Genomic DNA, 56,616 nt, shown 5'->3' on the forward strand with positions numbered 1-56,616 from the left:
GCCGGTCCAGCTCCTGCTTGTAGACGGCGACCTCGTCGTCGGTGATGAGCTGGTCGATGGCGAGGAAGCCGTCGCGCTCGTATGCCTGGAGGTCGGCGGTCGCGATGGGGCCGGGCGTGTCGGGGGAGCCCCACACGACGGGGTCCTGGCGCGGGACCTGCACCTCGGTGGTGCCGCGGGTGGGGTAGAGGTCGGTGACGGTGAGGGTCACTGGATCACACCTCCTCGGGTTCGGTGAGCAGGGGGTAGACGCCGTTCTCGTCGTGGTCCTCCCGTCCCGTGACGGGCGGATTGAAGACGCAGATGCAGCGGAAGTCCTCCAGGACGCGCAGCGAGTGCCGCTCATGACCGTCCAGGAGGTACATCGTGCCGGGAGTGATCGTGTACGACGTCCCGGTCTCGTGGTCGGTGAGTTCGGCCTCGCCCTCGACGCACACGACGGCCTCGACGTGGTTGGCGTACCACATCGACGTCTCGGTCCCGGCGTACAGAATCGTTTCGTGCAGGGAGAAGCCGACGCGCTCCTTGGCGAGGACGATGCGTTTGCTCTCCCAGGTCCCGGACGCGGCCTTCACATGGCGGTCGGTTCCCTCGATGTCCTTGAACGAACGGACGATCACGGTGGTGCGGTCCCTCCTGGTCAGACGGTGATGGCGGGGGCGGTCTCCCGGACGGCCCGGGCGAGGATCCTCAGGCCCTCGTCCAGCTCCTCCGGGGTGACGGTCAGGGCGGGCAGCAGCTTGACGACCTCGCTCTCGGGGCCGGACGTCTCGATGAGCAGCCCGAGTTCGAAGGCGCGGCGGGCGACCCGCTCGGCGCGCGCCTTGTCGTGGAACTCCAGGCCCCACACCAGACCGCGCCCGCGGTACTCGCGTACGTCGGCGAGGTTCTCCTCGGTGATCCCGATCAGCGCCTGCTCGACCTGCTCGCCACGCGTGCGGGTCTGCTTCTCCATGGCGGAGCCGTCGGCCCAGTAGCTCTCCAGCGCGGCCGTGGCGGTGACGAACGCCGGGTTGTTGCCGCGGAAGGTGCCGTTGTGCTCGCCCGGCTCCCACACGTCGAGCTCCGGCTTGAACAGGCACAGCGACATCGGCAGGCCGTAGCCGCTGATGGACTTGGAGACGGTGACGATGTCCGGGACGATGCCGGCCTCCTCGAACGAGAAGAACGCGCCGGTACGGCCGCAGCCCATCTGGATGTCGTCGACGATCAGCAGCATGTCCTGCCGCTCGCACAGCTCCTTCAGGGCGCGCAGCCACTCGGGCCGGGCGACGTTGATGCCGCCCTCGCCCTGCACGGTCTCCACGATCACCGCGGCGGGCTTGTTGAGCCCGGAGCCCTGGTCCTCGAGCAGCCGCTCGAACCACAGGAAGTCGGGGACCGTGCCGTCGAAGTAGTTGTCGAACGGCATCGGCGTGCCGTGCACCAGCGGGATACCGGCCCCGGCCCGCTTGAAGGCGTTGCCGGTGACGGCCAGCGAGCCCAGCGACATGCCGTGGAAGGCGTTGGTGAACGACACGATCGCCTCGCGCCCCTTCACCTTCCGGGCCAGCTTCAGCGCCGACTCGACCGCGTTGGTGCCCGTCGGGCCCGGGAACATCACCTTGTACGGCAGGTCCCGCGGCCGCAGGATCAGGTCCTGGAAGGTCTGCAGGAAGGCGCGCTTGGCCGTCGTCGACATGTCGAGGCCGTGGGTGACGCCGTCGCGCTCCAGATAGTCGAGCAACGCCCGTTTGAGGACGGGGTTGTTGTGGCCGTAGTTCAGCGATCCGGCGCCGGCGAAGAAGTCGAGGTACTCATGGCCGTCCTCGTCGTACATACGGCTGCCGCGCGCGCGGTCGAAGACGGTGGGCCAGCCGCGGCAGTAGCTGCGCACCTCGGACTCCAGGGTCTCGAAGACGCTGAGGTCGGGCTGGGTGATGGTCACGACGATTCGCTCCTCAATGCGACGGAAGATCCGGCGGAAGGTCCGACGGAAGCCGGCTGGCTCAACGGGTCGGGAGGGTCAACGGGCCGATGCGGTACAGCACTTCGGGATCGTGCGGGCCGTCCGGGAACTGGCCCCGGTCGAACAGCACCTCCTGCTCGACACGGGCGCCGTGCCGTGCGGCGAACGAGGTGAACAGCCGCTCGGAGGCGGTGTTGCCCGGGGTGATGGTGGTCTCGACGTACACGACCGACTGCTCACCGGCGACCCGGGCCACCAGCCCGTCGAGCAGCCGCGCCGCGAGCCCACGGCTGCGGTGGGCGCCGTCCACGGCGACCTGCCACACGAGCAGGGTCCCCGGCCGGTCCGGCCGCAGATACCCGGTCACGAACCCCACCGGCTCCCCGTCGTCCCCGCGCACCACCGCGGAGGTGCCGGCGAAGTCACGGCACCACAGCAGATAGCTGTAGGACGAGTTCAGATCGAGGTTCCCGGATTCCTTCGCGAGCCGCCAGAGCGCGGCTCCGTCGGAAACCGCGGGGCGGTCTATGTGCAGGTCTGCTGGTGCGGCAGTCATGCGGATTGAATTTAGCGACGTAAATTCGAAATTGCATCGCCGCAGGGCCTTGGGTCCGGGCCGCTTTCGTGTTATCACGCGGGCGCGAGCGCTGATGACTTTGGCCCGATATGCCCCAGGAGAAAAGGGCATATCGGGCCGCTTGTGGAGCGCGTCACACCCCGAATCGCGTTCGCAAAATCTTCGCGTTTACCCCCGGGGAAACCGGGCAGAAGAATATGGGCGACTAAGTTCGAGCGAATTCAGTGAATTACCTGGAAAATGAAATCTGCATTTAGACGGCGGAACGCAGCGCGGCGAGACTCGCCCGGACGGCCTCTTCGCTCGCACAGGCCCCGTAGTGGTTGACCCGGATCATCTCCGCGGCCAGCGCGCCCCCGCCCGCCGCGAGCGGCACCGACGGATCGGCCTCCAGCGCCCGTGCGACGACCTCCGAGGCGACCAGCCCGTCCCGCACCCGCAGGGTCGTGGCCACGGGCGCCGCGTCCCGCACCTCGTACACGTACGGCTCCAGACCCGGCAGACCCGCCACGCCCTCGCGCACGGCCAGCGCGGCCTCCCGGTGACGGGCCATCACCGCGTCGAGCCCCTCGGCCTCGATGCGCTCCAGGCACGCCTCCAGCGCCAGCATCTCCAACTGCGCCGGGGCGTGCAGCAGGGCCTTGCGGCCGGCGTCGACCCAGCGCTCCTTCCAGTCCAGCAGGGACAGATACGAGCGGCGCGGCGCCCTCGGGTTCGCCGCCATGCGCGCCCAGGCCCGCTCGCTCACCGACACCGCCGACACACCCGCCGGGCCACCCATCGCCTTCTGCGCCCCGATCACACACAGGTCCACGCCCCACGCGTCCGGCAGCACCGGCTCCGCGCCGACCGAGGCGACGGCGTCCAGGTAGAACAGCGCGCCCTGCTCGCGCACCACCTCCCCGATCTCCGCGACCGGGTTGGTGTTGCCGGTCGCCGCCTCCGCGTGCACCAGCGACACGAAGTCGATCTCAGGGTGGCGCCGGAACGCCTGCCGGATCTGCCCGGCGGTCACCGCCGTGTGGAACGGCACGGCCAGGTCGATCACCGTGGCGCCGCAGTCGCGCAGCCAGTCGCCGAACGTCTGCCCGTAGGGGCCCGTGATCACGTTCAGCGCGGTCGTGCCCGGTCCCGCCGTCCCCCGGATGGCCCCCTCCAGCGGCAGCAGCGCCTCGCCCTGCATGATCACCACGTCCTGGCGGGTATGGAGGAGGCGAGCCACCCGGTCCTCGATCGAGGCGAACCGGGCGGCGCTCAGCGGAGCGAGGTCCAGGAAGGGGTGGGTCACGGCAGTGCTCTCTTCACTCAAGGGGCGGCTGCGGTCGAGCCTAGGTCACCGACTCCTCGGGCCGGACGGCCGCTGTGTGGGCCGGACGGCCGTTTTCTTAGGCCGGACGGCCGTCGCACCATGGGATTGATTTGAGACCCTCAAACATCTCCTTATAATCGGAACGCACAGTTCCCTACCAGGAGGTCCACCCGTGAACACCGTCCTCGGCCGCCGGGCCCGCGCCCTGGCCGCCATCACCGCGACGGCCGGGCTGGTCCTCGTGGCCGGCTGCACCTCCTCCGACGACGGCGACAGCGGCAAGAAGACCGCCGCCGGCGGAGTCGAGCTGGTCAAGGCCGGACAGCTGACCACCTGCACCCACCTGCCCTACCCGCCCTTCCAGTCGGAGATCGACGGCAAGGTGCAGGGCTTCGACGTCTCCCTGATCGACCTCGTCGCCGACGACCTCGGGGTGAAGCAGCAGATCCTCGACACGCCGTTCGAGAACTTCAAGACCGGCGCCTTCCTCAACTCCGGCGAGTGCGACCTGGCCGCGGCCGGCATGACCATCACCGCGGAGCGCAAGAAGAACGTCGACTTCTCCGACCCGTACTTCGACGCCACCCAGGCCGTCCTGGTCGACAAGAAGAGCGGCATCAAGTCCTTCGCCGACCTTAAGGGCAGGAAGGTCGGCGCCCAGGCGCAGACCACCGGTGAGGACTACGCCAAGAGCAAGGGCCTCGACCCCGTCTCCTTCGAGTCCTCCGACGCCGTCATCAACGGCCTGCGCACCGGCCAGGTCGAGGCCGTCGTCATCGACTACCCGGTCGTCCAGGGCTGGCTGAAGGACAAGGCCAACGCCGCCGCCTTCCAGGTCGCCGAGCAGATCAACACCGGTGAGCAGTACGGCTTCACGGTCAAGAAGGGCAACGCCAAGCTGCTCGCCGCGATCAACAAGGCGCTCGCCGAGGCCAAGTCCGACGGTACCTACAAGAAGCTGTACGAGCAGTGGATCGGTCCGTACGACGAGTCCGCCGCGTCCCCGGCCGCCTCCTGATGACCGCTGCGGACACCGAACTCCAGCCGAAGAAGAAGGGCCTGACCAGGCGCCAGAAGCGGCGCCTGTCGCGGGCTGTCCAGTACGCCGTCTTCGTCGCGGCCCTGATCGCCCTCGCGGTCGGGGCGGACTGGGACCGGCTGCAGAACCAGTTCGCCCAGAAGGACATCGCCCGGGAGATGTTCCCGGACGTCATCACGCTGGCGCTGAAGAACACCGTGCTGTACACCGTGTCCGGGTTCGTCCTGGCCCTGGTGCTCGGACTGGTGCTCGCGCTGATGCGTCTGTCGTCCGTCGGGCCGTACCGGTGGGCGGCCGGTGTCTACATCGAGATCTTCCGCGGCCTGCCCGCGCTGCTGATCTTCATCTTCATCGGCGTGGCCGTCCCGCTGGCCTTCCCGGGCACGGAGATCGTCGGCGGGACGTACGGCAAGGCCGCCCTCGCGCTCGGCCTGGTCGGCGCCGCCTACCTCGCGGAGACCTTCCGGGCGGGTATCCAGGCGGTGCCCAAGGGGCAGCTGGAGGCGGCCCGTTCGCTCGGCTTCTCGCCCGCGCGGGCGATGGTCTCGATCATCATCCCGCAGGCCTTCCGGATCATCCTGCCGCCGATGACCAACGAGTTCGTGATCCTCTTCAAGGACTCCTCCCTCGTGCTGCTCCTCGGTGTCACGCTGGAGGAGCGCGAACTGTCCAAGTTCGGCCGGGACCTGGCCAGCACCACCGCCAACTCCACGCCGATCCTCGTCGCCGGCCTGTGCTACCTGCTGGTCACGATCCCGCTCGGCTTCGTCGTCCGCCGTATGGAGGCCAAGGCCCAGGAGGCCGTGAAATGAGCCGACCGGAGATCCAGGTCAAGGACCTGCACAAGTCCTTCGGGGACAACCAGGTGCTGCGCGGCATCGACCTGGAGATCGGCCAGGGCGAGGTCGTCTGTGTCATCGGCCCCTCCGGCTCCGGCAAGTCCACGCTGCTCAGGTGCGTGAACCTGCTGGAGGAGCCGACCAAGGGCCAGGTCTTCGTCGGCGGCACCGAGGTCACCGACCCGGACGTCGACATCGACGCCGTGCGCCGCCGGATCGGCATGGTCTTCCAGCAGTTCAACCTCTTCCCCCACCTGACGGTGACCGAGAACCTCACGCTGCCCCAGCGCCGGGTCCTCAGGCGCGGCAAGGCGGAGGCGGCCGAGGTCGCCGCGGAGAACCTGGAGCGGGTCGGCCTCGCCGAGAAGGCCGACGCCTACCCGTCCTCCCTCTCCGGCGGTCAGCAGCAGCGCGTCGCCATCGCCCGCGCGCTGGCCATGGGCCCCGAGGTGATGCTCTTCGACGAGCCGACCTCGGCGCTCGACCCCGAGCTGGTCGGGGACGTGCTCGCGGTCATGCGCATGCTGGCCCAGGAGGGCATGACCATGATGGTCGTCACCCATGAGATGACCTTCGCCCGCGAGGTCGCCGACCGGGTCGTCTTCATGGACGGCGGCGTGATCGTCGAGGACGGCGCCCCCGAGCAGGTCATCACCCGCCCCCGGCACGAGCGCACCCGCCACTTCCTCTCCCGCCTGCTGGACCCCGCGATGGCCCAGGTGGAGGAGGAGACCAGCGACCAGATCGGCAAGACCGACTGAACCGTCCGGCCGCCTGACAGGAGCCGCCCCTCTCGGCGAGGTGGGCGGCTCCCGTCGTGCGGGAGTGCCTGACTAAGGTGCCGTTCATGAGCGAACGCGCGGTGCTGCACGTGAAGGGCCGGATCCTGGTCGGCCCGGAGGACGTCCGGGACGAGCTGTGGGTCGTCGACGGACGGATCTCCTACGACCGACCCGCCGGCGCCCGTGAGGTGCGCGAGGTCGAGGGGTGGGCGCTGCCCGGCCTCGTCGACGCGCACTGCCATGTGGGCCTGGGCGCGCACGGCGTGGTCCCCGAGGAGGAGGCCGAGAAGCAGGCCCTCACCGACCGTGAGACCGGCACCCTGCTGATCCGCGACGCGGGCTCGCCCTCCGACACCCGCTGGACCGACGCCCGCGAGGACCTCCCGAAGATCATCCGCGCGGGCCGGCACATCGCCCGCACCCGTCGCTACCTGCGCGGCTACGCCCATGAGATCGAGCCCGCCGACCTCGTCGCGTACGTCGCCCAGGAGGCCCGGCGCGGCGACGGCTGGGTCAAGCTGGTCGGCGACTGGATCGACCGCGAGGTGGGCGACCTGACCGCCTGCTGGCCGCGCGAGGCGGTCGAGGCGGCCATCGCGGAGGCCCACCGCCTCGGCGCCCGCGTCACGGCGCACTGCTTCGCCACCGACTCCCTGCCCGACCTGGTCGAGGCGGGCATCGACTGCGTCGAGCACGCCACCGGCCTCACCGAGGACCTGATCCCGCTGTTCGCCGAGCGCGGTGTCGCGATCGTGCCGACCCTCGTCAACATCGCGACCTTCCCGCGGCTCGCCGCCGGCGGCGAGAGCAAGTTCCCCCGCTGGTCGGCCCATATGCGCCGGCTCCACGAACGCCGCTACGACACCGTCCGCGCCGCCTACGACGCCGGCATCCCGGTCTACGTCGGCACCGACGCCGGCGGCTCCCTCCCGCACGGGCTCGTCGCCGAGGAGGTCGCCGAGCTGGTGACGGCCGGCATCCCCGCGCTCGACGCCCTCGCGGCGACGACCTGGTCGGCCCGGAGCTGGCTGGGCCGGCCCGGCCTGGACGAGGGCGCCCCGGCCGACCTCGTCGTCTACGAGACGGACCCGCGGGCGGACGTCCGGGTGCTGGCGGCGCCGCGGCGGGTGGTGCTCAACGGGCGTGTGGTGAGCTGACGCGACGTTACCGGCGGGCGGGGGCGTCGTTGTGCACTCCCGCGCGTGCGCCGGCCGGCCGACCTGGGCGTTCGCTTCCCGGGCGCCTGAGGGTGACGGCCGGGAACGCCCGTACCGGATGAATCGAATGCACGGCCGGAAACCCCACGATGGGGTGAAGTGACGCTGGATCGCCACCCGTTCACTCTCCGTGCGTAATTCTTGCGGGGTCCCACAGCACGTCTCCTCTGGGGGTCCCACAGTGAACGGCACGAACGTCCGTATGCCCGCACGCAGATGCGCCGCCGCCGCGGTCGCCACGGCCCTGGCCGCAGGTCCCGCGGCCCTGGCCCACGCGACCCCCGACCAGGGTCGCGCGAGCGCCGTCGTCCTGCGCACCGGGCTCGACGTGGGCCTGCTCGACAAGACCGTGAACGTCCCGCTCGCGGTCTCGCTGAACGAGGTCCAGGCACCGCGCAGCGCCGAGAAGTCCACCCTGACCGTCCAACTGGACGGCGTCGACGGCGGACAGCCCGTCAGCGTCCTGAGCGCGGAGGTGGCCGAGGCCAAGGCCACCGTCGACGCCGGGAAGGCCGAGGGCCGCACCCGCCTCGCCCACGCCCGGCTGCATGTCCCCGGTCTGCCCCTGCTGTCCCTGATCGAGGTCGAGGAGGTCACCTCCAGCGCGGTCTGCGAGACCGGGAAGGCGCCCGTCGCCGAGGCGAACGTGCTCGGCACGGTGACGGTCCTCGGCAAGCGCGTCACGCTGACGGCGGGCGGGCCGACCGAGGTGAACGTGCCGGGAGTGGGAGAGGTTCGCCTTGACCTCTCCCAGCGGCGGACGACGTCCCGCACGGCCGCCGCGACCGCCCTCGAACTGGCCGTGTCGGTGAACCCGTTGAAGCTGAACGTGGCCGAGGTCGAGGGCACGGTGACCCTCGCGAAGTCCACCTGCGAGACACCGCCGAGCCCTGCTTCCGCGCCACCGGTCGAGCCCCAGGGCGGGCACGAGGAGCCGGGGCTCGCGGAGACGGGGGGCAGTGCGGTGACGCCGTACGTGGCGGCCGGTGCGGTGGCGCTCTGCGTGGTGGGCGGGGGAGTGGTGACGGTGACGCGCCGCAGAAGGGGCTGAGGCGGGAAGGGGTGCGTCGTCCTTCGGCTTTCCCGCCGTTTCGCCGCTTCGCGGCCGTTCTCCCACCCGCGCACCGCCCGTAGGACTCCGCCGAGAGGCTTGGCTCTCCCTCTTCGGTTGCTCGCCGTCGGCGGCTGCCCCGCCGTCGTGGTCACCGCTGGTGATGGCCCGGGCGGCATGCCCCAGGGTTCGGCCTCTTGGCCGACTGGAGCCCCCTGGGGCTCAGCTCAGGGCGGCCCGGAGCGCTTCCAGGAAGTCGGACACCGTCGCCCTGTCCCGGACGGCGATGCGCAGCCAGTCCGGGTCGAGGCCGGGGAAGGTGTCCCCGCGTCGGACCGCATAGCCCAGCTCGCGCAGACGGGCACGCACACGCGTCGCGCCGGGGACCCGGATGAGCACGAAGGGACCCTCCGGCGGCCCGGCCACGCGCACCCCCGCCGCGGCGAAGGACTCCAGCCCCGCCAGCAGATGGGCCCGGTCCGCCGCGACGCGATGCGCCGCATGGGCCGCCTCCGCGAGGGCCTGCGGGCCGACACACGCCTCGGCGGCGACGAGCGCGGGGGAGGACACCGGCCACAACGGCTGCGCCCGCTCCAGCTCGGCGATCACCTCCGGCGCGGCCAGCACGTACCCGATGCGCAGCCCGGCCAGACCCCAGGTCTTGGTCAGGCTGCGCAGCACCACCAGCCCCGGCACGTCGGTCCGCCCGGCCAGCGCCTCCCGCTCACCCGGCACGGCGTCCATGAACGCCTCGTCGACCACCAGCGTCCGCCCCGGCCGGGACAGCCGTACCAGCGTCTCGGCGGGGTGCAGCACCGAGGTCGGGTTCGTCGGGTTGCCGACCACCACCAGGTCCGCGCTCTCCGGCACCAGGGCGGGATCCAACCGGAACCCGTCGGCCTCCCGCAGCAGCACCCGGTCCACACTGTGCCCGGCGTCCCGCAGCGCGGCCTCCGGCTCGGTGAACTGCGGGTGCACCACCACGGGTTGACGCACCTTCAGCGCCCGCGCCAGCAGCACGAACGCCTCCGCCGCACCGGCCGTCAGCAGCACCCGCTCGGGCCCGACCCCGTGCCGCGCGGCCACCGCCGCCCGGGCCGCCCGCCCGTCCGGGTAGGCCGCCAGACCGGCCAGCGACCCGGCGATCACCTCCCGCAGCCAGACGGGCGGCGTGTCCGCGCGGACGTTCACGGCCAGGTCCACCAGACCCGAACCGTCGTCGCGGACCTCCGCGTCCCCGTGGTGCCGCAGATCGTGCCCGGCACCCTCCTCAGTGCGCATGCGCGTGCCCACCGTGATGGTGATGCCCATGGCCATGGTGGTGGTGACCGTCGTCGTCCGGGTGGAAGTGCGGCTGCTGCGGCAGCCCCACCTTGTCCTCGAAGCCGGGCAGCGCGATCCGGTACACGCACGAGTCGCAGTTCATCCGCAGATCACCCTTGACCGCCTCCCGGTACCGCTCCATCACCAGGTCCAGGAGCTCCGGCTCGGGACCGATGACGTCCGCCGACCGCACCTCGGCCTCCGGGTGCCCGTCGGCCCACGCCGCCGTCTGCTCCCGCACCCGGTCGGGCAGGATGCCCGTGAACAGGAAGTAGGGGAGCACCACGATCCGTCGTGCGCCCAGCTTGAGGCACCTCTCCAGTCCGCCCGGCACGTCCGGCGCCGCGAGCGACACGAACGCCGTCTCCACGCCCGCGTATCCGCGCCCCTCCCACAGCAGCCGCGCCGCCTTGTGCACCTCGGCGTTGGCGTCCGGGTCGGTCGAGCCGCGCCCCACCAGCAGCACGGTCACCTCGCCCCGGTCCCAGTCGCCGAGCACCGCGTCCAGCCGCCGCTCCAGCACGCTCAGCAGCGCCGGGTGCGGGCCGAGCGGACGGCCGTAGGTGTACGAGATCCCGGGGTGCCGCTCCTTCTCGCGGGCCAGCGCCGCCGGGATGTCGCCCTTGGCGTGCCCGGCGGACACCAGCATCAGCGGCACGGCCGCGAACCGCCGTACGCCCTGCTCGACCAGCTCGGTCACCGCCTCGCCCAGCGGCGGCGGGGACAGCTCGATGAAGCCGCCCGCGACGGGCAGTTCGGGGTGGCGGCGGCCGAGCTCCCGTACGAAGTCGCGGAAGGCCTCCGCTCCGGCGTCGTCCCGGGTGCCGTGTCCGGCGATGAGCAGGGCGGGCGGCGGGGTGGTCACAGGGTCTCCTTCGACTGCGAAACGGGGTGGTACAGCAGGGCGTTGAGCGCGGCGGACGCCACCGCCGAGCCGCCCTTCTCGGACACGTTGCTCACGGCGGGCAGCCCGCTCATCCGCAACGCGGCCTTGGACTCGACCGCGCCGACGAAGCCGACGGGCAGTCCGATGACGAGCGCCGGAGCGGCGTCCAGGGTCAGCAGTTCCTCCAGCGCGGTCGGCGCGTTGCCGATCACCCAGAGGGCGCCGGGGCCGACCTGCTCGTAGGCGAGCCGGATGCCGTGCGCCGAGCGGGTCAGGCCCGGCCCGGCCACGCCGTCCTTGAGCCGGCAGACGGTCTCCCGGCGGGTGATGCCCGCGCCGACCATCTCCACGTCCACGACGACGGGCGCCCCGGCGTGCAGCGCGACATGCGCCTTCTCCAGCTCGCCCTCGTCCATGACGAGGTCGTCCGCGTACTCCAGGTCGGCGGCGGAGTGGATGACCCGCTCCACCACCGCCCGGGTCAGCGGCGGGAAGTGCGAGGTGTCCAGCCGGGCGCGCAGCCGGCGGTAGGACTCCTCCTCGATGGGGTGGATCACACGATTCACCGGGAGGCCTCCTGCCAGCGGTAGCCGCGCGGCGTCACCATGCGCCCCGCGATGTTCCGGGTCGCGGTGTTGCCGACCGTCACGACGGTCATCATGTCGACCCACGCCGGGTCGAGTTCGCCGAGCGAGGTCACCCGACTCGACTCGTCCGGCCGCGAGGCCTGGCGCACGACACCGACCGGCGTCTCGGGCGCACGGTGCTCGGCGAGGATGCCGAGCGCCTTCGGCAGCTGCCAGTCACGGCCCCGAGAACGGGGGTTGTAGAAGGTGACGACGATGTCCGCCTCGGCCGCCGCCCGCACCCGCCGCTCGATGACCTCCCACGGCGTGTGCAGGTCGGACAGGCTGATCGACACATGGTCGTGGCCCAGCGGCGCGCCCAGGATCGCCCCGGCCGCCAGTGCGGCCGTCACTCCCGGCACGCCGACCACGTCGATGTCGTCGGACGCCTCCGCGAGCGCCGGCGACGCCATGGCGTACACGCCCGCGTCACCGCTGCCGATCAGCGCGACCGCCTGCCCCTTGCGGGCCTCGGCGACCGCCGTGCGCGCCCGCTCCTCCTCGGCACCGAGGCCGGACTCCAGGATCAGGGTGCCCGGCCGCAGCAGATCGCGGATCTGGTCGACGTACTGGTCGAGGCCGACCAGCACCGACGCCCGCCGCAGCTCCGCCTTCGCCCGCGGGGTGAGCAGGTCCCGCGCGCCGGGGCCGAGTCCGACCACCGCGAGCCGCCCGCGCCCGGGACGTCGTACGACGGCACAGGTCGCCATCGCGGGCAGGCCGTCCGCGCGCTCCGACTTCCGCTTCGGCACCAGGAGTTCGCCCCCGCCGACGAGCGCCGCCGCCTCCGCCACCGACGGCGTGCCCACGGCCGCGAGCGGCGCGTCGGACGGGTTGGGCACCGTCACGTCCGCCAGCTCCTCGGCCGGGTACGTCACCACCGGCACCCCGAGCCGCGCGGCGGCCCCGACGATGCCGGGCTCCTCCGACTTGGCGTCCACGGTGGCGAGTTCGGCGATGCTGCGAGGGGACAGTCCCGCGTCCTGAAGCGTCCGCGAGATCAGCCCGAGGACCTCCTCGACCGGCGCGCCCTTGGACGCGCCGACCCCGACGACCAGCGTCGGCGGACGCAGCCACACCTCCCCGGCGGCCGGTTCGCCGGCACGGTCGGTCACCCGCACCCGGTGGGCGCCCTCGGCCCCCAGCGGCAGCGGGGGCAGCGGCCACGCCACCTCCCTCTCCAGCGCGACCGGCTCACCGTCCAGCAGCGCCCGGGTCACCGCGGCGACATCGCCCTCGTAGGGCAGGCCGAGGGTGTCCAGACCGGGGATGCCGACCGCGTCCGTCGCCGTCGTCACCACCGGCTCGGCCGCCAGCGACTCGCCGACCTCGCGGGCCAGTTCGTTGGCGCCGCCGCCGTGCCCGCCGAGCAGGGCCACGGCGTACCGCCCGCCCTCGTCGACGCACACCACACCCGGGTCGCTCGCCTTGTCGCCCAGCAGGGGCGCCACGAGCCGGACGACCGCGCCCGCGGCCAGGAAGCACACCAACTGCTCGCACTCGGCGAACGCCCGCCGTACGGCGTCGGCGACGGGACCGTCGTACACCCGCGTCCGCTCCGGCCACGCCGCGGCCAGCCGGTCGCGCGCCGCCGCCCCCGCCGCGGTGGCGGAAATGAGGCCGATCACTGACGTACTCCTTCACTGAGGGCCGGGGGCCGCACGCCCCACAGCAGGAAAACGGGATTGGCCGCCGCCAGCCGGGTCACCTCACCCGGCAGGGGGGCCAGCCGCGACGACTGCAGCAGCACGCCGTCGCAGGTGAACCCGGCGTCGACGAGCGCCGCACGGGCCGCCGGCACCCGGTCGATCGCGGCCATGGCGACCACCACGGTCCGCCGCGCCCGCCGCGCGCACGCGGTGACCACGGCGGGCAGCTCACGTCCGCCGCCGCCCACGAACACGGCGTCCGGGTCGTCGAGACCGTCCAGGACGGTCGGCGCCTCCCCGTGCACCACCTGCACATCGACACCGTGCGCGGCCGCGTTGGCGCGGACCCGCTCCACACCGTCCGCGGTCTTCTCCACGGCCGTCACCGCCGCGCCCAGGCGCGCGCACTCCACGGCCACCGAACCGGAGCCCGCGCCGACATCCCACACCAGGTCACCCGGGCGCGGCCCGAGCCGGGCGAGCGCCAGCGCCCGCACCTCGAACTTGGTGATCATCGAGTCGCGGTGCGCGAACGCGTCCTCCGCCAGCGCCCACCCGGCGGCCGGCAACGGCAGCCCCGCATGCGCGCGTACGGGACCCAGCGCACGCCTCTCGTCCAGGCACAGCACGACACTGACCGCGGTGCCCCAGTCGCGGGCGGCGGCCTCGGCGGGCGTGACCCGCTCCAGCCGCTCCTCGGCGGAGCCCAGCGCGGTCGCGATGACCAGGACACGGTCGTACGCCCGCAGCGCGGCACCCAGCTCGGCCGGTCCGGCACCGGGCCCGGTGAGCACCGCGACCTTCGGGTACGCCCGGCACATGTTGACCGCCGTACGCGGATCACGCCCGTGCGCGCTGACCACCACGGCGTCCTCCCACGGCAGCCCGGCCCGCGCGAACGCGGTCGCCACCGAGGACACGCCGGGGCGTACGTCCAGCAGCTCGGGCCCGAACCGCTCGGCCAGCGCCCGCACGATCCCGAAGAACCCCGGGTCGCCCGAGGCCAGCACGACGACGGACCGTTCCTTCTCGACGTACGCCGCGACGGTGTCGAGGGCCGGCGCCAGCGGGCCCAGCACGATCCGCTCGGCCGTCTCCGGCAGCCTGACGGCGTCCAGATGCCGCCGGCCGCCCACGACGAGTTCCGCACCGGCCAGGACGCCCGCGGGGACGGGCTGCCCGACGACCGTGATCACGTGGAGGCACCCCGCTCGCGCAGGGCCCTGCGGGCCTCGGGGTCGGCCTTGCGGTAGCCGTGGAAGTGGCCCGGGTGGTACAGGTGCGAGCGCGTGCCGTGCGCGTCGAGCGCCGGGCCCACCAGGAACAGCGTGTGCTTCCAGAGCTTGTGCTCCTTGACCGTCTCCTCCAGCGTGCCGATCGTGCACTTGACCACCAGCTCTTCGGGCCAGGTCGCCTGGTACGCGATCACGACCGGCGTGGCCGTCGGGTAGCCGCCCTCCAGCAGCTCCCGCACGAGCTGGCCGCTGCGGGCCGCCGACAGGAAGATCGCCATGGTGGTGCCGTGCTTGGCGAACTCGCGCACCTCCTCGCCCGGCGGCATCGGCGTCTTGCCGCCGCCCAGCCGGGTCAGCACCACCGACTGCGCCACCTCGGGAATGGTCAGCTCGCGCTGCGCCAGCGCGGCCACCGCCGAGAAGGACGACACGCCCGGCACGATCTCGGTCTCGATGCCGATCTCGGCGCACCGGTCCACCTGCTCCTGCGTGCCGCCCCACAGGGCCGGATCGCCGGAGTGGATACGGGCGACGCGCAGGCCCTCCGTACGGGCGCGCCGGTACACGGCGACCACGTCCTCCAGGGACATCTGGGCGGAGTCCAGGATCTCCGCGCCCTCGCGCGCGTGCTCGAGGACCTCCGCCTGGACCAGGCTCGCCGCCCAGATCACGACGTCGGCCTCGGCGATCGCGCGCGCGGCCCGGAACGTCAGCAGATCGGCGGCGCCGGGGCCGGCACCGACGAAGGTCACCTTGCCGGTGGGGGCATCGGCCATGGGAATCGGTCCTCTCCTACGTGTTACTGCGGTTGCTGCTGCTGGATGTGCGCGGACGCCGGTCGATCCGCTACCAAGGGGCCATGGCGGTCCTTGTCGCGCTCGGCGCGTTCCTGATGACGCTGGCCGGCGGCTGGACGGCGGGCCGTGTCACCGACCGCCGTCACCTGGTGCTGGGCCTGGCCGGGGGCCTGATGCTGGGCGTCGTCGGCCTCGACCTGCTGCCCGAGGCGCTCGAGGCCGCGGGCGACGAGGTGTTCGCCGTACCGGCGGCCCTGCTGCTGTTCGTGGCCGGCTTCCTGTTCGCCCATACGGTGGAACGTCTGCTGGCGACCCGCCGCGCGGCTCACGGGGCCGCGCAGGAGCACGGGCACCGCGCGCCCGAGGTGGGCCTGACGGCCGCCGCCGCGATGGTGCTGCACAGCGCCATGGACGGCGTCGCGATCGGCGCGGCCTTCCAGGTGGGCGGCGGCATGGGCGCGGCCGTCGCGGTCGCCGTGATCGCGCACGACTTCGCGGACGGCTTCAACACCTTCACCCTGACGACCCTGTACGGCAACGCCCGCCGCCGGGCGATCGCCATGCTGGTCGCCGACGCGACGGCTCCGGTCGTGGGCGCGGCCGCCGCCGCGTTCGTCAGCATCCCCGAGCCTCTGCTGGGCGGCTATCTCGGCTTCTTCGGCGGCGCGCTGCTCTACCTCGCTGCCGCCGAGATCCTGCCCGAGGCCCACCACACGCACCCGGCCCGCTCGACGCTGCTGTGCACGGTCGCGGGCGCGGGGTTCATCTGGCTGGTGGTGGGCCTGGCCGAGTAGCACGGGGGACGTCACAGCTTCCCGCCCCGTCCGCCGTCCCGCCGCGCGGGCGCGATCAGCGTCGACAGATAGGGCAGGGGCTCCTCACCGAGGCCCGCGGCCGGGCGGATCGTCTCCTCGGGCAGCCCGAGCGAGGCACCCCACACGGCGTCCTCGATCCGCCCGCTCTCCCGCAGCGCCTCGGCGACCTCCCCGGCCAGCCGCCCGAACTTGTACGCCACGACGGTCCCGGGCCCGGCCAGCGCCTCCTTCAGCACGGCCGCCCCCGCGGTGACCGGCACCAGCGTCAACGGCTCGGTGCCCTCGGTCAGTACGGCGCCTGAGCGCGAGGCGAGGTCCTGCATGGCGGTGATGCCGGGCACGGTCTCCACGGCGACGCCGGGCACGAGGTCGCCGATGGTCTGCGCGAGATAGGTGAACGTCGAGTACACATTGGGGTCGCCGATCGTGGCGAACGCGACGGTGCCGTGCGCGCGCAGCAGTTCTGCGACCTTGTCGCCCGCCGCGTCCCAGGCTGCCTCCCGGCGCCCCCGGTCGGTCCGCTCGTTCAGCGCGAACACGACCCGGACGACCTTCTCCTCGGAGACGTAGTGCAGCACCGTCGCCTCGGCCCGCCCCCGCTCACCGGTGTCCATCACGGGCACGACCACGACATCGGCGTCCCGCAGCGCGTTGACCCCCTTGACGGTCACCAGCTCCGGGTCGCCCGGGCCCACCCCGACTCCGATCAGCCTGCTGCTCATGACGTCCGGCACCTCTCCACGAACCGACGGGCCACACCGGGCTCGGCCGCCCAGTGCGTGTGCAGATAACTCGCGTGCACACCTTGTTGTACGAAACCTTCGACGCGCTTCTGAGGGGCGCGCACCCCCCACGCGGGAGCCGCCCCGGCGCCCGGCTCGACGACCGTGCGATGGAACTCGTGGCCCCGCACCCGGGTCCCTGCGGCGGCCAGCACACTGTCCGACACGGCCACGGCGTCCCGGTACCCGAGCGTGAGCCGCTCCGACATCCGCGCCCCGGCGTCCAGCACCCCGCACATCGGCTGCCCGTCCAGCTCCCGGCACAGATACAGCAGCCCGGCGCACTCGGCGGCGACCGGGGCACCGGCGTGCGCGAGCGCCGCGACGGCCTTCCGCAGCGGCTCGTTGGCCGACAGCTCGGCGGCGTACACCTCCGGGAACCCGCCGCCGATCACCAACCCCCGCGTGCCGTCGGGGAGTCGCTCGTCGCGCAGCGGGTCGAAGGTGACGACCTCGGCTCCGGCGGCGGTGAGGAGTTCGGTGTGCTCGGCGTAGGAGAAGGTGAAGGCGGGCCCACCGGCGACGGCGACGACGGGCGCCGCTTGTGAGTCCCGCTTCTCGACGTGGTGAGTCGGGTGGGGGGTGGGCGAGGCGACGGCATCGGCCACGTCGAAAGCCGCACCCGAGAGCGCACCGGCGGAACGCGCCAGCGTGACCAGCCCGTCCAAGTCGCACGAGTCAGCGACCTGCGCGGCCATCGCGGCGACGGCCTCCACGGCGGCAGCCCGCCGCTCGGCGACCGGCACCAGCCCCAGATGCCTGGACGGCGTGTCCACCTGCGGAGCCCGCCGCAGAACGCCCAGCACCGGCACCCCGGAGAAGTCCAGGGCGTCCCGCAGCAACTGCTCGTGCCTGTCGGAGGCGACCTTGTTCAGGATCACGCCCGCGACCCGCACCTCCGGGTCCCAGGAGGCGAACCCGTGCACCAGCGCCGCCACCGACCGCGACTGCGACGACGCGTCCACGACGAGCACCACCGGCGCCCGCAGCAGCTTGGCGACATGGGCGGTCGAGGCCAGCTCCCCTTCCCCCGCCGCCCCGTCGTACAGCCCCATCACACCCTCGACGACCGCGATGTCGCACCCGCGCGCCCCGTGCAGGAACAGCGGAGCGACCAGCTCGGCCCCGCACAGGTACGCGTCGAGGTTGCGCCCCACGCGCCCGGTGGCGAGCGCGTGATACCCGGGGTCGATGTAGTCCGGCCCCACCTTGTGCGGGGACACGGCGAGCCCCCGCGCGGCGAGCGCGGCCATCAGCCCCGTGGCGACGGTGGTCTTGCCGCTGCCGGACGACGGCGCGGCGACGACCAGCCGGGGAACGGACGAGGAGGAGGACATCACCGGGTCACCACTCGATGCCTCTCTGGCCCTTCTGGCCGGCGTCCATCGGGTGCTTGACCTTGGACATGTCGGTGACCAGGTCGGCGAACTCCACCAGCTTCTCCGGGGCGTTGCGGCCGGTGATCACCACATGCTGGGTCCCGGGCCGGTTGCGGAGCACGTCGACGACCTCGCCGGTGTCGACCCACCCCCAGTGCATCGGGTACGCGAACTCGTCGAGCACGTACAGCCGGTACGTCTCGGCGGCCAGGTCACGCTTGACCTGCTCCCAGCCCTCCCGGGCCTTCTCCTCGTTGTCCATCTGCGCGTCGCGCTGGACCCAGGACCAGCCCTCGCCCATCTTGTGCCAGTCGACGGTGCCGCCCTCGCCGGAGGCGCCGAGCACGCGCAGCGCGTTCTCCTCGCCGACCTTCCACTTCGCCGACTTGACGAACTGGAACACCCCGATCGGCCAGCCCTGGTTCCAGGCCCGCAGCGCGAGCCCGAACGCGGCCGTCGACTTGCCCTTGCCGATGCCCGTGTGCACCACGACCAGCGGCCGGTTGCGCCGCTGACGCGTGGTCAGTCCATCGTCCGGCACCACACTCGGCTGTCCCTGCGGCATTACGCGGCCCTCCTCGACGACGTCACGTTCTTCACCAGTCCGGCGATGCTGTCCGCCCGCAGCTCGTCCAGCGTCACGGCGGTCCCGCCCAGCTCGCCCGCGAGCTTCCCGGCGAGCCCGAGCCGCACGGGCCCCGACTCGCAGTCCACGACCACGGAGGCGACCCCGTCGGCCGCCAACAGCCCGGCAGCCTTCGAGGCCAGCAGCAGCGGCTCGGGCCCTCCGGTCGCCCGCCCGTCCGTCACCACGACCACCAGGGGCCGCCGCGCCGCGTCCCGCAGCCGCTCCACCCGCAGCACCTCGTGCGCCTTGAGCAGCCCGGCCGCCAGCGGCGTACGCCCACCGGTCGGCAGCGACTCGAGGCGGACGGCGGCCGCGTCCACCGAAGAGGTCGGCGGCAGCGCCACCTCGGCCGCCGAGCCCCGGAAGGTCACCAGACCCACCTTGTCCCGCCGCTGGTAGGCGTCGAGCAGCAGCGACAGCACGGCACCCTTGACGGCGCTCATCCGCTGCCGGGCGGCCATCGACCCGGAGGCGTCGACCACGAACAGCACGAGGTTGCCCTCACGCCCCTCCCGGACCGCCTGCCGCAGATCGTCCCGGCGCACCAGCAGCCCCCGCCCGGAGCGCCCGCGCGCCCGCTGGTGCGGGGCGGCCGCCTGCACGGTCGCCGCCAGATGCAGCTTGGTCAGCGCGCCCTGCGGCCGCCGCGCCCCGGTCGTCCGCCCGTGCGCGGTCCGCGCCCGCGAACGCCGCCCGGCGGCACCCTCACCGATCCCGGGCACGCTCAGCACCTTCGTCCTGAACGGCTCGGCGGCCCGTACGGCGGACTGCTCACCGGCGCCGGACGGCTGGGGCTCCCCGCCCTCACCGGCCTCCGGCCGCGCGGCGGTGTCCCCGCCCTCGGGCCCGGCGTCCGGGGACGGCTGCCCGCCACCACCGCCACCCGGGCCGTCGGGGTCGGGGTCGTCGTCCGGGGAGTCCCCGGAGAACTCCTCCAGCGTCTGGTCCAGCTTGTCCTCGTCCAGGCCGGGCGCGTCGAAGGGATTACGCCGCCTGCGGTGCGGCAGCGCCAGCAGCGCGGCCTGCCGGACGTCCTCGGCGAGCACATCGGTCCGCCCCGCCCACGCCGCCAGCGCGGTCGCGGTACGCGCCATCACGATGTCGGCCCGCATGCCGTCCACCTCGAAGGCCGCACAGGTCGCCGCGATCTGCCGCAGCGCCCCGTCGCCCAGCCGCACCTGCGGCAGCAACTCCCGCGCCGCGACGATCCGCTGCCGTACGGCGGCCTCCTCGTCGGCCCAGCGCGCGGCGAACCCGGCCGGGTCGTCGTCGTACGCCAGCCGACGCCGTACGACCTCCACCCGCTGGTCGGGCTCCCGTGAGGCGGCCACCTCGACCGTCAGGCCGAACCGGTCGAGGAGCTGCGGCCGCAGCTCGCCCTCCTCGGGGTTCATGGTGCCGACCAGCAGGAACCGCGCGGCGTGCCGCACGGAGACGCCCTCGCGCTCGACGTACGAGGCGCCCATCGCGGCCGCGTCCAGCAGCAGGTCGACCAGGTGGTCGTGCAGCAGGTTGACCTCGTCGACGTAGAGGATCCCGCGGTGCGCGTCGGCCAGCAGACCCGGCTCGAAGGCCTTCACGCCCTCCGCGAGCGCCCGCTCGATGTCCAGCGCGCCGACCAGCCGGTCCTCGGAGGCCCCGACGGGCAGCTCGACCATGCGGGCGGGCCGCTCGGTGCCGGGGCCCGGCTCGTGCGGGCCGTCCGGGCAGGCGGGGTCGGGGGACGCGGGGTCGCACGAGAACCGGCAGCCGGGGACGACCGGCACCTGCGGCAGCAGCGCCGAAAGGGCCCGGACGGCCGTCGACTTGGCGGTGCCCTTCTCGCCGCGCACCAGCACACCGCCGACCGCCGGGGACACGGCGTTCAGCAGCAGCGCGAGCCGCAGATCGTCCTGGCCGACAACGGCCGTGAAAGGAAAGGGAGTCGTCACTGGTCGCCCTCCAGGTCGCCTTCGAGCTCCAGGTAGGTGGCCCGCAGCCGCTCCAGCGTCTCCGCGTCCGGCTCGGCCCACAGACCGCGCTCGGCCGCCTCCAGGAGCCGCTCGGTGATGCCGCGCAGCGCCCACGGGTTGGACTGCTTCATGAAGTCCCGGTTCTCCGGGTCGAAGACGTACTCGGCGCTGAGCTTCTCGTACATCCAGTCGTCGACCACGCCCGCCGTGGCGTCGTAGCCGAACAGGTAGTCCACGGTCGCCGCCATCTCGAAGGCGCCCTTGTAGCCGTGGCGCCGCATGGCCGCCATCCAGCGCGGGTTGACCACACGGGCCCGGAACACGCGGTGCGTCTCCTCGCCCAGCGTGCGGGTCTTCACCTGGTCCGGCGTCGCCGAATCGCCCACGTACGCCTCGGGGTTGGCGCCCGTGAGGTGGCGGACCATCGCGACCATGCCGCCGTGGTACTGGAAGTAGTCGTCCGCGTCGACCAGGTCGTGCTCGCGCGTGTCGACGTTCTTCGCGGCGACCGCGATCCGCTTGAACGCCGTCTCCATGTCCCCGCGCGCCGCCCGCCCGTCGAGCCCGCGCCCGTAGGCGTAGCCGCCCCAGACGGCGTACACCTCGGCGAGGTCGGCGTCGGAGCGCCAGTTGCGGGCGTCGATCAGGGGCAGCAGGCCGGCGCCGTACGCGCCCGGCTTGGAGCCGAAGACGCGGGCCGTCGCGCGGCGCCGGTCGCCGTGCTCGGCGGTGTCCTCGTCGGCGTGGGCCTTGACGTAGTTCTGCTCGGCCGGCTCGTCCAGCTCGGCCACCTTGCGCACCGCGTCGTCGATCAGCCCGACGACATGCGGGAACGCGTCCCGGAAGAAGCCGGAGATACGGACGGTGACGTCGATGCGCGGCCGGCCCAGCTCGGCGAGCGGGATCACCTCGAAGCCGGTCACCCGCCGCGAGGCCTCGTCCCACACCGGACGGCAGCCCAGCAGCGCCAGGATCTCGGCGATGTCGTCGCCCTGGGTGCGCATCGCGGAGGTGCCCCAGACCGTCAGGCCCACCGACTTCGGGTACGCGCCGGTGTCCTGGAGGTACCGCTGGACCAGCGAGTCCGCCAGCGACTGGCCGACCTCCCAGCTCAGCCGCGAGGGAATCGCCTTGGGGTCGACGGAGTAGAAGTTCCGGCCCGTCGGCAGCACGTTGACCAGGCCGCGCGTCGGGGAGCCGGAGGGCCCGGCCGGGACGTAACCGCCGTCGAGAGCCCTGAGGATGTGCCCGATCTCGTCCGTCGTACGGGCGAGCCGCGGCACGACCTCGTCGCAGGCGAACTCCAGCACCGCGACGGCCTCAGGCAGTTCGACCCCGACGACCTCACGCACCAGCGCCGGCACCGAGGTCGCCGCCCAGTCCCGGGCCTCCATGCCCTCGGCGAACCGCCGGCACAGCTGCTCCAGCAGGTCGATCGCGTCGGCGGCGGTACGGGCCGGCCCCTGAACCAGGTCCGTCAGCTCCACCGGCACCTTCACCGCGGCGCCCGGCTCGGCCAGCAGCTCCTTCTCGACCAGCCCGAAATGGGCGGCCAGCGCGGCCCGCAGGCCCGGCAGCGCGTTCGCCTGTCCGCCCCACACCTGCGAGGCACGCAGCACGGCCAGCACCAGGTTCACCCGGGGCTCGCCGACCGGGCCGCCGCCCAGGATGTGCAGGCCGTCGCGGATCTGCACGTCCTTGATCTCGCACAGATAGCCGTCGATGTGCATGACGAACTCGTCGAACTCGTCCTCGTCCGGCTGCTCGTCCACATGCAGGTCGTGGTGCAGCTCGGCGGCCTTGACGAGGGTCCAGATCTGCGCCCGCACGGCCGGTGCCTTCGTCGGGTCCAGGTCGCTGACCAGCGCGTACTCGTCGAGGAGCTGCTCCAGCTTGGCGAGGTCGCCATAGGTGTCGGCGCGCGCCATCGGCGGGACCAGATGGTCGACGACCGTGGCGTGGCCGCGCCGCTTGGCCTGGGTGCCCTCGCCGGGGTCGTTGACGATGAACGGGTAGATCAGCGGGAGGTCACCCAGCACGGCGTCCGGCGCGCAGCCCCCGCTGAGGCCGAGGCCCTTGCCCGGCAGCCACTCCATCGTGCCGTGCTTGCCCATATGCACGATCGCGTCGGCGCCGAAGCTGTTCTCCAGCCAGCGGTAGGCCGCCATGTAGTGGTGCGACGGCGGCATGTCCGGGTCGTGGTAGATCGCGATCGGGTTCTCCCCGAAGCCGCGCGGCGGCTGGATCATCACGACGACGTTCCCGAACTGGAGGGAGGCGAGGACGATGTCGTCCCCGTCGACGTACAGGCTGCCCGGCGGCTCGCCCCACGCCTCCAGCATGGCTTCCTTGAGGTCCGGGTCCAGCTTCTCGAACCACGCCCGGTAGTCCGCCAGCGGCACGCGTGCGGGCGCGGCGGCGAGCTGCTCCTCGGTCAGCCATTCCACGTCGTGGCCACCGGCGTTGATGAGCCGGTGGATCAGCTCGTCACCGTTGTCGGGGTGCCCCTCGACGACGTAACCGGCTCCCTTGAGTGCGTCCAGCACCCGCACCGCCGACGCGGGCGTGTCCAGCCCCACCGCGTTGCCGACACGCGAGTGCTTGGTCGGGTACGCGGTGAAGACGAGCGCGAGCTTCTTCTCCACGTTCGGCTTGTGCTTCAACTGCGCGTGCCGTACGGCGATCCCGGCCACGCGCGCGGCCCGCTCGGGGTCGGCCCGGTACACCGGGACGTCGTCCGGGCCCTGCTCCTTGAAGGAGAACGGCACGGTGATGAGGCGCCCGTCGAACTCCGGGATCGCCACCTGCATCGCCGCGTCCATCGGGGACAGCGCCGCGTCGGACTCGTCCCAGGCCTTTTTCGACGAGGTCAGGCAAAGCCCTTGCAGCACAGGGACGTTGAGGTCGGCGAGGGCCCCGATGTCCCATGCCTCCTCGTCGCCGCCCGCCGACGCCTGCGAGGCGTGCGTGCCGCCCGCGGCCAGGACGGTGGCCACCAGGGCGTCGGTCCTCGCCAGCAGCTCGTACAGCCCGGCGTCCGCGCCGCGCAGCGAACCGCAGTACACCGGCAGGGCGTTGGCGCCACGGGCCTCGATCGCGTCGCACAGGGTGTCCACGAACGCCGTGTTGCCGCTGAGCTCATGGGCCCGGTAGAAGAGCACGCCGACGGTCGGGCGGCCCTCGACGAGAGCACGCTCGCCGTGGACGCCGTACTCCGGCATCTTCTGCGGCGCGGCGAAGCCCTCGCCGGTCAGCAGCACCGTGTCGGACAGGAAGCGGGAGAGCTCGACCAGGTTCTCGGGGCCGCCCTCGACCAGGTACTTCAGCGCCTCCGCCACGACACCCGCGGGCACGCTGGACTCGGCCATCAGCTCGGCGTCCGGCACGGCCTCACCGCCCAGCAGCACGGTCGGGATGCCCGCCTCCTTCAGCGTGGCGAGCCCGTCCTCCCAGGCGCGCTTGCCGCCGAGAAGCCGTACGACGGCGATGTCCGCGCCCTGGACGAGTGCGGGCAGCTCGGTGGCGACGTCCACCCGGGTCGGGTTGCCGATCCGGTACGGCGCTCCCGAGGCACGGGCCGCCAGCAGATCCGTGTCGGCGGTCGACAACAACAACACTGTGCTCATGCGGGTGCTCCCGGTGGAATGAAAGGCAGTCCTTGCGGCGCGCCGGACTCGATGAGCCGCCACAGCGCGTCGGTGTCCGCGTGCTGTTCGATCAGGTCGCCGAGCCGGTCGAGCTGCTCCTCGCGCAGCGCGGCGAAGGAGGTGTCGGGCGCCGGCACGAAGCGGCGGCCCGCGGCGGCGGCCACCTCGCGCAGGAAGGCGCGCCGGAAGCCGTCCGACTCCAGCGAGCCGTGCCAGTGGGTGCCCCAGGTCTGGCCGACGCGGCAGCCGTCCAGGAAGGGCTCGCCGCCCTCGATCCGGGCGACCCCGTGGTGGATCTCGTAGCCCTCGACGGGCTCGCCGAGTGCCTCGCCGGCCGGCCGGGTGAGGGTCTTCTCGCGGGCGAACCGCACCCTGACGGGGAGGACCCCGAGGCCGTCCACGTGACCGCGACGGCTCTCGACCTCGTCCTCGATGTGCTCGCCGAGGACCTGGAAACCGCCGCAGATGCCGAGGATCGGCCGCTGTTCGGCGGCCCTGCGCACGAGCGCGTCCGCAAGGCCCCGCTCACGCAGCCACTCCAGCGCCCGTACGGTCCCGCGGGTACCGGGGACGACGACCAGGTCCGCGTCGGCCAGCTCCTCCGGCCGGTCCACGAACCGCACCACGACGCCCGGTTCGGCGGCGAGCGCGTCCACGTCCGTGAAGTTGGACATCAGCGGGATCGCGCACACCGCGACGCGCAGGACGTCCTCGCCGTGCGGCGGGGCCACGTTCGACTCCCGGACCGTCCCCCGCAGGGACACCCGCAGCCCGTCCTCCTCGTCGATGCCGAGGCCGTGCTGGAAGGGAAGGACCCCGTAGGTGGGGCGCCCGGTGAGCCCGAGCAGCATGTCCAGGCCCGGCTCCAGCAGGGAGACATCGCCCCGGAACTTGTTGACGAGGAACCCGGCGACGAGCTTCTGGTCCTCGGGGGAGAGCAGAGCCACGGTCCCGAAGAAGGACGCGAAGACGCCCCCGCGGTCGATGTCGCCGACGACAAGCACGGGGAGCCCGGCATTGCGGGCGATCCCCATGTTCACGATGTCCGTCCGGCGCAAATTGATCTCGGCCGGACTGCCCGCCCCCTCGCAGATCACCGCGTCATACGTGCCCCGCAACTCGGTGAGACACTCCAGCACGGTGCCGAGCAACTGCTGCTGCCGTCCGCCGTGATAGCCGCGCGCGCTCAGCTCGCCGACCGGCTTGCCCAGCAGCACGACCTGGCTGCTCTGCTCGCCACCGGGCTTGAGCAGCACGGGGTTCATCAGCGCGGTGGGCTCCACGCGACAGGCCTGGGCCTGCATGGCCTGCGCCCGGCCTATCTCGGCGCCTTCGCGCGTGACGAAGGAATTGAGGGACATGTTCTGCGCCTTGAAGGGCGCGACCTTGACCCCCTGCCGCACCAGCCATCGGCAGATCCCGGCCGTGACGACGCTCTTGCCCGCGTCGGACGTGGTGCCTGCGACGAGGAGACCCCCGCCCATGCTCTTGCCCCAGCTCATGTTCTTCCGCCCCCGCTCATGCTGTTCCGCCCCTTCACGACCAGGCGCCCGGCGACTCCCACGCCGAGCGCGAGCCAGCCGACCCGGCGGGAGAGCCGTACCGCCCGGCCGATGTCGGTGACGGCGACGGCGCGTCCCGTCGCCCCGTTCAGCACGGGCCGGTGCTCGACCCGGCCGCCGTAGGACAGCGTGCCGCCGAGCCGCACACCGAGGGCGCCCGCGAAGGAGGCCTCCACGGGCCCGGCGTTGGGGCTCGGGTGCCGGCCGGCGTCGGCCCGCCAGGCGCGTACGGCACCGCGCGGATCGGGTCCCGCGGCCGCGGCGAGTACGGCGGTCAGCCGCGCGCCCGGCCAGCCGGCGAGGTCGTCCAGGCGGGCGGAGGCCCACCCGAAGCGGCGGTAGCGGGGCGACTTGTGGCCCACCATCGCGTCCAGGGTGTTGACCGCCCGGAAGCCGAGCAGCCCCGGCACCCCGCCGAGCGCGCCCCACACCAGCGCGCCGACGACCGCGTCGGAGGTGTTCTCGGCGACCGACTCCACGACGGCACGGGCGATCCCGTCGGCGTCCAGCGCCTGCGGGTCCCGCCCGCACAGGTGCGGCAGCCGGGCCCGCGCGCCCTCGATGTCGCCCTCCTGGAGCGACTGTCCGATGGCACGGGCCTCGCGCGCGAGCGACGTCCCGCCGACGACGGCCCAGGTGGCGGCGCCGGTCAGCGCGACGGAGGCGGCGGGGGAGCGGCGTACGGCACGGGCGGCCGCGGCGCCCAGGGCGACCGTGCCGCCCACGCACACGGCGGTGTGCAGGGCGCCCAGGCCGCGGTGGTCGCGCCACAGCCGCTGTTCCACGGCACCCGCGGCGCGACCGAACGCGGCGACCGGATGCCCGCGGCGCGGATCGCCGAGCAGGAGGTCACCGAGAAGGCCGGCGGCGGCGCCGTACGCGAACACGCGATCGGCACGCATCGGGCTCAGCCGGCCGGGCAGGCGGGCAGGGCAGGGGTGGTGAACCGTGTTGGGCAGCCGCGCATGGCGATATGTCCTCACTCAGGGTGTCCGCGCCCTGGTTCGACGAGACCGGCGGTGAGAGTTCCTGGCTCCCGGGGATGCTAGGCCCTGTGTCTGGGCCTACCCCGGTGACAGTGGCGGGACCGCGCCGGATTCGCACCGGCTTCCTCTCCTGCCGCCGTAGATGGCTCCGGCAGTCCACCACGGCCCGCGAACACCCGTCAACTCGCTGTTGACCTGCGAGGCTGGAGTGTGCCGAGGCCCACACCGCTACCATGCCGGCCCGCCCGTGGGGACCGACTCGGGCGGAAATGCGCTCTGCCGGGCGGCAATCCGCGCGAGCGCTTGTGACGCTCCGTCAGTACCCACTGCAATACATCCGACGGGCGAGACGAAAGGTGCGTACGCAGTGACCGGTGACCGCTTCCCCGAGGCACTCGGCCCCGCGGTGGCCCGGGTGCGGGACGCCGACGGCACGGCGGTCGGCACGGGCTTCCTGCTCGCGCCGGGCCTGGTGGCCACGTGTGCCCATGTCGTGGCGCAGGCGCTGCGCGTCGACGGCCGGGACGAGACGGTGCCCACGGCGTCGCTGACCGTGGAGTTCCCTCTGCAACGGGGCGGCACGGTCCACCGGGCGTCCGTGTCGGCGTGGCGCCCGGTGACGGCGGACGGGTCGGGGGACGTGGCGCTGCTGCGGTTGCTGCCGGGGGAGGGGCGGTGGTCGGGGGAGCCCTCAGGGCTCTCTGGGGAGCTCTCACGGGAGCCCTCACATGGGCCCTCCGGGGAGGTTTCCGGGGAGCTCTCTGGGGAGGCCTCACGGGAGCCCTGCGGGGAGCCCTTCGCAGAGCCCTCCGGGGAGCCTTTCGCAGAGCCCTTCGGGAGTCCCGTCCCCCTCGCCGGGGTCGGCGATGTCTGGGACCACCGCTTCCGCATCCTCGCCTTCCCGGCGGCCGCCGAGCACGGCGCGTGGATCGGCGGGCGGCTGCGCGGAGCCGTGGGGCACGGCTGGATCTCGATGGAGGCCGAGGGGACGGCGCACCGCATCACCCCGGGGTGCAGCGGGGCCCCGGTGTGGGACGAGGAGGTCGGCGCCGTCGTAGGCATGACGGTCGCGGCGGACCGCGGCCCCGTGGCCGTCACCTCCTACCTCATCCCCGCCGCCACGCTCCTCGACCTCCAACCCGGCCTGCGCCGCTGCCCCTACCGCGGCCTGGACGCCTTCCGCGAGGAGGACGCCGAGCACTTCTTCGGCCGCGAGGAGGAGACGGACCGGCTGGTCGACGCGGTGGAACGCCACCTGGTCGTCCCGGTCGTGGGCCCCTCCGGCAGCGGCAAGACCTCCCTCGTCCGCGCGGGCGTCCTGCCCCGCCTGCGCGCCGACGGCCATACGGTGTCCGAGATCCGGCCCCTCCCCGGCACCCGCGCCGCGCTCACCCTGGCCCGGGCGCTGGCCCCGCTGCTCGCGCGGGACTCCGGCGTCCCGGAGCAGGAACGGGCGGCCCTGGCGCTGGCGCAGGTCCTGGACGCCGAGGGCGCCGACGCCGCGGCCGCGCTGGGCCGACGGGTGCTGGAGAGCTGCGGCCCGGCCGGACATGTCTTCTTCCTCAACCAGTTGGAGGAGACCGTCGCCGCCGAACCGGCCACCGCACGGACGCTGCTCGGCCTGACGATCGCCCTGGCCGCGGCACCGGCCGAGGGCAGACGCCTGCGGGTCCTCGCCACGCTGCGCTCGGCGTCGCTGGACGACCTCGTCGAACCCGCCACGGCCCGCGTCCTCAGCGACTGCGCCCAGGTCGTCGCCCCCCTGGACCGCGCGGCCCTCCTGCGCGCCGTCGAGGGCCCGGCGGCCCGGGTCCCCGGCCTCACCCTCGAACCCGGCCTCGCGGAACGCATCGTGGACGACGCCGAGGGCGAGCCGGGCCATCTGCCGATGGTCGAGTTCGCCCTGACGGAACTGTGGTCGCACGAGAAGGGCATCCGCCTGACCCACACCGGCTACGAGGCCCTGGGCGGCGTCGCCGGAGCCCTGTCCGCCCACGCCGAACAACGCGTCGGCGAGGTCATCACCGAGTACGGCGAGGCCCCCGTCCGCCGCCTCTTCACCCAACTGGCCCGCCCCGACGACGCGGCGGGCTTCACCCGCAAACCGGTCCGCCTGTCCCCCCTGCCCCCCGAACTCCGCGCCACGGCCGAGGCCCTGGCCACCCGCACCCGCTTCGTCCGCATCACCCACGGCCCCGACGGCGACCCCCTCGTCGACCTCGCCCACGAGGAACTCGTCCGCGCCTGGCCCCGCCTGCGCACCTGGCTGGAGGCCTCCCGCGACTTCCGCGCCTGGCAGGAACGCCTCCTCCAGTCCCTCGCCCACTGGCAGGAAACGGGCCGCGAGACAGGCGCCCTGCTACGGGGCACCATGCTGGCCACGTCCCTGGAACAACTGGCCTCCCTGGAGCACCGCGACGACATCACCCAGGCGGAGCGCGACTTCATCGAGGCGGGGCGGCGGCATCAGCAGCGGGGGCTGCGACGGTTGCGTACGGCGGCGGCGGTGCTGGTCGTGCTGGCACTGGTGGCCGGAGTGCTGGCGGTGGTGGCGTGGCAGAGGGGCACGGAGCTGGAGACGCGGGGGCGGGTGATCGCGTCCCGGGCGCTGGCGGAGGAGGCGGAACGCCTCGCAGCGACACGCCCGCTGGCCTCCATGCACCTGGCCATGGCCGCGTGGCGCAACGACAAGGGCAAAGAGGCCCGGCAGGCGCTGCTGGACGCCTATTTCCGAGGGGTCTCCGTGACCGGTGGCCACGCGGGGACTACCGGCGAGCTGATCGGCGATCTCGACATGACCCCCGACGGCACGACCGTCGTCACCCTGGCCGAGGGAAAGGCCAACAGCCGGGAGGTCCGGGTGTGGACGGGCGTCTTCCGAAAGTCCGCGCGGTCGTGGCCGGTGCCCGGACTGCCCGGCGTGCCCACGATGGTCGCTCTCAGCGACGACGGAGGCCTGCTGGCCGTCGCAACGGACGACGGCTCCGTGACGGTGATCGACCTGCGACGGCACGAACGGAGGTGGACCGGCCCGCCGCCGGACCTGGGGGCCACCGCGTCCGTCGGCACCGGCGCGCTGGACTTCTCGGACAGCGGTGACCGTCTGCTGCGGCTGGCCCTCGACGTCTCAGGCGACGTCGAGGACCCGAAGGACGTCGCCTGGGCGGGTGAGGTCTGGAGGACCGACACCGGCCGGACCGTGCCCGTGGACCTCGAGGGCGACGCTCCGGAGGACGGCGCACTCGTCGGTGACGGCACGGCGGCCGTCCTGCTGGCCGACCCCGGCGAGCCGGACCAGGGCACGGCGACCGTGCGCGACCTGACCACCGGGGCGGTGCTGCGTACGGTTCCCCGAGCCGAGTCCATCGCTGGTCGTGGCTCGGGCGTCGTCGTCGACCGCTCGTTCGGACGGCATGCCTTCCGCTCCCTCTCGGGCTCCGGCAGGGCCGGGCCGGCCTTCATGGTCATCGGCTGGGACGGACTCGACGCGACCGGACGGTACGCGGTGGAGACCAGCGGGGAGGGCGGCCTGGCCGTGCTGCGGGTGACGGACGTGACGACCGGTGTGCGCCGGCTCGCGTCGATCAGCCTGGACCCGATGGAATGGGCGGGGCCCGTCGCGGTCCTCAGCCGACCGGGCGGCGCGCCGCGGGCGCTACGTGCCGTGGGATCGGACCTGCTGGTGCTGCGGACCACGCCCGCGAGCCGGGCACCGCTGCCGGACGTGGCCACGGACACGTCGTCCCCCGACGACACGTACGCGCGCAGCTCCGACGGCACGGTGCGAGCCCGTACCGAGAAGACGAGCGAAATCGGGACGAGCACAGCCTGGCTGATCATGGCCCGGGTCGGCGAGGAGCTGACCGCGCGGCCCGTCCGACTGGACGAGTGGGACACGTCCGACATGAACGAACCGGACCTGTTCTTCACGGCGGACAGCCGTCGGACCGTCCTCTGGTACAGCGGCGACCAGATGCTGTCGGTGCGCACCTCCCCCCAGGGCCGGTTCGAACACACCGAGCACTTCACCGGTGGGATCGACTTCGCCGCCCCCTTGTACGGGAGCAGGATCGCGGTCCTGACGCAGGACCGGCTGTTCCTCTACGACACCGCGACCCGGCAGAAGTGGCCGGTGACCCGCGACCCCTGCGGGTACCACGAGGGCCCCTGCCTCGGATACGCGGTGCGCCCCTCACGACCGCACGAGGTGGCGATCGCGGACGGCGCCGGCAGACTCGCCCTCTGGAACGTCGACAGCGGGAGGAAGCTGCCCGGCGTCGACATCACGATGGCGACGGACGGGACACACATGCTCCTGACCTTCTCGCCGGACGGCGCACTCCTCGCCGCCCCTCTCGACAGCAGGACCATCGCCCGCCGTACCGTGCCCGGCAGCGGACGGGTGGGGCCCGTCATGGAGAGCGGCGAGGACTTCGACCCGAGCTCCCTCGCCGACGACGGCACCCTGCTGACCGTGGGCGGCGAGGCCTCGATGGGACTGTGGCGCCCCAAGGACACCCGCGAGCCCTACGTCACCCTCCCGTTCGACGCCCAGCCTCAGGACATCCACCTCACCCCCGGCCAGGTGCTCGTACGGCGGGAGAACGACGAGGTCCGCGTCCCCCTGGACCCCGACACCTGGAGCCGAGCCCTCTGCCACCACTGGCCCGGCACCTACACCAAGGCCGAGAAGGCCGTTCTCAAGCACGAGGGGGCCGTCACGGACTCTCCTTGTCCGTGACGGCCCCCTCGCAAGGGCCGGGCGTCAGACGCCGGCCCCTTACGCCATGATCAGGTAGATGCCGTACGCCACCGCCGCCGCGCAGGCGGCGAAGCAGGCGTAGGCGCCGGTGACGGCGAGGGCGGCCGAGCCGCCCTGGGCCGAGGCCCGCTCCTGGCGGGACAGGCCGACGACGCCGAGGGTGAACAGGCCCACCAGGGCCACGGTGACCACGAGGCTGACGCCGAAGACGGAGCCGAGGGCCGCCCAGTCGATCTTCATGCTGCTGATTCCTTAAAGCGGGGTGTGGGGGGTCAGACCGCGGCCTTGGGAGCGGCCGGGTCGGCGCTCGCCGGGGCGGGGATGGTGGCCGACAGCTCCTCGGAGAGCTCCTCGGCCATGACGCCCGCCGGCGGCGGGGTGACCGCGGCGATCGCCGTGGTGACCACTCCGGCCGGCTCCTCGTCGGCGTCGTCGTTGACGTTGGTGTGGTCGACGACCTCGCGGCGCGAGAGCTTCCAGATCGCGGCGCTGGAGGCGATCAGGAAGACGGCCACGAGCGCGGTGCCCCAGTCGCCGAAGCCGGTGACGTACTCGGCGAGCGCACCCACCAGCGCGGCGGCCGGCAGGGTCAGACCCCAGGCCACGAACATCCGGGTCGCGGTGGACCAGCGGACCACCCCGCCCTTGCGGCCGAGGCCGGCGCCCATCACGGAGCCGGACACCGAGTGCGTGGTGGAGAGCGAGAAGCCCAGGTGGGAGGAGGCCAGGATGACCGTCGCGGCGGAGGTCTGGGCGGCGAAGCCCTGCTGCGGCTGGAGGTCGGTCAGGCCCTTGCCCATGGTACGGATGATGCGCCAGCCGCCCAGGTAGGTGCCGAGCGCGATGGCCAGACCCGCGGACAGGATGACCCACATGGGCGGGTCGGAGTCGGGGGCGATGGAGCCGCCGGCGACCAGGGCGAGGGTGATGATGCCCATCGTCTTCTGGGCGTCGTTGGTGCCGTGGGCCAGCGAGACCAGACCGGCGGAGGCGATCTGCCCGGCGCGGTAGCCCTTCGCCGCGGCCTTGCCGTCGGCCTTCTTGCCCAGGGTGTAGCTCAGCCGCGTGGCGAACATCGCCGCGAGGCCCGCCACCAGCGGGGCCGCGATCGCCGGGAGCAGCACCTTGGTCACCAGAACGTCACCGTGCACGGCACCGAAGCCGGCCGAGGCGACGGTCGCGCCGATCAGTCCGCCCATCAGGGCGTGCGACGAGGAGGACGGCAGACCGACGAGCCACGTCAGCAGGTTCCAGAGGATCGCACCGACCAGAGCGGCGAAGATGACCTCGGGACGGATGCCTGATTCGTCGACCAGACCCTTGGAGATCGTGTTGGCGACCTCGACGGAGAGGAAAGCACCCACAAGGTTGAGGACGGCGGACATGGCCACCGCGACCTTGGGCTTGAGCGCACCGGTCGAGATGGTGGTGGCCATCGCGTTGGCGGTGTCGTGAAAACCGTTCGTGAAATCGAACGCGAGTGCGGTCACCACCACAATCGCGAGGATCAGTGAGAGGTTTTCCATTTACCCAGGCAATCGTTCGAAGGTCATTGGCTTGTTGAACGTAGGTAACTCAGGTGAACGCCAGGTGAACTCGGCAGGGCATCGGAGTGTCGGATGAAGGGGCGGGATCAGGGCATGTCCGAGCAGCATCACGACCGGGGGGACGAGACGGCCGCCGCCTGGGCCGACCTGGTGGCCACGGCTCGCCGCACAGTAGCCGACGGACTCGTCGTCGGCACCTCCGGCAACGTCTCCGTCCGCGTCGGCGACGTCGTACTGGTCACACCGTCGGGCGTGCCCTACGACCGGCTCGGCCCGGACGACATCACGGGCGTCGACCTCACCGGCCGCCAGGTCCTCGGCACCCTGGTCCCCACCAGCGAGTTGCCCATGCACCTCGCCGTCCACCGCACCACCGACGCCCGCGCGATCGTCCACACCCACGCCGTATACGCGACAGCCGTCTCCACCCTCGTCCCCGAGCTCCCGCTGATCCACTACATGTCCGCGGCCCTCGGCGGCCCCGTCCGCGTCGCCCCCTACGCGACCTATGGCACCGAAGAACTCGCCGAACACATGCTCCGGGCCCTCACCGACCGCACCGCCTGCCTCCTCCAGAACCACGGCACCCTCGCCTACGGCGCCACCCTCGACCAGGCCTACGACCGCACCGCCCAACTGGAGTGGATGTGCCGAGTCTGGCTCACCGCCTCCTCGGTCCCAGGCCTGACCCCGACCCTCCTGACCAGGGACCAGGTGGCAGAGGTGGGGGAGAAGCTGAGGGGCTACGGGCAGCGGTGACGAGGGGAAAGCCGCCGACGGCGAGCAACCGAGGAGGGAGAGCCGAGCCTCTCGGCGGAGTTCGACGGGCGGTGCGCGGGTGGGAGAACGTCCGCGAAGCGGCGAAACGGCGGGAAGGCCGAAGACGGCGAGAGGGGCAAATGTGCTGAACAAGCCCAAATAAGCCGAACAAGGCCCGATCGCCCCCGCCCGCTGGCCGAGAACCGGGTCCGCCAGGACACTGAACCCGTGCGCACTGTCAAAGCGACGGCCGCCGCCGTCACCGTTGCCCTGGCAGCCGGCGCGGCCGGAGTCGCCGCCGGACGCCTCGCCAGCGACGCCGCGCTCAAGGCGCCGCCGGGCCGCCCCCTGCCCACCGAGCCCAGGCTCAACGTGCACGGCACGGCCGCCGGCCGCATCACCCTGACCCGCGACTTCGCCTCCCTGCGCCCCGGCACCTACGGCCTCGCCGGCGACGGCAGCCACGCCGTCGTCGGCCCCGTCCTGGACGCCACCCCGCACCCCGCCGACACCGTCGTACGCCGTCTGGAACGCGTCACCCACGGCACCCTCGAACCCGGCGACCACGTCTGGCTCACCCCGAACGTGCACATCGGCGACCCCGCGAGCGCCCTCGGCCTGGACCATGCCGACGTCGACGTCCCCGGCGAGCTCGGTGCCCTGCCCGCCTGGTTCGTGCCCGGCGCCCGCGAGACCTGGGTGATCGCCGTGCACGGCCTGGGCGCCACCCGCGAACTCGCCATGAACGTGATGGGCTTCCTGCACCGCCTCCGCTTCCCCGTCCTCGCCCTCGCCTACCGCGGCGACCTCGGCGCACCCCGCTCCGCCGACGGCCTCAACCACCTCGGCGAGACCGAGTGGCGCGACGTGGACGCCGCGATCCGCTACGCCGTGCGCTACGGCGCCCAGCGCGTCGTCCTGCTCGGCTGGTCCACCGGCGCCGCGATGTGCCTGCACGCCACCGCGCGCTCCGCCGTCCGCGACCGGGTCCGCGGGCTGGTGCTCGACTCCCCGGTCCTGGACTGGCAGACCACCCTGCGCGCCCTGGCCGCGGCCCGCCGCACCCCGCACGCCCTGCTGCCGCTCGCCGTGCGCGCCGCCCAGGGCCGCACCGGCCTGTACGGCGACCCGGGCCGCAGCGCCGCCGAGGCCGACGGCCTGACCGTGCCGACCCTGGTCTTCCACGGCCCCGGCGACACCGTGGCCCCCTGGCGGCTGTCCCGCCGCCTCGCCGAGAGCCACCCCGGACTGGTCTCCCTGCACACCGTCCAGAACGCCCCGCACAGTGCCATGTGGAACCCCGACCCCGCCGGCTACCAGGAAGCCCTGCGCCGCTTTCTGACCCCGCTCATGTGACACCCCCCGCCGCCCCGGTCGCAGCCATTCCGTTTACCCCTGTACCACTGGCCTGTTCCCACCTCCTCCACGCCTTCGCCACCCGGTGCGTTGGCCAGGTCCGTCGCCCGCCGTGACATTCCGTTTGGGTTTTCCGACCGTCAACCGGAAGACTGCACCCGTGACGTCCCGTATCCCGCGCGACTCCAGGCTTCGACTCGTCCGCCCACGACCCCTGGCCGCCGCCCCACGAGCCATGGACCAGCGGCGCCCGCGCCGCCCCGCCCCGCGCCCCCCGGAGGGCACCCCGGCCCCTGCGGAGCTGGCCAGAATGGCGCGCTCCCAGCTCGCCGGCGCGGTCCGCGTCGCCCGCTGGGCCGACGCCGCCCTGCGCCCCGGCCGGGCGGGCTCCGCCGACGGCAAGGCCACCCTCTCCGCGGCGACCGCCGAACGGGCCGCGGCCGAACTCGGCCTGACCCCCGCTCAGATCCGAGCCGAATGGGACACCGCCCGGCTCGCCGGTCTCGTCGAGGTGCACGGCGACAGCGCCCGCCCCGGCTGGCGGCTGCGCGCCTGGGACCGCGACGACAGCGCCGTCCTGCGCGGCTGGGTCGCCCTCTTCGACGCCTGGTCGCTCGCCCACCCGGAGCCCGCCGGGCACGAGGCGGCCGCCGTCGCCGAGGTCGTCTCGGCCATGCCCCAGGTGCTCTCCTTCCTCCAGCTCTCCGCCGGCCCCGTCCCCGTGGCCCAGCTGCTGGACCTGCTGGAGCAGCGGGTCACCGAGCTGCGCACCGAACGCTGCGAGGTCGCCTACGTCCCGCAGCCCGAGCCCGTCGAGCCGCAGCCCGGCGACACACAGCCCGACGCCCCGCTGGCCCCCCTCCTGGACTGGGCGCTGCACGCCCTCGCCTCCGTCGGCGCCCTCACCTGCGACGCCGCCCACGCCACCCTCACCCCGCTGGGCAACTGGGCGGTGTGGGTCAAGCTGGAGCAGATCTGCGTCGCCGCGCAGAGCCCCGCCGGCAACATCGAGGCCTCCGCCGAGGACATGCTGCGCGGCTGCGCCCAGCTGCGCCCCAACGCCGCCCGCGCCGAGTACCGCGCCTGGCTCGCCGCCCGGCCCGTCGGCAGCGCCGTCACCGAACTCATCGACGCCGCCCGCGGCGAGGACGCCCTGCTGCGCGGCCTGGCCTTCGAGGCGCTGCGCGTCGTCGGCGCCCCCGCCGAGCCCGACGTACGCGCGGTGCTCGACGAGCCGACCCTGCGGCCGTACGCCCTGCTGTGGCTGGCGGAGCACGACGGCAGCGACCCGGAGGACGCGCACGAGGTCCTCACCCGGGAAGAGGCCACGTGGCTGTGGGTCGACACCGCCGCCGCCGTCGCCGACCACGGCGAGGCCCCGCTGCTGGTGCGCCACCTGGAGTCCGCGGTGCAGCCGACGGTCCCCGCCCTGCTCGACGAGGTCCGCGCGGTCGGCCACCCCCGCACCGTGCAGGTCCTGGTCGCGCTCGCCGCCGCCCACCCCGACCCGGCCCTGGCCAAGGCCGTGCGCCGCGCTGCCTTCCAGGTGCACACCGGAGGGCTCTGACGCGCGACGGGCGGCTCAGCCGCCTATTGCCGGCGCGTACGTGCCGAAGCTCCAGATGTTGCCCTCGGCGTCCCGGGCCATGTAGTCCCGCGAGCCGTAGTCCTGGTCCGTCGGGGGCATGAGGATGTCCACCCCGTGGTCCACCGCACGCCGGTGGTGTGCGTCGACATCGTCCACGACGACGTACACCCCGGCCGGGCCCGCGCCCTTCATCGCCCCGTCGAAGACGCCGCCGCGGCCCTTGGAGCCGATCATCACCGCGCCGTTGCCCTGGACCAGCTCGGCGTGCATCACCGTGCCGTCCTCGCTCTCGTACAGCGACAGCTCCGTGAACCCCAGGCCCTCCGTGAGCTGCCGGATCGCCGCCTTGGCGTCCGCGTACAGCACCGTCGGGAAGATGCTCGGACCGCTGCTCGTGCCTGCCATGCCGATCACTCCTTCGTGATCATCCCGCTCCGGAAATCCCACCTGCCGCCAGTGTTGCAGCCACCACTGACAACGCCCCGCAGACGAGCTCCGCCGGCCCCGCGACCCTGATCGGTGACGCCATGGTCACCCGGCTGCGGCGGAAAATCCGGTTGCATGGGCCCGTTAGACTGAATGCCATGGCCATTCTCCTCGCGCATTAGACAGCGGGAACGTCCTCAGCCGCTCAGTCCCGCCAACCCGTCTGCCCTGGAGTCTGTCCGTGATTTCCGCCTCCGGTATCGAGCTGCGCGCCGGTGCGCGCGTCCTCATCGAGAACGCCACCTTCCGTGTCGCCAAGGGCGACCGCATCGGCCTCGTCGGCCGCAACGGTGCCGGCAAGACCACCCTCACCAAGTGCCTCGCGGGCGAGGGCATGCCCGCCGGCGGCACCATCACCCGCTCCGGCGAGGTCGGCTACCTCCCGCAGGACCCCCGCACCGGCGACCTCGACGTGCTCGCCCGCGACCGCGTCCTCTCCGCGCGCGGCCTCGACGTACTGATCCGCAAGATGCGCGAGAACGAACAGCGCATCGCCAACGGCCAGGGCGCCACCCGCGAGAAGGCGCTCAAGCAGTACGAGCGCCAGGAGACCGAGTTCCTCACCAAGGGCGGGTACGCCGCCGAGGCCGAGGCCGCCACCATCGCCGCCGCGCTGAACCTGCCCGACCGGGTGCTCGGCCAGCCCCTGCACACCCTCTCCGGCGGTCAGCGGCGCCGTATCGAGCTGGCCCGCATCCTCTTCTCCGACGCGGACACCCTGCTCCTGGACGAGCCGACCAACCACCTCGACGCCGACTCGATCGTCTGGCTGCGCGACTACCTCAAGACCTACCGCGGCGGCTTCATCGTGATCTCCCACGACGTCGACCTGGTCGAGACGGTCGTCAACAAGGTGTTCTACCTGGACGCCAACCGCGCCCAGATCGACGTCTACAACATGGGCTGGAAGCTCTACCAGCAGCAGCGCGAGGCCGACGAGAAGCGCCGCAAGCGCGAGCGCGCCAACGCCGAGAAGAAGGCCGCCGCGCTGCACTCGCAGGCGGACAAGATGCGCGCCAAGGCCACCAAGACGGTCGCCGCGCAGAACATGGCCCGCCGCGCGGACAAGCTGCTCTCCGGCCTGGAGGCGGTCCGTCAGTCCGACAAGGTCGCCAAGCTCCGCTTCCCCGAGCCCGCGCCCTGCGGCAAGACCCCGCTGATGGCCGAGGGCCTGTCGAAGTCGTACGGCTCCCTGGAGATCTTCACCGACGTCGACCTGGCCATCGACAAGGGCTCCCGGGTCGTCATCCTCGGCCTCAACGGCGCCGGCAAGACCACGCTGCTGCGGCTGCTCGGCGGCGTGGAGCAGCCCGACACCGGCGAGGTCGTCCCCGGCCACGGCCTCAAGCTCGGCTACTACGCCCAGGAGCACGAGACCCTCGACCCGGAGCGCACGGTCCTGGAGAACATGCGCTCGGCGGCCCCCGACATGGACCTGGTCGAGGTCCGCAAGGTGCTGGGCTCGTTCCTGTTCTCCGGCGACGACGTCGACAAGCCCGCCGGCGTGCTGTCCGGCGGCGAGAAGACCCGCCTGGCCCTGGCCACCTTGGTCGTCTCCTCGGCGAACGTCCTGCTCCTGGACGAGCCCACCAACAACCTCGACCCCGCCAGCCGCGAGGAGATCCTCGGCGCGCTGCGCACCTACAAGGGCGCGGTCGTCCTGGTCACCCACGACGAGGGCGCCGTCGAGGCGCTCCAGCCGGAGCGGATCATCCTGCTGCCGGACGGCGTGGAGGACCTGTGGGGCTCCGACTACGCGGACCTCGTCGCCCTCGCTTGATCGAATGAGTGATCCACAGGCTATGGATCATTCGGCCCATCGGTGATCCACCATCTGTGTGAGATCTCCTCGTACCGAGGTGTGTCCTACATCCATTTCCCGGCCGAGCCCTTTGTCGACAAGGGCTCGGCCGTGGTGCGTCACTGACCTGGCACTTCGCGGAATTACCCGTTCGGCGGTACGAACGCCAGAGCCCGGAATCGCCGATTCCGTATGTGTGGACCTGCTCCTGTCGTCACAACCCTGTCGCACTGACCTTGCCGAATGGGTGGCCATGACGGCCGGGAGGGGTGATCATGAGGGGACCAGAGCGCACTTCCCATGAGGAGGCACGGGTGGCCGAGACTCTGAAGAAGGGCAGCCGGGTGACCGGCGCCGCGCGCGACAAGCTCGCGGCAGACCTGAAGAAGAAGTACGACGCCGGTGCGAGCATCCGGGCGTTGGCCGAGGAGACCGGCCGCTCGTATGGCTTCGTGCACCGCATGCTCAGCGAGTCGGGCGTCACGCTCCGCGGGCGTGGCGGGGCGACGCGGGGCAAGAAGGCCGCTTCGGCCTGACTCCCGGGCGGCCCCACGGCGTGATGGTGGCCACCCGGTCGGTCGCACGGTCGACCGGGTGGTTACTGTGCAGTCACTTATGGATGCCGGCGTACGGCGTCCACTGCTGACCGCACCCATCGGAGGCGCCGTATGGCTTCGCTCGACCCGGTACTCGACAAGGACGGCGTACGGCTCACCGTCGACGACGCGATCGCCACGGTGACGCTGACCAATCCGGCCAAGCGCAATGCGCAGAGCCCCGCCATGTGGCGGACGCTCGCCGAGGCCGGGCGGTCGCTGCCGGGCTCCGTCCGTGTCGTGGTGCTGCGCGGTGAGGGCAAGTCCTTCTCCGCCGGCCTCGACCGGCAGATGTTCACGCCCGAGGGCATCGAGGGCGAGAAGTCCTTCGTCGACCTCGCGCGTGGCAGCGACGCCGAACTGGACGCGGCCATCGCCGAGTTCCAGGAGGGGTTCACCTGGTGGCGGCAGAGCGACATCGTCTCCATCGCCGCCGTCCAGGGCCACGCCATCGGCGCGGGCTTCCAGCTCGCCCTCGCGTGTGACCTGCGCGTCGTCGCCGACGACGTGCAGTTCGCCATGCGCGAGACCAGCCTGGGCCTCGTCCCCGACCTCACCGGCACGCATCCCCTGGTGTCGCTGGTCGGTTACGCCCGTGCGCTCGAGATCTGCGCGACGGGCCGCTTCGTGCTGGCCGAGGAGGCCGTGAACACCGGCCTCGCCAACCTCGCCGTGCCCGCCGCCGAGCTCGACTCCACGGTGCAGGACCTCGCCGCGGCGCTGCTGGCCGCGCCGCGGGATGCCGTGATCGAGACCAAGGCGCTGCTGCGGGGGGCCTCCGACCGGTCGTACGAGGCTCAGCGTGCTGCCGAGCGTCAGTCGCAGGCCCGGCGCCTGCGGGACCTCGCGGGGCTGGGGGAGTAGGCGTCTCGTTCGTTGCCGACTGCGGACCGTGGTGGGCTGGTCGCGCCCGCGCGGCGGCAGCCGCACATCGATACAGCCCCGCACGCCCCTTAAGGGGCCACTGATGTGATCAGCACGGCCACCGTGGGGCCGTCCGGCAAGGCCGCTGCCACGGCTGCTCTCACCTCTCGGGCCACCGTCAGCGCGCGGTGGCCCGGGTGGACGGCCAGTTCCACGCGGACATGGCGGCGGGGCAGGGACGCCGGCGCCTCCTGGCGTTCCTCGATGTGCACCGCCCTGCCCAGGCCGCCGAGGGTGCCGGTCAGCCGGGAGACACCCGGGACGGACAGGGCGGCGGTGGCGACCAGGGACTCGTCGCCGGACCCAGGCCGCGTGTCCGAGCCGTCCGAAGGTGTCGCACCCCCGGACGGCGGCACGGCCTCCTCCTCGCCCAGCCCCGTCACCCGAAGATCCACCTCCGTGACCGTCAGCCCCACGGCCTCCGTCGCGGCCCGCGCGAGGGCGTCACGCAGACGGGACGCCGCCGCCGGCAGGGGCTCGGTGCCGCTCGCCGTGAAGTCGGCCGTCACCCGAAGGGGGCCGGGCGGCAGGGCGCTCGGCGGGGGCGGCACGGCCGGCTCCTGACCCCCGTCCGGACCGGCCGGGGCGATCCGCAGCGGACCCAGCCGCACCCCTGGCACACCGTCCATGGCCCGCCGCAGAATGGACTCTGCCGCACTCTCCGCGATCCACGCGCCGTCGCGCGGCCCACCAAGGGGCAGCAGCCTGCCCAGGCCCAGCTGCTCCCGCACCACCCGTGTCCATCGATCCGCCGTCATTCCTCCAGCCTGCCGTATCCATGGCGCGCGGCCGAGCAACCCCACTTACGGTGGTCGAAGGACGACGACCGAAAAGGACGTACGGCGATGACCGACATGACGGACCAGAACCGGACGCAGACCTCCGAGGGCGGCAGCGAGTCCTCGGTGCAGACCCGCAAGGCCACCCGGCGCGGCGGCGGCGACCCCGGGACCCGGGGCCGGACCACCATCGCCGACGGCGTGGTCGAGAAGATCGCCGGCCTCGCGGCACGCGATGTCGTCGGCGTTCACGCGATGGGCAGCGGCATCAGCCGCACCTTCGGCGCCGTACGCGACCGGGTCCCGGGCGGCGGCGCCAAGTCGGTGACCCGCGGCGTCAAGGCCGAGGTCGGCGAGGTGCAGACCGCGCTGGACCTGGAGATCGTCGTCGACTACGGCGTGTCGATCTCGGACGTGGCGCGCGACGTGCGCGAGAACGTCGTCGCGGCCGTCGAGCGGATGACCGGCCTGGAGGTCGTGGAGGTCAACATCGCGGTCAGCGATGTGAAGCTGCCCGACGAAGAGGAAGAGGAGCCGGAGTCCCGGCTCCAGTGACACGCGGCCGGCCCGACAACCGCACTGCTGAGGGGAGCGCACCATGAGCATGGCCGTGGTCGGCATGATCGCCGGAATGGCGCTGGGGTTCGCCGGGTACTTCGGCGGCTTCGGCGCGTTCCTGCTCGTCGCCGCCCTGGGAGCGGTCGGTTTCGTCGTCGGCCGGTTCGTGGAGGGCGACTTCGAGCTCGGCGACTTCTTCCGTCCGCGTGACGAACGACGGCGGTGACGCCCGTGAGCGAAGGGATCGGCGAGCTCGGCAGACCGCTGACCGTCGTTCCGCCGGGCGAGCGCGGGGCGACGCGGATCGCCGACCGCGTCGTGGCGAAGGTCGCCGCGCAGGCGGCACGCGAGGCCCTGGGCCCGCTGCCGCCGGACGCCGCGCGCCCGCACGCCAACGTCGTCGTACGGCAGGGCCACGCCCCCGGCCGTGAGGGACAGGACGCGGCCCACATCCACGTCCACCTCGAACTCGACTACCCGACCGACATCGGCGCCCGCTGCCGCTCGGTGCGGCGCCATGTCGCCGAGCGGGTGGGCGCGTTGGTGGGCATGGACGTGCCCGAGGTCGCCGTCCAGGTCGAGCGGCTGCACCTGGCGCCGGGGCACGGCACGGCACACGGGAGGACGCGATGAGCGGATCCCACGACAGCGAGCGCCCCGAGGGCACCACCCGGCGCATGCCGGTCCTGGAGAAGGAACCGGAGCCCACTGCTCCGGTCCCGCGGCCGATCCTGGCCGGCGCCCGCCGCTTCTGGTCGGCCCGCCGTGTCCCGGGGGCCCTCGCCGCCCTGCTCCTGCTGGCCGCCGCGGGGATCTTCCTCTACGACATCGCCGCCGTACGCGCCGGACGTCCGGCCATGCGCTGGCGCCGCGAACTGGCCCACCAGCTCGCCCACCGGCCGCTGGACGACACCTGGGTGCTCGTCGGCGCGGGCGTCGCCGCCGCGCTCGGCCTGTGGCTGATCGTCCTCGCCGTCACCCCGGGCCTGCGCGCCCTGCTGCCCATGCGGCGCACCGACGCCGACGTGCGCGCCGCGCTGGACCGGTCCGCCGCCGCGATGGTGCTGCGCGACCGCGCCATGGAGGTCTCGGGCGTGCAGTCGGTCCGGGTGCGGGCGGGCCGCCGCCGCGCCGACGTCCGCGCGGTCTCGCACTTCCGCGCCGTGGACGACGTACGACAGGACCTGGACGCCGTGCTCGACGAAGCGGTCCGCGCGCTGGGGCTCGCCCGGCCGCTGTCGCTGTCGGTGCGGGTGCGGCGGCCCGGACGGAAGGGGTGAGCCGGTGCCGAAGACAGTGAACCGTGTCCTGCTCGGCCTGCTGGGCCTGGTGCTGCTGGCCCTCGGCGGCTCGGTGCTGGCCGTCGGTCTGGGTGCCCCGGCGCCCTCGTGGTGGATCCACGACGGACGCCACGACGTCCTCCTCGACGACACCGAGCGCACCCGCTGGCGCGACCACGGCTGGTGGTGGCCGACCGTCATCGCCGTGCTCGCCGTCCTGCTCCTGCTGGCCCTGTGGTGGCTGACCGCGGTGCTGCGCCGCCGCAGGCTCGCCGAGATCCTCGTCGACACCGGCGACGGCGCGGGCGCCCTGCTGCGCGGCCGCGCCCTCCAGTCCGTCCTCGCCACGGAGGCGGCCGCCCTGGACGGCGTCAACCGCGCCCACGTCCATCTGACGGGCCGCAGAAACGCCCCGCAGACCCGTATGAACCTGGTCCTGGACCCCCACGCCGACCCGTCGACGACCCTGCACACGCTGACGACGGAAACCCTGGCCCACGCGAAGGACTCGGCCCACCTGGAGTCGCTGCCCTCGGAGGTCCGCATGAGGTCCCTCAGACACCGCGAACAGAGAGTCAGTTGAGATACCCAGGGGCGCGGGGAACGGCGCGAACAACCACACACAACCCGCACCCGGCAACGGCGCCTCAGAACCCGTGCCGCATCCCGCCGTCCACAGGCACCATGATCCCGGTCAGGTAGGAAGCCGCGGGGGACAGCAGAAACGCCGCAGTCCGCCCGAACTCCTCGGGCTTCCCGTACCGCCGCAACGGAATCCGCGCCTCGTTCTCCGCCCGAGTGGCCTCGGGATCGGCGGACAGCCCGTCCAGCTCGCGCACGCGGTCGGTGTCGATGCGCGCCGGCAGCAGCCCGACCACGCGAATCCCGCGAGGGCCGAGCTCGTCCGCGAGGGACTTGGCGAACCCGGCGAGGCCGGGCCGCAGCCCGTTGGAGATGGTCAGCCCCGGAATCGGCTCGTGCACCGAGCCGGACAGCACGAACCCGATGACACCCCCGGCCTCCAGCTCGGCCGCCGCCGCGCGAGCGACCCGCACCGCGCCCAGGAACACCGACTCGAACGCCGCCTGCCACTGCTCGTCCGTGTTGTCGGCGACGAACCCCGGCGGGGGCCCGCCCACGCTGACGAGCACGCCGTCGAAGCCGCCGAACCGCTCGCGCGCTACCGCGATCAGACGGGCCGCGGCCTCGGGGTCGGCGTTGTCCACGGCGACACCCACCGCGTTCTCCCCCAGCTCGGCCGCCGCGTCGGCGGCCCGCTTGTCGTCCCGTCCGGTGACGACCACCTTCGCCCCGTCGCCGACCAGTTCGCGCGCGACGGCGTTGCCCAGCCCGCGCGTGGCTCCGGTGACGACGTACACCCGGTCCTTCAGTCCAAGATCCATGGCCCTATCCTGCCCCCTCGTCCCGGAACAGGGCGAGGGCCGTGGTCACCAGGGCGATGTGGCTGAACGCCTGCGGGAAGTTGCCGAGCTGGTGGCCGGTCTCCGGGTCGTACTCCTCCGCCAGCAGGCCCACGTCGTTGGTGAGGTCCACCAGCCGGTCGAACAGCTCACGGGCCTCCTTCCGGCGGCCCGTCAGATGCAGGGCCTGCGCCAGCCAGAACGAGCAGGCCAGGAACGTGCCCTCGGTGCCCGGCAGGCCGTCGACGGCGGTGTCGTCGGTGCTGTAGCGGTGCAGGAACCCGCCATGGTCGAGTTCCGCGCGGACCGCGTCGACCGTGCCGATGACGCGCGGGTCGTCGGGCGGCAGGAAGCCGACGGAGGGGATGAGCAGCAGGGCCGCGTCCAGTTCGCCTGAGCCGTAGTACTGCGTGAACGTGTTGCGTGCGGGGTCGTAGCCCTTCTCGCACACCTCGCGGTGGACCTGCTCGCGCATCTCGCGCCAGGCGTCCACGTCGCCGTCCAGCTCCGGATACCGTTCCACCGCGCGCACCGCGCGGTCGGCGGCCACCCACACCATCACCTTGGAGTGCACGAAGTGCCGGCGGCCGCCGCGCACCTCCCACAGCCCCTCGTCGGGCTGCCGCCAGTTCGCGCGCAGCCACTCGAGGAGGGCCACCTGGATCGACCAGATGTGCGGCTGGGTCGGCAGGCCCGCCTTCCGGGCGAGGGAGAGGGAGTCCATGACCTCGCCGTACACATCGAGCTGGAGCTGCTGCACGGCGTCGTTGCCGATCCGTACGGGGGAGGAGCCGCCGAAGCCGGCCAGCCACGGCACCTCCACCTCGGGCAGCCGGCGTTCACCCGCGACGCCGTACATGATCTGCAGGTCGGCCGGGTCGCCCGCGACCGCGCGCAGCAGCCAGTCGCGCCAGGCCTCGGCCTCCTCGTGGTAGCCCGCGGCGAGCAGCGCGCCGAGGGTGAGGGTGGAGTCGCGCAGCCAGCAGTAGCGGTAGTCCCAGTTGCGGACGCCGCCCAGCTCCTCCGGCAGGGAGGTGGTGGGGGCGGCGACGACCCCGCCGGTGGGCTGGTAGGTGAGGGCCTTGAGGGTGATCAGGGAGCGCAGGACCGTGTCCCGGTGCGGGCCGTCGTAGCGGCAGCGGTCGGACCAGGCCCGCCAGTCGGTGACCGACGACTCCAGCGACTCGTACGGGTCGACCAGCGCCGGGCGCGGCTCGTGCGAGGGGTGCCAGGTCAGGACGAAGGCGACCTGCTCGCCCTCGCCGACGGTGAACTCGGCGTAGGTGGCGAAGTCTTCGCCCCAGGTGTGCACCGCGGGTTCGCTGCGCAGCCAGACCGAGTCGGGTCCGGCGACGGCGACCCGGTGGCCGCCGCTGTTGCGCACCCACGGCACGATCGAGCCGTAGTCGAAGCGGATACGCAGGGTGCTGCGCACGGTGACCCGGCCGCGCAGGCCCTCGACGATCCGGACGAGGTCGGGGGCGTGGTCGCGCTGCGGCATCAGGTCGGTGACCCGCACCGCGCCCTCGTCGCTCTCCCAGTCGGTGTCCAGCACGAGGGTGCCGGGCCGGTAGGCGCGGCGGGTGCAGGTGCGGGCGCCCTTGGGGGCGATCCGCCAGTGGCCGTTGTCCTCGTCACCGAGGAGCCGCGCGAAGCAGGCCCCCGAGTCGAAGCGGGGCAGGCACAGCCAGTCGACGGAGCCGTCCCGGCCGACCAGCGCGGCGGTCTGCTCGTCGCCGATCAGGGCGTAGTCCTCGATGCGGTGATGCACGGAGTGCGGGTTCCCGGCGGACCGGGCCGACAATCCGCCTGGGGGCCGCCCGAGTGACAGTTCCTGTCGGGCGGCTGCGGTGGATGTGCCAGGGGCGCGAGCAACCACTCACGGCCGGCGGTCGCGGAACGACGGACTCACCACGGCGAGTCGGCGAAGCCTCCGGCGCCGTCCGAGCTCACACCGAGGCCGGCTCCGCGGCAACGCCCTCGCCGGTCGCCGCCTCCTCGCGGTCGCGCAGTTCGCGGCGGACCAGGACGACCCAGCCGACGGGGACACCCGCGCAGAAGAGCCACCACTGGATGGCGTAGGCGAGGTGCGGGCCGATGTCGTCGTGGTCGGGGGCCGGGATCGGCTCGGGGGAGCCGGTGCGCGGCTCGGGCGCGGTCAGGTCGATGTAGCCGCCGAGGACCGGGGCGCCGAGCCGGCGTTCCGCCTGCTCGCTGCTGATGAGCATGACCTGGCGGTCCGGCAGGCCCTTGACGTCCTTGATGCCGCTGTCCGCGGAGGTCTCGTCGGGCATCAGCCGCCCGGTGACGGTGATCTCGCCCTTCGGCGGCGCCGGGATCCTGGGGAACTCCGTCTGCGCGCCGTCCGCGGGGATCCAGCCCCGGTTCACCAGCAGGACCGTGCCGTCGTCGAGGACGAAGGGCGTCAGGACGTGGAAGCCGACCTTGTCGTCGGCGTTGGTACGACGGCGTACGACGACCTCGCGCGCGGTGTCGAAGCGGCCCGTGGCCGTCACCCGGCGGTAGCGGTCCTCGCCCTCGACCTCCGCTCCGGGGGAGGTCAGCTCCTGCGCCGGCACCGGCTTCGCGGCGAGCGAGTCGGCGATGACCTGGTTCAGCGCGACCCGGTGCTCATGGCGGTGCAGCTGCCAGAAGCCCAGCTCGATCATCGTCGGGACGAGCGCGACGGCGACGAGGGTGAGAATCACCCACTGCCGGGACAAGAGGAAGCGGAACACCCCACGACCGTACATCGCGGGTCGCGGGGTGTTTCCGGAGGGGGGTCCTCAGGGTCCTCATGCGGTCGGGACCGTCAGACCTTGTCGACGATGCCCGCCCTTCCCTCCGCGCGGGCGCAGTGCGCACCGCAGTACCAGTGGCCCTCGACCTCGACACCCTGGCCGATGATCTGCACCCGGCAGTGCTCGCAGATCGGGGCCATGCGATGGATCGCACAGGAGAAGCAGTCGAAGACATGCACCGCGCCCTGCGCGTGCACCTCGAAGGTCATTCCGTAGTGATTGCCGCATACTTCGCAAGTCGCCATGCGCCACAGGGTGAGCCGTCACCGCGGCGCGGGCGAGCGGGCGGCGGGCGAGTCGCCCGCCAATCACCCGTCCGTACGGGTCACGTTCTGTGACCTTTTCGTACGGTTCACCCCTCCGCGGCCGGCTCCACGTCCCGCAGCAGCTGTCCGAAGGCCGCCTCGTCCACCACAGGCGTGCCGAACTGGCGGGCCTTGGCCACCTTGGACGTGCCGGAGTCGGGGTCGTTGGTGACGAGCAGGCTGGTGAGCCGGGACACGCTGGTCGCCACATGCAGGCCCGCCTCGACGGCGCGGTCCTCCAGCAGCTCGCGTTCGATCGACGTGTCGCCCGAGAAGGCGACCCGCATGCCCTGCTTGAGCCTTTTGCCCTCTTCGTACCGGCCGGGGTTGGGGTACGGGCACGCCGGCCGCTTCCGCGAGGGACGCCAACCGCTCGACCGATAGCCGCCGTAGCCGCCCGCCTGCTGCCCGATGCGCGGCGCGGGCCGGTCCGCCCACTCCGTCAGCGGCCGGCACTCCTGCAACGGCAGCCGCACACTGCCCGCCGCCGCGGCCCGCAGGCTCGGCCGGAACGCCTCGGCCAGCACACGCGCGTCGTCGAGCGCGTGGTGCGCGCGCTGCTGCACGACACCGAAGTGCGCGGCCAGCGACTCCAGCTTGTGGTTGGGCAGCGGCAGGCCCAGCTCCTTGGACAGCGCGATGGTGCACAGGCGTTGACGCACCGGCGGCTCACGCCTCGCGCGCGCGTACTCGCGGGCGATCATCTGCCAGTCGAAGACGGCGTTGTGCGCGACGAGCACCCGGTCCGCCAGCCGCGCGGTGAACTCCTCGGCGATGTCCGCGAACAGGGGCGCCCCTTCGAGCGCCTCACTCGTCAGACCGTGGATCCACACCGGGCCCGGATCGCGCTCGGGGTTGACCAGCGTGTACCAGTGGTCCTCGACCTCACCGCGCGCGTCCAGCCGGTACACGGCCGCGGAGATGATCCGGTCGTCGCGGGCCAGGCCGGTGGTCTCCACGTCAACGACCGCGTATCCCTGGGGATACACGGCCGGCCACGCTGTGGGGGAGGACGCTTCGGTCGTCCGGTCTTCGAGCATGGTCACTGAGGATACGGGCCGGGACTGACAGCGCCCGCTCCCAGGTGGCCTGTCACCGCCGCCTGTTCGAACCGCGCGGGTCGGTGCCCGCCCGCCGGCGGACCGGGTGCCATCCTCCCGGTGTGACGCAACCAACGCACGACGAGGCCCACGGCGGCGCGCTGGGGGAGCGGCTCAACTGGCTGCGCGCGGCGGTCCTCGGCGCCAACGACGGCATCGTCTCCACGGCCGGACTCGTCGTCGGCGTGGCCGGCGCCACCGACAGCCGCGCCGCGCTGCTCACCGCGGGCCTGTCCGGACTGCTCGCCGGCTCGATGTCGATGGCCGCGGGCGAGTACGTGTCGGTGTCCACCCAGCGCGACTCCGAGAAGGCCGCCCTCGCCCTGGAGCGACGGGAGCTGCGCGAACGCCCCGACGCCGAGCTCGCGGAGCTGACCGGACTCCTCGAAGAACGCGGCCTGTCCCGCGAGGTGGCGCGCGAGGCCGCCGAGCAGCTGACCGAGCGGGACGCCCTTCGCGCCCACGCGCGTGTGGAGCTCGGTATCGACCCGGACGAGCTCACCAACCCCTGGCACGCGGCCTGGGCGAGCTTCCTCGCCTTCACCGCCGGAGCGCTGTTGCCGCTGCTCGCCATCGTCCTGCCGCCCGCCGACTGGCGGCTGCCCGTGACGGTCCTGTCGGTCCTCGCCGCGCTGTGCGGCACCGGCTGGAGCAGCGCCCGCCTCGGCGCGGCCGCACCCGGCCGGGCGATGCTGCGCAACGTCGCCGGCGGCGCCCTGGCCATGGCGGTGACGTACGCGGCGGGGGCACTGCTGGACGCGGCGGGCGTCTAGCGAGGCCCGCGGGCGGCGTACCGGCATCAGCAGCCGAGCAGAAAGACCTCTCCCATGCGCGCCACCACCATCCACGCCCCGTTCGACATGCGCGTGGAGGACGTGCCCGAGCCCGTGGTGCAGCAGCCCACCGACGCCGTCCTGCGGGTGCTGCGTGCCTGCATCTGCGGCAGCGACCTGTGGGCGTACCGCGGTGAGGCCGCCCGGCAGCCGGGCCAGCGCATCGGGCACGAGTTCCTCGGCGTCGTCGAGGAGACGGGCTCGGAGGTGACGGGCGTGCGCCGCGGCGATCTGGTCGTCGCGCCCTTCATGTGGTCCGACGGCACCTGCGACTACTGCCGCGAGGGCCTGACGACGTCCTGTGTGCACGGCGGCTTCTGGGGCTCGGTCGGTTACGACGGCGGCCAGGGCGAGGCCGTGCGCGTCCCGCACGCCGACGGCACCCTGGTGCGGCTGCCCAAGGAGGCGGCCTCCGACGACCACCTGCTGTCCGCGCTGCTGACGCTGTCCGACGTGATGGGCACCGGCCACCACGCGGCCCTCGGCGCGGGCGCCCGGCCCGGCGCGACCGTGGCCGTCGTCGGGGACGGCGCGGTCGGCCTGTGCGCGGTGCTCGCGGCCAAGCGGCTCGGCGCCGAGCGGATCATCGCGCTCGGCCGGCACCAGGTGCGCACCGACATCGCGCGCCGCTTCGGCGCCACCGACGTCGTCGCCGAGCGCGGCGAGGCCGCCGAGGAGGCCGTGCGGGAACTCACCCGCGGCCAGGGCGCGCACGCCGTCGTCGAGGCGGTCGGCACCGAGCAGTCGATGCGCACCGCCGTGAACATCGCCCGCGACGGCGGCGCCATCGGCTTCGTCGGCGTGCCGCACGGCAGCGGCACCGGCCTGGACCTGAGCGTCATGTTCGACCGGAACATCGCCCTGCGCGGCGGCGTCGCCCCCGTCCGCGCCTACATCCCCGAGCTGCTGCCCGACATCCTGGACGGCACCATCGACCCCTCGCCCGTCTTCGACATGACGGTGGGTCTGGAGGGCGTCCCCGACGGCTACAAGGCGATGGACGAGCGCATCGCCCTGAAGGTCCTCGTCACCAACTGACGCGCACCGGCGCAAGGTCCCGCCACCGGCCGAGCCTCACCTGCCGAAGGTCCCGTCACCCGCCGACGCTCGCCGGCCGACCGCTCACCACCGGATCGGCACCGGCAGCGCCGTCAGCAGCCCCGACACCGCGACCACCACCCCCAGCAGGGCGACCTCCCCGCGCGCGGGGACACAGGCGGTCAGCGGGTCGGCGGCGCGGCGCAGCCGGACCCGCGCCCACAGCGCCAGCGCCGCGACGGCGGCCACGAGCAGCACCTTCGCCAGCAGGGTGCGCCCGTAGGCCGTCGTCGTGAGCTGCTCCAGGACCGTCTCGGCGGGCATCCGCCGCAGCGTGCTGCACACGCCGGTCGCGGTGACGGCGGCGAGCAGAAGCGCCGCCACGCGCGCGTACAGGCCGAGCAACGCGGCCCCCGCCTCCCGCACGCCCCACAGCCGCACCAGCCGCAGCGCGTGCGCCAGGCCGCCCACCCACAGCGACGCGCAGAACAGGTGCACCAGCGTCAGGGCCGAGCCGGTCAGCGGGTCGTGCTCGGTCACCGGATGCGCCCGCAGCGCCTCGGCGACCACCACCGCGGCCAACGGCCACACCTGGCCGCCCGGCCGCCGCGACAGCGCGCACAGCCACGCCACCGCGAACGCGTTCACCTCCAGCAGCGCCAGCTTTCCGTCCCGCGACGCGTACAGCCCGCCCACGTCGATCTGCGCCCACCCGCTCGGCACCAGGTTCCCGGTCGCCACGACGGAGGCCAGCCCCAACGCGGCCACGAACCCGGCACCCGCCGCGAACGCCGCCCAGCTGCGTGGCCGTTCCGCCGAAGCGCCCGGCACCCCGCGCGCGAGCCGGTTCACGAACAGCTCGCCCAGGGGCACGCACAGCGCGGCGAACAGCACCGTCCGCAGCAGCCCGACGCCGCCCACGCCGGGCGCGGCCGCCTCCCCGGTGCCGTGCAGCGCGGCCGACGGGCCCAGCAACGGGACCAGCGCGCCCAGGGCCACCAGCACGAGGACGGCGACCGCCCGCCCCGTCCCGGCAGGCCGCGCCGGGCCGCTCGCGTCGGCCGTCTCACTGGAGGGTCGTGTCGACGTCACTTCGAGATCTTCACCAGCCGTCACAGAGCGGGCAAGCCAAGGAGAACAGCCGACGGACCGTCACTGCGCCGCCGACTTTCACTCCCACCGCGCCTCGTCCGTGCCCCACACCCCCGGCGGCCGGGCCCAGTCGGCCGGCCCGCCGTCGAAGCCGACCGGGGAGCGGGCGTACCGCAGCCGCCCGATCGGGCTGTCGGCCTGCGCGAGCCACGCCTCGGGCCCGTCGTACGCCTCCCCGGCCTCCTCGTGTGCCGCCCTGCCCGCCAGCAGCCAGGCCGCCGTGCGAGCCAGCGACAGCCGCACCAGGCGGCCCTGACCGTCGTACGACCGCTCGGTGAGCGCGCGCAGGACGGCGGCCGCCAGCAGATAGCCCGTGCCGTGGTCCAGCGCCTGCGCGGGCAACGCGCCGGGCTCCTCGGGCGAGCCCTCGACGGCCGCGATACCGGTGGCCGCCTGCACCAGGCTGTCGAAGCCGCGCCGCCCGCCCCACGGGCCGTCCGTCCCCCATGCCGACAGTTGTACGACGATCAGCCCCGGCCGGCGCGCGGTCAGCGCGGCGGGGGAGAGGCCGAGGCGGTCGAGCGCGCCGGGCCGGTAGCCGGTGACGACCACGTCCGCGGTGTCGAGCAGCTCCGTGAAACGGCCGCTCGTCGCGTCCAGGGTCGTCGAGCGCTTGCCGAAGCCCGTGTCGGCGTGCTGGTCGGGCAGTTCGGGCAGGCCCGGCGGGTCGACGCGCAGCACGTCCGCGCCGAGCAGGGCGAGCGTGCGGGTGGCGACGGGGCCGGCGATGACCCGGGTCAGGTCCAGCACGCGCACCCCGGAGGCCGGCAGCAGGGGCGTGCCGTCCAGTGACGGCAGCACACGCGCGTGTGCCGCGCCCAGCCGTTCCGTCTCCACCAGGGGGCCGGGGACGGGGAGCCATTCCTCGGGTGTGCGCACCGCGACGGCCAGGCCGCCGGCCGCGTACACGGTCTCCTCGATCTCCCGCGCGGGCCGCTCGGCCAACGCCGCCGCCACGCGCGTGTGGTCGTCACCGACGCCGAGCGCGGTCAGCAACCGCGCTGTGTGGTGCGGATAGTTGGCGTGCGTGCGCACCCAGCCGTCGGAGGTGCGCCAGAACCGCGACAGCGGCGCGAACGTCATCGGCGCCCGCCCGTCGACCAGCAGCTGCCGCTCACTGGTGAGCGCCGTCGCCACCGCCCCGTCGTCCACCGTCACCCGCGGCACCTCGGCGAGCCCCGCCCGCCGGGCGCCCAGCTCCGCCGCGGCCAGCGCACACGCGCCGACGCAGGCCCGCGCCAACGGCCGTACCGGAAGGCGCGCTTGCAGAACTCCGGGCCGTACGACGGCCGACACGCGCGCGAGGAGGGCGGGATCGCCGCCGAGCGCGGACCAGGCGGATGCGATGTCTGTCATGACGGCACTATGCGGCAAGGGCCGGGCGGTGAACCGCCCGGCCCCCAGGGGGATGGGATGTCCCTTACTTCGTCACCGCGTCCAGCGCGTTGACGATGCCGAAGCCGTAGAAGCCGTTGTACTGCGGCCCGCCCACGCAGGTCGCGTCCTGTGTGCCGTTGCCGTCCTGGTCGTAGGACTCGGGGCAGGCCGTCGGGTCCGCCTGCGCCTTGAGCATCGCCTGCAGCGCGGCCGGGGTCGCCCACGGGTGCTTGGACTTCAGCAGCGCGGCGACACCCGACGCGTGCGGCGCGGCCATCGAGGTGCCCTGCAGGAAGCCGTAGCCGCCGTTGGGCATGGTGGACAGGATGCGGCCGTCCTTCGACGGGGTGTCCGGCAGTTGGTAGCGGCGGTCACCGCCCGGCGCGGCCACGTCCACGACACCCTTGCCGTACGACGAGTAGTACGACTTGAGGCTCTTCACGCCGGTCGCGCTGACCGTGACGACGCCCGGCAGCTGGGTCGGCACGTCGTAGCACTCGTGCGGGTCGATGGTGCGGTCGACCGCGGTGGAGTCGTCCGGGCTGGAGTCGTCCAGGATCGCGTCGGAGTCCAGGTCGTGGTTGGAGTTGCCGGCCGAGGCCAGCGACAGGGTGCCCTTCTTCTGGGCGTACAGCTGGGCTCGGTTGACCGCGTCGACGATCGCCTTCTGGTCGGGGTCGTCCATGCAGTTGTACAGCCACGGGTCGACGTAGTAGCTGTTGTTCGTGATCTCCACGCCGTGGTCGGCGGCGAACACGAACGCGCAGACCACGCTCTCCGGGTAGAACAGGCCGTTGGTGCGGTCGGTGACGTTGATGGCCGACACCTTCACGCCCGGCGCGACACCGGCCACACCGACGCCGTTGCGGGCGGCGGCGATCTCACCGGCGACATGGGTGCCGTGGTAGTCCTGCGGCGTGTACGGGCGCCAGGAGCCCTCGCTGGTGTCCGGGACACCGCCGTCGCAGTTGGCCGACTGCGACCTGGAGAAGTTCGGGGCGATGTCGGGGTGCGTGTCGTCGACTCCGGTGTCGATGACGGCGACGGTCACCTTCGAGCTGCCCGGGTTGATCGTCGCGGCCTTGTCGGCGCCGATGGCGCGCAGGTCCCACTGGTCGGCCTCGAGCGGCTCGCTGCCCGGGGTCGCCGCGGCCTCGACCTTCGCGGCCTCGGCGGCCGTCAGGTAGTCGACGGCCCCCTCTTCGGTGGTGCTCGCGGGCGTCAGCGGCGCCGTACGCGTGGCGCCGGCCGACTGCACCCCGCGCACCGTGCGTATCTGCTTGCCGAAGTCCGGGTTCGCCGAGTGGACGACGATCACGCCGATCTTCTCGTACGCGATCACGACGGAGCCGCCGGCCGCGGCGATCGCCTTCTTCACCGACTCGATCGTGCGGTGGTCCGTCCTGGTGTTGACGACGTAGGACAGCGTCGAGGCGTCCTGCGCCTGCACACCGGACTCCGCGACCGGAGCCGCGGAGGCGACGGACGGCAGGAAGCCGAGCGAGGCGGTCAGCGACAGCACGACGGGCACGGCGAGAGCGAGACGGCGTCTGGAAGGCAGATGAGCCATGGGGTCTCCACATCATCCTGAAACGGAACCGGCCCGAGGCATCAGTGGGCACTCGGGCAGGTACATGACGGGGTTGGTGCAGGGCCGAAGCTATCCCCCGAACTCGCTGGCCAGCAATGTTCCAGGACCCCTGACTTGAGGCTCCGAGGGTTTTCCCTCGGCCGCGCGCGCAAGTCGTGGAAATCCGGTTGAACCGCGTCGTGCGCGGCGCCGTGACGTTGAGCAGGGCGCACGAGCACGATCGAGCCCCTGTCGGATCGCCGCCGGAGGCAGTACAGTCACCGGCCGGTCATGTGATCCACGTCACTATGAGGTCAAAGCCGTATGCCCGCCGCACCGCGAGGAGACTCCGTGGCCACCGAGACACCGCCCCCGTCGAGCAGCACACGACGGCTGCCCTCCGCCGAGGAGTTCACCGCCGTGCAGGAGAGCGCGGAGTTCGGTGAACTGCGCCGCGCCCACCGCTCGTTCGCCTTCCCGCTCACCATCGCCTTCATCGCCTGGTACCTGCTGTACGTCCTGCTGTCGAACTACGCCGGCGACTTCATGGGCACCAAGCTGTTCGGCAACATCAACGTCGCCCTCGCGCTGGGCCTCGCCCAGTTCCTCACCACGTTCCTCATCGCCTGGTGGTACGCGCGGCACGCCGCCGCGAAGCTCGACCCCAAGGCCGAGGCGATCAAGTCCCGGATGGAGGGCGGCGCATGAGCCCCGCGATCACCCTGGCGGCCAATGAAGCCAGCGAGCACCGGCCGCTCATCATCACCCTGTTCGGCCTGTTCGTCGTGGCCACGCTCGTCATCACCGTATGGGCGGGCCGGCAGACCAAGGACGCCGCCGACTTCTACGCGGGCGGCCGCAGCTTCAGCGCCTTCCAGAACGGCCTCGCCGTCTCCGGCGACTACATGTCCGCCGCGTCCTTCCTCGGCATCGCCGGCGCCATCGCCCTCTTCGGCTACGACGGCTTCCTGTACTCCATCGGCTTCCTCGTCGCCTGGCTGGTGGCGCTGCTGCTGGTCGCCGAGCCGCTCAGGAACTCCGGCCGCTACACCATGGGCGACGTCCTGGCGTACCGCATGCGCCAGCGCCCGGTCCGCACCGCGGCCGGCACCTCCACCATCGTCGTGTCGATCTTCTACCTGCTGGCGCAGATGGCCGGCGCCGGCGTCCTGGTCTCCCTGCTGCTCGGCATCACCTCCGACGCGGGCAAGGTCCTCATCGTCGCCCTCGTCGGCGTCCTGATGATCGTCTACGTCTCCATCGGCGGCATGAAGGGCACCACCTGGGTCCAGATGGTCAAGGCCGTGCTGCTCATCGGCGGCACCATCCTGATCACCTTCCTGGTGCTGCTGAAGTTCGACTTCAACATCTCCGACCTGCTCGGCAAGGCCGCCGAGAACAGCGGCAAGGGTGCCGCCTTCCTGGAGCCGGGCCTGCAGTACGGCGCCACCGGCACCTCCAAGCTGGACTTCATCTCCCTCGGCATCGCTCTGGTCCTGGGCACCGCCGGCCTGCCGCACATCCTGATCCGCTTCTACACGGTGCCCAACGCCA

General features: G+C 72.9%; 52 protein-coding genes and 1 riboswitch (2 of these 53 only partly in view). Of the genes, 22 read left to right on the plus strand and 30 right to left on the minus strand.

The features are described from left to right. The 5 genes from thpD to RKD23_RS29160 all read right to left on the minus strand — a co-directional run. On the minus strand, positions 1–211 hold the start of the coding sequence (thpD, locus tag RKD23_RS29140) for an ectoine hydroxylase (protein WP_424856392.1). The gene continues 680 nt to the left of window position 1, outside the view; 211 of the gene's 891 nt are visible here — the first part of the coding sequence; the start codon lies at positions 209–211; its stop codon lies off the left edge, out of view. A gap of 4 nt (positions 212–215) precedes the next feature. Then, the gene (locus RKD23_RS29145; protein WP_404033900.1) at positions 216–620 is read right to left on the minus strand and encodes an ectoine synthase; all 405 of its coding nucleotides are present in this window, start codon (positions 618–620) and stop codon (positions 216–218) included. A 20-nt stretch (positions 621–640) separates the two neighbouring features. Continuing rightward, a complete protein-coding gene (gene ectB, locus RKD23_RS29150; RefSeq protein ID WP_424856393.1) occupies positions 641–1,927 on the minus strand; it encodes a diaminobutyrate--2-oxoglutarate transaminase in 1,287 nt (428 codons plus the stop codon). A gap of 61 nt (positions 1,928–1,988) precedes the next feature. Beyond that, positions 1,989–2,504 (minus strand): diaminobutyrate acetyltransferase, encoded by a 516-nt coding sequence (gene ectA, locus RKD23_RS29155; RefSeq protein ID WP_424856394.1) that lies wholly within the window; start codon positions 2,502–2,504, stop codon positions 1,989–1,991. Positions 2,505–2,778: 274 nt separating this feature from the next. Next, on the minus strand, positions 2,779–3,813 hold the full coding sequence (locus RKD23_RS29160) for a pyridoxal-phosphate-dependent aminotransferase family protein (protein WP_424856395.1): 1,035 nt from the start codon (positions 3,811–3,813) through the stop codon (positions 2,779–2,781). Between the two features lie 193 nt (positions 3,814–4,006). Here RKD23_RS29160 and RKD23_RS29165 point away from each other — a divergent pair, with 193 nt between their 5' ends. The 5 genes from RKD23_RS29165 (at position 4,007) to RKD23_RS29185 (ending at position 8,762) form a co-directional block, all read left to right on the plus strand. After that, the gene (locus RKD23_RS29165) at positions 4,007–4,852 is read left to right on the plus strand and encodes a transporter substrate-binding domain-containing protein (RefSeq protein WP_424856396.1); all 846 of its coding nucleotides are present in this window, start codon (positions 4,007–4,009) and stop codon (positions 4,850–4,852) included. Further along, entirely contained in the window at positions 4,852–5,685 is an 834-nt protein-coding gene (locus RKD23_RS29170) for an amino acid ABC transporter permease (RefSeq protein WP_424856397.1), read from the plus strand. The genes RKD23_RS29165 and RKD23_RS29170 overlap by 1 nt, the downstream gene beginning before the upstream one ends. After that, on the plus strand, positions 5,682–6,473 hold the full coding sequence (locus tag RKD23_RS29175) for an amino acid ABC transporter ATP-binding protein (RefSeq protein ID WP_424856398.1): 792 nt from the start codon (positions 5,682–5,684) through the stop codon (positions 6,471–6,473). Before RKD23_RS29170 ends, RKD23_RS29175 begins: the two co-directional genes overlap by 4 nt. Positions 6,474–6,559: 86 nt before the next feature. Then, the gene (locus RKD23_RS29180) at positions 6,560–7,651 is read left to right on the plus strand and encodes an amidohydrolase family protein (RefSeq protein WP_424856399.1); all 1,092 of its coding nucleotides are present in this window, start codon (positions 6,560–6,562) and stop codon (positions 7,649–7,651) included. Positions 7,652–7,892: 241 nt separating this feature from the next. Further along, positions 7,893–8,762, plus strand: a complete 870-nt coding sequence (locus RKD23_RS29185) for an SCO1860 family LAETG-anchored protein (RefSeq protein WP_424856400.1) — start codon at positions 7,893–7,895, stop codon at positions 8,760–8,762. Between the two features lie 222 nt (positions 8,763–8,984). Here the strand turns inward: RKD23_RS29185 and cobC are convergent, their stop codons facing one another. The 6 genes from cobC to cobM are packed head-to-tail and all read right to left on the minus strand — an operon-like array spanning position 8,985 to position 15,257. Then, the gene (cobC, locus tag RKD23_RS29190; protein WP_424856401.1) at positions 8,985–10,043 is read right to left on the minus strand and encodes an Rv2231c family pyridoxal phosphate-dependent protein CobC; all 1,059 of its coding nucleotides are present in this window, start codon (positions 10,041–10,043) and stop codon (positions 8,985–8,987) included. After that, on the minus strand, positions 10,033–10,950 hold the full coding sequence (locus RKD23_RS29195) for a sirohydrochlorin chelatase (protein WP_424856402.1): 918 nt from the start codon (positions 10,948–10,950) through the stop codon (positions 10,033–10,035). Before RKD23_RS29195 ends, cobC begins: the two co-directional genes overlap by 11 nt. Further along, positions 10,947–11,537, minus strand: a complete 591-nt coding sequence (locus RKD23_RS29200) for a precorrin-8X methylmutase (RefSeq protein ID WP_424856403.1) — start codon at positions 11,535–11,537, stop codon at positions 10,947–10,949. Before RKD23_RS29200 ends, RKD23_RS29195 begins: the two co-directional genes overlap by 4 nt. Next, entirely contained in the window at positions 11,534–13,225 is a 1,692-nt protein-coding gene (cobJ, locus tag RKD23_RS29205; protein WP_424856404.1) for a precorrin-3B C(17)-methyltransferase, read from the minus strand. The genes RKD23_RS29200 and cobJ overlap by 4 nt, the downstream gene beginning before the upstream one ends. Then, positions 13,222–14,442: a precorrin-6y C5,15-methyltransferase (decarboxylating) subunit CbiE gene (gene cbiE / locus RKD23_RS29210; RefSeq protein ID WP_424856405.1), complete on the minus strand. Its 1,221-nt coding sequence runs from the start codon at positions 14,440–14,442 to the stop codon at positions 13,222–13,224. Before cbiE ends, cobJ begins: the two co-directional genes overlap by 4 nt. Next, entirely contained in the window at positions 14,439–15,257 is an 819-nt protein-coding gene (cobM, locus tag RKD23_RS29215) for a precorrin-4 C(11)-methyltransferase (RefSeq protein WP_404033872.1), read from the minus strand. Before cobM ends, cbiE begins: the two co-directional genes overlap by 4 nt. Positions 15,258–15,340: 83 nt before the next feature. Between cobM and RKD23_RS29220 the strand changes: the two genes are divergently transcribed. Next, positions 15,341–16,072: a ZIP family metal transporter gene (locus RKD23_RS29220; RefSeq protein WP_424856406.1), complete on the plus strand. Its 732-nt coding sequence runs from the start codon at positions 15,341–15,343 to the stop codon at positions 16,070–16,072. A gap of 11 nt (positions 16,073–16,083) precedes the next feature. Here RKD23_RS29220 and cobI read toward each other — a convergent pair whose 3' ends face one another. The 7 genes from cobI to RKD23_RS29255 are packed head-to-tail and all read right to left on the minus strand — an operon-like array spanning position 16,084 to position 26,945. After that, positions 16,084–16,815 carry a precorrin-2 C(20)-methyltransferase gene (gene cobI, locus RKD23_RS29225; protein WP_424856407.1) on the minus strand — a complete coding sequence of 244 codons (732 nt, stop codon included), beginning with the start codon at positions 16,813–16,815 and terminating at the stop codon, positions 16,084–16,086. Beyond that, on the minus strand, positions 16,812–18,212 hold the full coding sequence (locus tag RKD23_RS29230; RefSeq protein ID WP_424856408.1) for a cobyrinate a,c-diamide synthase: 1,401 nt from the start codon (positions 18,210–18,212) through the stop codon (positions 16,812–16,814). The genes cobI and RKD23_RS29230 overlap by 4 nt, the downstream gene beginning before the upstream one ends. A gap of 7 nt (positions 18,213–18,219) precedes the next feature. Further along, positions 18,220–18,819, minus strand: coding sequence for a cob(I)yrinic acid a,c-diamide adenosyltransferase (gene cobO, locus RKD23_RS29235; RefSeq protein ID WP_424856409.1), 600 nt, complete (start codon positions 18,817–18,819; stop codon positions 18,220–18,222). Continuing rightward, entirely contained in the window at positions 18,819–20,813 is a 1,995-nt protein-coding gene (locus RKD23_RS29240; protein WP_424856410.1) for a putative cobaltochelatase, read from the minus strand. Before RKD23_RS29240 ends, cobO begins: the two co-directional genes overlap by 1 nt. Beyond that, complete coding sequence (gene cobN / locus RKD23_RS29245; RefSeq protein WP_424856411.1) at positions 20,810–24,460, minus strand: cobaltochelatase subunit CobN; 3,651 nt, start codon at positions 24,458–24,460, stop codon at positions 20,810–20,812. Before cobN ends, RKD23_RS29240 begins: the two co-directional genes overlap by 4 nt. Continuing rightward, on the minus strand, positions 24,457–25,965 hold the full coding sequence (locus tag RKD23_RS29250; RefSeq protein ID WP_424858360.1) for a cobyric acid synthase: 1,509 nt from the start codon (positions 25,963–25,965) through the stop codon (positions 24,457–24,459). Before RKD23_RS29250 ends, cobN begins: the two co-directional genes overlap by 4 nt. A gap of 14 nt (positions 25,966–25,979) precedes the next feature. Next, entirely contained in the window at positions 25,980–26,945 is a 966-nt protein-coding gene (locus tag RKD23_RS29255) for a cobalamin biosynthesis protein (protein ID WP_424856412.1), read from the minus strand. Between the two features lie 102 nt (positions 26,946–27,047). Next, positions 27,048–27,205: riboswitch (cobalamin riboswitch) on the minus strand. A 191-nt stretch (positions 27,206–27,396) separates the two neighbouring features. Here RKD23_RS29255 and RKD23_RS29260 point away from each other — a divergent pair. Further along, on the plus strand, positions 27,397–31,770 hold the full coding sequence (locus tag RKD23_RS29260) for an AAA family ATPase (protein ID WP_424856413.1): 4,374 nt from the start codon (positions 27,397–27,399) through the stop codon (positions 31,768–31,770). Positions 31,771–31,809: 39 nt separating this feature from the next. Here the strand turns inward: RKD23_RS29260 and RKD23_RS29265 are convergent, their stop codons facing one another. Continuing rightward, entirely contained in the window at positions 31,810–32,031 is a 222-nt protein-coding gene (locus RKD23_RS29265) for a hypothetical protein (RefSeq protein ID WP_424856414.1), read from the minus strand. 32 nt (positions 32,032–32,063) lie between these two features. Further along, positions 32,064–33,317, minus strand: a complete 1,254-nt coding sequence (locus tag RKD23_RS29270) for an anion permease (protein ID WP_424856415.1) — start codon at positions 33,315–33,317, stop codon at positions 32,064–32,066. A 114-nt stretch (positions 33,318–33,431) separates the two neighbouring features. Between RKD23_RS29270 and RKD23_RS29275 the strand changes: the two genes are divergently transcribed. From RKD23_RS29275 to RKD23_RS29285, 3 genes are all read left to right on the plus strand, one after another. Continuing rightward, complete coding sequence (locus RKD23_RS29275; protein WP_424856416.1) at positions 33,432–34,097, plus strand: class II aldolase/adducin family protein; 666 nt, start codon at positions 33,432–33,434, stop codon at positions 34,095–34,097. A gap of 228 nt (positions 34,098–34,325) precedes the next feature. Next, complete coding sequence (locus RKD23_RS29280) at positions 34,326–35,453, plus strand: alpha/beta hydrolase (protein WP_424856417.1); 1,128 nt, start codon at positions 34,326–34,328, stop codon at positions 35,451–35,453. Positions 35,454–35,613: 160 nt separating this feature from the next. Continuing rightward, positions 35,614–37,020: a hypothetical protein gene (locus RKD23_RS29285; protein WP_424856418.1), complete on the plus strand. Its 1,407-nt coding sequence runs from the start codon at positions 35,614–35,616 to the stop codon at positions 37,018–37,020. A gap of 15 nt (positions 37,021–37,035) precedes the next feature. Here the strand turns inward: RKD23_RS29285 and RKD23_RS29290 are convergent, their stop codons facing one another. After that, positions 37,036–37,446 carry a VOC family protein gene (locus RKD23_RS29290; protein WP_424856419.1) on the minus strand — a complete coding sequence of 137 codons (411 nt, stop codon included), beginning with the start codon at positions 37,444–37,446 and terminating at the stop codon, positions 37,036–37,038. Positions 37,447–37,708: 262 nt separating this feature from the next. Here RKD23_RS29290 and RKD23_RS29295 point away from each other — a divergent pair, with 262 nt between their 5' ends. From RKD23_RS29295 to RKD23_RS29305, 3 genes are all read left to right on the plus strand, one after another. Further along, positions 37,709–39,307, plus strand: a complete 1,599-nt coding sequence (locus RKD23_RS29295; RefSeq protein WP_404033842.1) for an ABC-F family ATP-binding cassette domain-containing protein — start codon at positions 37,709–37,711, stop codon at positions 39,305–39,307. Between the two features lie 335 nt (positions 39,308–39,642). Continuing rightward, the gene (locus tag RKD23_RS29300) at positions 39,643–39,864 is read left to right on the plus strand and encodes a helix-turn-helix domain-containing protein (RefSeq protein ID WP_018567695.1); all 222 of its coding nucleotides are present in this window, start codon (positions 39,643–39,645) and stop codon (positions 39,862–39,864) included. Positions 39,865–39,996: 132 nt separating this feature from the next. Beyond that, positions 39,997–40,788, plus strand: a complete 792-nt coding sequence (locus tag RKD23_RS29305; protein ID WP_424856420.1) for an enoyl-CoA hydratase/isomerase family protein — start codon at positions 39,997–39,999, stop codon at positions 40,786–40,788. Positions 40,789–40,877: 89 nt separating this feature from the next. Here RKD23_RS29305 and RKD23_RS29310 read toward each other — a convergent pair whose 3' ends face one another. Beyond that, positions 40,878–41,606, minus strand: coding sequence for a nucleopolyhedrovirus P10 family protein (locus tag RKD23_RS29310; RefSeq protein ID WP_424856421.1), 729 nt, complete (start codon positions 41,604–41,606; stop codon positions 40,878–40,880). 87 nt (positions 41,607–41,693) lie between these two features. Between RKD23_RS29310 and RKD23_RS29315 the strand changes: the two genes are divergently transcribed. Genes RKD23_RS29315 through amaP form a run of 5 tightly spaced genes read left to right on the plus strand, consistent with a single transcriptional unit; the run spans position 41,694 to position 44,048 of the window. Then, entirely contained in the window at positions 41,694–42,182 is a 489-nt protein-coding gene (locus RKD23_RS29315; protein WP_424856422.1) for an Asp23/Gls24 family envelope stress response protein, read from the plus strand. 43 nt (positions 42,183–42,225) lie between these two features. Then, positions 42,226–42,411: a hypothetical protein gene (locus RKD23_RS29320; protein WP_399639422.1), complete on the plus strand. Its 186-nt coding sequence runs from the start codon at positions 42,226–42,228 to the stop codon at positions 42,409–42,411. Then, entirely contained in the window at positions 42,408–42,818 is a 411-nt protein-coding gene (locus tag RKD23_RS29325; RefSeq protein WP_424856423.1) for an Asp23/Gls24 family envelope stress response protein, read from the plus strand. The genes RKD23_RS29320 and RKD23_RS29325 overlap by 4 nt, the downstream gene beginning before the upstream one ends. Next, positions 42,815–43,465, plus strand: a complete 651-nt coding sequence (locus RKD23_RS29330) for a DUF6286 domain-containing protein (protein WP_424856424.1) — start codon at positions 42,815–42,817, stop codon at positions 43,463–43,465. The genes RKD23_RS29325 and RKD23_RS29330 overlap by 4 nt, the downstream gene beginning before the upstream one ends. Positions 43,466–43,469: 4 nt before the next feature. Then, on the plus strand, positions 43,470–44,048 hold the full coding sequence (amaP, locus tag RKD23_RS29335) for an alkaline shock response membrane anchor protein AmaP (protein ID WP_424856425.1): 579 nt from the start codon (positions 43,470–43,472) through the stop codon (positions 44,046–44,048). Between the two features lie 64 nt (positions 44,049–44,112). Here the strand turns inward: amaP and RKD23_RS29340 are convergent, their stop codons facing one another. The 5 genes from RKD23_RS29340 to RKD23_RS29360 form a co-directional block, all read right to left on the minus strand. Then, on the minus strand, positions 44,113–44,868 hold the full coding sequence (locus RKD23_RS29340) for an SDR family oxidoreductase (protein ID WP_424856426.1): 756 nt from the start codon (positions 44,866–44,868) through the stop codon (positions 44,113–44,115). A 4-nt stretch (positions 44,869–44,872) separates the two neighbouring features. After that, the gene (locus RKD23_RS29345; protein ID WP_424856427.1) at positions 44,873–46,657 is read right to left on the minus strand and encodes a glycoside hydrolase family 15 protein; all 1,785 of its coding nucleotides are present in this window, start codon (positions 46,655–46,657) and stop codon (positions 44,873–44,875) included. A 178-nt stretch (positions 46,658–46,835) separates the two neighbouring features. Beyond that, positions 46,836–47,624: an SURF1 family protein gene (locus tag RKD23_RS29350; protein ID WP_424856428.1), complete on the minus strand. Its 789-nt coding sequence runs from the start codon at positions 47,622–47,624 to the stop codon at positions 46,836–46,838. 74 nt (positions 47,625–47,698) lie between these two features. Continuing rightward, positions 47,699–47,932 carry a hypothetical protein gene (locus RKD23_RS29355; RefSeq protein ID WP_404033823.1) on the minus strand — a complete coding sequence of 78 codons (234 nt, stop codon included), beginning with the start codon at positions 47,930–47,932 and terminating at the stop codon, positions 47,699–47,701. Positions 47,933–48,039: 107 nt separating this feature from the next. Then, entirely contained in the window at positions 48,040–49,032 is a 993-nt protein-coding gene (locus RKD23_RS29360) for a DEDDh family exonuclease (protein ID WP_424856429.1), read from the minus strand. Between the two features lie 122 nt (positions 49,033–49,154). Between RKD23_RS29360 and RKD23_RS29365 the strand changes: the two genes are divergently transcribed. Together RKD23_RS29365 and RKD23_RS29370 are read left to right on the plus strand one after the other, a co-directional pair. Next, positions 49,155–49,865: a VIT1/CCC1 transporter family protein gene (locus tag RKD23_RS29365; RefSeq protein ID WP_424856430.1), complete on the plus strand. Its 711-nt coding sequence runs from the start codon at positions 49,155–49,157 to the stop codon at positions 49,863–49,865. A 54-nt stretch (positions 49,866–49,919) separates the two neighbouring features. Then, positions 49,920–50,963 (plus strand): zinc-dependent alcohol dehydrogenase family protein, encoded by a 1,044-nt coding sequence (locus tag RKD23_RS29370; protein WP_424856431.1) that lies wholly within the window; start codon positions 49,920–49,922, stop codon positions 50,961–50,963. Positions 50,964–51,047: 84 nt separating this feature from the next. Here the strand turns inward: RKD23_RS29370 and RKD23_RS29375 are convergent, their stop codons facing one another. The 3 genes from RKD23_RS29375 to RKD23_RS29385 form a co-directional block, all read right to left on the minus strand. Then, positions 51,048–52,055 carry a CopD family protein gene (locus tag RKD23_RS29375; RefSeq protein ID WP_424856432.1) on the minus strand — a complete coding sequence of 336 codons (1,008 nt, stop codon included), beginning with the start codon at positions 52,053–52,055 and terminating at the stop codon, positions 51,048–51,050. Between the two features lie 78 nt (positions 52,056–52,133). After that, positions 52,134–53,471: a CoA transferase gene (locus tag RKD23_RS29380; protein ID WP_424856433.1), complete on the minus strand. Its 1,338-nt coding sequence runs from the start codon at positions 53,469–53,471 to the stop codon at positions 52,134–52,136. Positions 53,472–53,535: 64 nt separating this feature from the next. After that, on the minus strand, positions 53,536–55,062 hold the full coding sequence (locus RKD23_RS29385) for a S8 family peptidase (protein WP_424856434.1): 1,527 nt from the start codon (positions 55,060–55,062) through the stop codon (positions 53,536–53,538). Between the two features lie 351 nt (positions 55,063–55,413). Between RKD23_RS29385 and RKD23_RS29390 the strand changes: the two genes are divergently transcribed. Both RKD23_RS29390 and RKD23_RS29395 read left to right on the plus strand, forming a co-directional pair. Continuing rightward, complete coding sequence (locus tag RKD23_RS29390) at positions 55,414–55,770, plus strand: DUF485 domain-containing protein (protein WP_404033809.1); 357 nt, start codon at positions 55,414–55,416, stop codon at positions 55,768–55,770. Continuing rightward, positions 55,767–56,616, plus strand: partial view of a solute symporter family protein gene (locus tag RKD23_RS29395; protein WP_424856435.1) — the 5' portion only. It continues 770 nt past the right edge of the window; the window shows 850 of its 1,620 coding nt (coding positions 1–850); the start codon lies at positions 55,767–55,769; the stop codon falls past the right edge of the window. Before RKD23_RS29390 ends, RKD23_RS29395 begins: the two co-directional genes overlap by 4 nt.

The sequence above is a fragment of the Streptomyces sp. SAI-170 genome, from assembly GCF_049739565.1.
In the GTDB taxonomy this organism is placed as follows: Bacteria; Actinomycetota; Actinomycetes; order Streptomycetales; family Streptomycetaceae; genus Streptomyces.

Excerpts from the sequence above, each read along its gene's own strand:
- RKD23_RS29380 (WP_424856433.1), bottom strand. The coding sequence starts at position 53,471 with ATGACAGACATCGCATCCGCCTGGTCCGCGCTCGGCGGCGATCCCGCC.
- cobO (WP_424856409.1), bottom strand. The coding sequence starts at position 18,819 with ATGCCGCAGGGACAGCCGAGTGTGGTGCCGGACGATGGACTGACCACG.
- RKD23_RS29220 (WP_424856406.1), top strand. The coding sequence starts at position 15,341 with ATGGCGGTCCTTGTCGCGCTCGGCGCGTTCCTGATGACGCTGGCCGGC.
- RKD23_RS29385 (WP_424856434.1), bottom strand. The coding sequence starts at position 55,062 with ATGGCTCATCTGCCTTCCAGACGCCGTCTCGCTCTCGCCGTGCCCGTC.
- RKD23_RS29270 (WP_424856415.1), bottom strand. The coding sequence starts at position 33,317 with ATGGAAAACCTCTCACTGATCCTCGCGATTGTGGTGGTGACCGCACTC.
- cobN (WP_424856411.1), bottom strand. The coding sequence starts at position 24,460 with ATGAGCACAGTGTTGTTGTTGTCGACCGCCGACACGGATCTGCTGGCG.
- cobM (WP_404033872.1), bottom strand. The coding sequence starts at position 15,257 with ATGGCCGATGCCCCCACCGGCAAGGTGACCTTCGTCGGTGCCGGCCCC.
- RKD23_RS29170 (WP_424856397.1), top strand. The coding sequence starts at position 4,852 with ATGACCGCTGCGGACACCGAACTCCAGCCGAAGAAGAAGGGCCTGACC.
- RKD23_RS29290 (WP_424856419.1), bottom strand. The coding sequence starts at position 37,446 with ATGGCAGGCACGAGCAGCGGTCCGAGCATCTTCCCGACGGTGCTGTAC.
- RKD23_RS29265 (WP_424856414.1), bottom strand. The coding sequence starts at position 32,031 with ATGAAGATCGACTGGGCGGCCCTCGGCTCCGTCTTCGGCGTCAGCCTC.
- RKD23_RS29250 (WP_424858360.1), bottom strand. The coding sequence starts at position 25,965 with ATGGGCGGGGGTCTCCTCGTCGCAGGCACCACGTCCGACGCGGGCAAG.
- RKD23_RS29305 (WP_424856420.1), top strand. The coding sequence starts at position 39,997 with ATGGCTTCGCTCGACCCGGTACTCGACAAGGACGGCGTACGGCTCACC.
- cobC (WP_424856401.1), bottom strand. The coding sequence starts at position 10,043 with ATGCGCACTGAGGAGGGTGCCGGGCACGATCTGCGGCACCACGGGGAC.
- RKD23_RS29320 (WP_399639422.1), top strand. The coding sequence starts at position 42,226 with ATGAGCATGGCCGTGGTCGGCATGATCGCCGGAATGGCGCTGGGGTTC.
- RKD23_RS29275 (WP_424856416.1), top strand. The coding sequence starts at position 33,432 with ATGTCCGAGCAGCATCACGACCGGGGGGACGAGACGGCCGCCGCCTGG.
- RKD23_RS29310 (WP_424856421.1), bottom strand. The coding sequence starts at position 41,606 with ATGACGGCGGATCGATGGACACGGGTGGTGCGGGAGCAGCTGGGCCTG.
- RKD23_RS29255 (WP_424856412.1), bottom strand. The coding sequence starts at position 26,945 with ATGCGTGCCGATCGCGTGTTCGCGTACGGCGCCGCCGCCGGCCTTCTC.
- RKD23_RS29355 (WP_404033823.1), bottom strand. The coding sequence starts at position 47,932 with ATGGCGACTTGCGAAGTATGCGGCAATCACTACGGAATGACCTTCGAG.
- RKD23_RS29315 (WP_424856422.1), top strand. The coding sequence starts at position 41,694 with ATGACCGACATGACGGACCAGAACCGGACGCAGACCTCCGAGGGCGGC.
- RKD23_RS29175 (WP_424856398.1), top strand. The coding sequence starts at position 5,682 with ATGAGCCGACCGGAGATCCAGGTCAAGGACCTGCACAAGTCCTTCGGG.
- RKD23_RS29340 (WP_424856426.1), bottom strand. The coding sequence starts at position 44,868 with ATGGATCTTGGACTGAAGGACCGGGTGTACGTCGTCACCGGAGCCACG.
- RKD23_RS29330 (WP_424856424.1), top strand. The coding sequence starts at position 42,815 with ATGAGCGGATCCCACGACAGCGAGCGCCCCGAGGGCACCACCCGGCGC.
- RKD23_RS29370 (WP_424856431.1), top strand. The coding sequence starts at position 49,920 with ATGCGCGCCACCACCATCCACGCCCCGTTCGACATGCGCGTGGAGGAC.
- cobI (WP_424856407.1), bottom strand. The coding sequence starts at position 16,815 with ATGAGCAGCAGGCTGATCGGAGTCGGGGTGGGCCCGGGCGACCCGGAG.
- RKD23_RS29230 (WP_424856408.1), bottom strand. The coding sequence starts at position 18,212 with ATGTCCTCCTCCTCGTCCGTTCCCCGGCTGGTCGTCGCCGCGCCGTCG.
- RKD23_RS29180 (WP_424856399.1), top strand. The coding sequence starts at position 6,560 with ATGAGCGAACGCGCGGTGCTGCACGTGAAGGGCCGGATCCTGGTCGGC.
- RKD23_RS29360 (WP_424856429.1), bottom strand. The coding sequence starts at position 49,032 with ATGCTCGAAGACCGGACGACCGAAGCGTCCTCCCCCACAGCGTGGCCG.
- ectA (WP_424856394.1), bottom strand. The coding sequence starts at position 2,504 with ATGACTGCCGCACCAGCAGACCTGCACATAGACCGCCCCGCGGTTTCC.